We start from the raw sequence: 53,358 nt of genomic DNA on the forward strand, positions 1-53,358 counted from the left end.
CACTGCATTTCGCTGCGCGCTATGGCGATTTGCGTGATCTGCGGGTGTTTAACGCCGAAGGCCAAGCACTGGCTTACGCCTTGGTGGCAGGGCAGGGCGAGTCGCGCGACAGCCAGCAGGAGCAGGCGGTGAAGTGGTTTCCGCTGTACGCCGAACAGGGCGACAACGCGGCCTCGCCAAGTTTGCGGGTACAGCGCAGTACCAGCGGCACCTTGATCGAGCTGCTTGATGAGCCAGATGCAGCCGCCAAGCCGGCTCTGCTGCGCGGCTGGCTGCTGGATGCCAGCGCAATGGACGAGCCGCTGGTGCGCTTGCAGCTGGATTGGAGCGGCGCTCAGGACGGTTTTCAGCGCTTCAGCATCGAGGCCAGTGATGACCTGCAAGACTGGCAGTCCTGGGGCAGTGGCCAGCTGGCGCGCCTGTCGTTTGAGGGTGAGCGTGTCGAGCAGCGCCAGGTCGAGCTGCCAGGGCTTAAGGCGCGCTATGTGCGTCTGCTCTGGCAAAGCCCGCAACAGGCGCCGCAGCTGACGGCCGCGAGTCTGCTCAGTCAACGCAGTGACAGCGTGCCCGCGCCGCTGGTGTGGTCACAGCCGCTGGCAGCAACGCGCAGCCCGGATGGCGAATACCAGTGGCAGTTGCCCTTGGCCTTGCCCCTGGAGCGTCTGCATGTCGAACTCAGTCAGGCCAATAGCCTGGCGCCGATTCGCGTCAGTGGTCGCCATGAAGCCAAGGGCGCTTGGCAATCACTGGCGCAGGGCCTGCTGTACCGGTTGCCGGAAAATGGTGCGGAAATCCGTCAGGACGAATTGCTCTTGCCGGGCTGGCCGGTACAGCAGCTGCGTTTACAGGTGGATGAGCGTGGCGGCGGTTTGGGTGTCGAGCCGCCACAGATAAAGGTGGCGGTGCGCGCCACCCAGCTGGTGTTCCTCCAACGTGGCAGCCCGCCTTATCGGCTGGCGTTGGGGCGAGCGGGAGCGCAGTCGGCGGCTTTGCCGCTGGCCACTCTGATTCCGGGTTATGAGCCACAGCGCCTGCAACAGCTGGGTATAGCTGAGGTGCAGTTGCAGGCTGAAAATCTGGCGCAGCAAGAGCAGGCCGCAGCGGGTGAGAGTGACTGGAAACGCTGGGGGTTGTGGCTGGTGCTGCTAATTGGGGTGGGCTTGTTGGCGCTCATGGCGGTCAGCCTGTTGCGCAGGCCGAGCGCTGAATAGCGGCTGTTGGTGAAATAAAGGCCAGCTGGCTAACGATTTTTGCAGTATGGTTGGCACCTTAAATTGATTAGCGTTTGAGGTCAGGAAGGCCCTTGCGTATCTCGACTTTGTCCCGTCTTGTGGGCGCGCCTGTGCGTTTTCGCGGTCGCTCTGACCGATTCGCTCAGCTGCTTCTTTCGGCAGAACCTACCCGATGAATGCCTGCGGTAATTCTGGCTGGGCGCTCAGCGCCCCGGTCATTCTCACCGGTCTGGTGTGCATCGGGGTGCTCTTGCTGGCCCGCTGGGTCACGCGGCAGCGCTATTTCCCGGGGCGCGAGAGCTTTATCGTGCTGCACTTGGCGAGCCTCTGGTGGATGATTGCCGCCAGCCTGGAAATGGCTGCGCAAGGCCCACAGTGCAAAGTGTTCTGGGCCACCATGGCCTGGCCGGGCATTCTGGTGGTGCCCACCTTCTGGGCCATTTTCCTCTGGCAATACGTTAACAGCGTGCGTCAACCGCTGCCGCTGCGTAGCACCCTGGGGTTGGCCGTGGTGCCGGTGCTGATCTGGCTGATGGCCCTGAGCAACCCCTGGCACGGCCTGTTCTATGGCGCGGGTACGGCGCCACTGAGCGATGAACCAGGCGCGCCGATTCGCTATCAGCACGGGCCGCTGTTCTACGCTGCCGCTGCTTACGTTTACCTGTTTATGACCTTCTGCATGGGTGTGGTGTTGCGCGCGGCCATCGTCAGTTATGGTGTGCATCGCCGTCATTACCTGGCGTTTGTCTTCGTCACGGCGGTGCCCTGGGTTGCCAATATCAGTTATGTGGTGTTTGGCTGGATGCTCTTTGGCTTCGACCCGACGCCCTTCAGTTTCGCCTTTACCCTGGTGGCGTTTGCCTGGCTGATCGTTGGCGTAAGGTTGTTTGACCTGCTGCCGGTGGCCCGCCACCTCCTGTTGGATGCCTTGCTCGATCCGGTGCTGGTGGTTGATGCGCAATTGCGCGTGATCGAGGCCAATCCAGCCGCCTTGAAACTCGCCAATCTGCGCAGCGGCTGGCAGGGCCGGCAATTGGAGGATTGGCCGATTCTCGGGGCAGATTTGCAGCAGCTGCTCAGTCAGCAGGAACAAGGTGAGCATGACCGCCTGTTGACCCTGGCCAACTCGGCGCGGTATTTCGAAGTGCGTATTCGCGCCATCGAGCGGGTGACCCATCGCGGCACCGTGGTGCTCGGGCAGATGCTCTACCTGCGTGATGTTACTCAGCGCCACCTCAGTGAGTTAAAACTGGCCGAAGCCCTGGCACTCAGCGAAGAGCGCCTGCGCACCATCACCAACCTGCATGAGCAACTGCAGGAGCAGGCGCTGTGTGACCCGCTGACCGGGCTGTACAACCGGCGCTATCTGGATGAGTTTTTTACCCGCGAGTTGGCCGTCGCACAGCGCGAGCGCACGCCGATTTCCCTGGCTCTGATCGACCTGGATCATTTCAAACAGCTTAACGACGAGCATGGCCACCTCGAAGGCGACGACGTGCTCAAAGGCGTTGCCCAGCACCTGCTGGAGAATCTGCGCAGCTCGGACGCGGTATTCCGTATTGGTGGCGAAGAGTTCCTGCTGATCCTGCCGCGTGCCGATGCCCACGAAGCCCGCGCGCGTCTAGAAACCATCTGCCGTGATTTGGCCGCACACCCCTTGCCAACGCGCGGGGGCGCACGTTATGTGACCCTGTCGGCCGGCCTGGCGCTGTGGCCGGAGCAAGGCTTGGTGCTCGATGAATTGCTGCACGTAGCCGATGACGCGCTGTATCAAGCCAAGCATGCGGGGCGCAATAGGGTCTGCAGTCTGGCCTGATGGTCCGGCAACTCCTTCCATCCAGTGCTAAAGCGCTTTCCCCGCTAAAAGGGTAAACTGCGCGCGATTTTTCTTCCTTCCCGGAGCCATCCATGTCCCGCGTTACCCTCAGCCGCTACCTGATCGAGCAGACCCGTTGTAACAACACCCCGGCCGATCTGCGTTTCCTTATTGAAGTGGTCGCACGGGCCTGTAAGGAAATCAGCCATCAGGTATCCAAGGGTGCACTGGGCGGCGTGCTGGGCAGCATGGGCACCGAGAACGTGCAGGGCGAGGTGCAGAAGAAACTCGACGTGATTTCCAACGAAATCCTGTTGGAAGCCAACGAGTGGGGCGGTCACCTGGCCGGCATGGCGTCCGAAGAAATGGACAATGCCTACCAGATTCCCGGTAAGTACCCGAAAGGCGCTTACCTGCTGGTTTTCGATCCGCTGGACGGCTCCAGTAACATTGATGTCAACGTTTCGGTCGGCACCATTTTCTCGGTGTTGCGTTGCCCGGATCGCAATGGTGATGAAGGCGACCTCGGTGAGGAAGCCTTCCTGCAGCCGGGTACCGAGCAGGTGGCGGCTGGTTACGCGATCTATGGCCCGCAGACCATGCTGCTGCTGACCCTTGGTGATGGCGTTAAAGGCTTTACCCTGGACCGTGAGCTGGGCAGCTTTGTGCTGACCCACGACAACATCAAGGTGCCGGAGTCGACCAAGGAATTCGCCATCAACATGTCCAACCAGCGCCACTGGGAGGCGCCGGTACAGCGCTATGTGAGCGAGTTGCTGGCGGGCGAAGAAGGCCCGCTGGGCAAGAATTACAACATGCGTTGGATTGCCTCGATGGTGGCGGACGTGCATCGCATCCTTACTCGTGGCGGCGTGTTCATGTACCCGCGCGACAGCCGTGAGCCTGAGAAGCCGGGCAAGTTGCGCCTGATGTACGAAGCCAACCCGATGTCGATGATCATCGAGCAGGCTGGCGGCGTGGCCACCAACGGCACCCAGCGCATTCTCGATATTCAGCCGACTTCCCTGCACCAGCGCGTCGCTGTATTCCTGGGTTCCAAGGAAGAAGTGCTGCGCATCAGCGCCTATCACCGCGAGTAAGCGATGAACGCGCCCTGGCAGCCGTTACTCGGCTGGTGGTTCGGTGCGGCCGGCTGCGGCGCTGGCGTGACGGCTGCCGAGGTGGCGGCCAGTCGTACTGCGCTGTGGTTCGGCAAGCAGGACAGCCAGGATGACCAGGCGCGCGAGCAGTTTGGTGGGCTGGTTGAGCAGGCTTTGAGTAATCAGCTGCAAGACTGGCAGCGCGAACCTGACGGCTGGCTGGCAAACTTGCTGTTGCTCGATCAGCTGCCACGGATGATCTTTCGCGATACTCCGCGCGCTTTTGCTGGGGATCTGCTGGCTCGACCGTTGGCCCTGCACGGGTTAGCTCAGGGCTGGGATCAGCAACTGCCACCAATCCAGCGGGTATTTACCTACCTGGTATTGGAACACGCCGAAGAGCTGGCGCTGCAGAATCAGGCCGTGCAGCTGTTTGAGGCTTTACTTGAACAAGCCGTTTCGGCCGAACGCGAGCTGTTTGCCGGTTATCTGGATTTTGCCGAGCGCCATCAGCGAGTAATCGCGCGTTTTGGCCGCTTTCCCCATCGCAACCTGATTCTCGGACGTACCTCCAGCGCCGAGGAATCTGCCTTTCTGTTGGAACCTGGCTCGCGCTTCTAGCATCCAAGCAGGCATGCTCGGTATTGCTATGCCAAGCTGGTCTTGGTTCTTTCCTCAGGAGTTTCCCCATGTCTCTGCGTGTCGTCGCACTACTCGCCGGTTGCCTGCTGCTGGCCGCCTGCAACAAGATCAATCAGGACAATTACACCCAGCTCAAGGCGGGCATGAGCAAGGATGAAGTTGAGAGCCTGCTGGGCAGTCCAGGCGAATGCGCCGGCGCGCTGGGTATGTCCAGCTGCACCTGGGGCGATGAGCAGCGCTTTATCAGCGTCCAGTACGCCGGCGACAAGGTCATGATGTTCTCCGGCAAGGGGCTGAAGTGATGCGCCTGCTGGCGGCGTTGGCCGCAGCAGCGTTGTTGGTGGGTTGCGCCAACTCCGGCACGGGCGTGGTGCCGCCAAAGACGGTAGAGCAGGTCGATCTGCAGCGTTACCAAGGCACTTGGTACGAGCAGGCGCGTTTGCCGATGTTCTTTCAGCGCAACTGCGCGCAGTCTGAAGCGATCTATACGCTGCAGGATGATGGCGCGATTGGCGTGACCAACCGTTGCCGCACGTATGACGGCGATGTGCAGCAGGTGCAAGGTCAGGCCGTGGCGCAGGTGCCGGGCGAAACCAATAAGCTCTGGGTGCGTTTCGACAACTGGGCCAGCACCCTGCTGCCAGGGCTGACCAAGGGCGAGTATTGGGTTCTGTACCTGGATGACGATTACCAGACTGCGCTGGTTGGGCACCCCAATCGCGAGTACCTTTGGCTGCTGACGCGCGACCAGGACATCAGTGCGCAACGTCGCGCCACTCTGCTTGAGGAGGCGCGCAGCCGTGGCTACGACACTCGCGCACTCATCTGGCGGCGGACGGATGCCGAGATGGCCTTGCAGCGTTAAGCGCCGCTTATTGTTTGGCTTTCGGGCTCTGCAGGCGGATATGCAACTGAGTGTCCGCTGTGCCGTGCTCAAACACGCTATCAGCCGGGGTCGGTTTGCCATTGAGCAGCGGTGGGTTGCTGGATAAACCCACTGGCTCAAGTGGAATGCCCCGCCGGCCTTGGTCGAGCAGGCCGTTGCCATTGCTGTCCTGGAACACCTGGATGGCATAGCGGCCGGGTGGCACGTTATCCAAACGCAGCTCGCCGTCGTCACTCCGCTGCTGGCGCAGTGGTTGTTCGGGCCAGCGGTTTTGCTCGCCGCTCACCAGTGCTGCGTACACGGGGCCTGTGGCCTGTATGCCGCTGACTGTGACCAAGATGTCGCCAGCCTGGGCCGCTGAGCTGACCAGTAGCAGCAAAAGGCCAGTCTGATAGCCGGCCTTCTTTACGGTTTGAAGAATTCTCTGTGGCATAATCCGGGCATTTCGCAGGAAGTGGCTGGCGATGCGTCAGGTCTTGATCGTTCATTTTTCGCAAACCGGCCAGCTAGACAGGTTGGCACAATCGGTATGCGGACCTTTACAGCAATGCCGCGATATTCAGCTGGATTTTCTCACGCTGCAACCCGCGCAACCTTACCCGTTTCCTTGGCCGTTTCTCGGTTTTTTCCGGATTTTTCCGGAAACCGTGTTGATGCGCCCGCAGCCATTGCTGCCGTTGGCGGTCGATGCGAACAAGCGTTATGACCTAGTAATCCTCGCCTATCAGGTGTGGTTCTTGTCGCCCTCGCAACCGATGACGGCTTTCCTGGCCTCCCCTGAGGCGGCGAAGCTGCTCAAGGACACGCCGGTGGTGACGCTGATCGGCTGCCGCAACATGTGGCTGATGGCTCAAGAGAAGGTCAAGAAGCAGCTCACTGAACTGGGCGCGCGGCTGGTGGACAATATCGCCCTGACGGACGCTTGCGGAACAGCGGCGAGCTTTCTAGCAACGCCCTTGTGGCTGTTTACCGGACGGCAGAAGCCCTACAGCTGGGTGCCGCGCGCCGGTATCGATGAGGCGCAAATTAGCGCCGCCAGCCGCTTTGGCGTGGCCATGAGGCAACGCTTAACGGCTGACAGCCTGCCGATTGCGCAACCGATGCTCCGCGGCCTCGGTGCCGTGCGAATTGATGAAAAGCTGATCGCCAGTGAGAGGGTCGGCAATCGCAGCTTCCAGTTATGGAGCCGCTTGCTGGCGGCGTTAGGCCCGCAGCAGAGCCGTCGACGTGGCGCCGGGCTGGTGGTTTATATCGTCTTTCTGTTGTGCCTGATTGTCACGGTCGTGCCGCTCAGTGCCTTGCTTAAGAAACTGTTGGCGCCGCTATTAAAAGAGCGCACCCAGCGTGAGAAGGCTTACTTTGCCGGCCCGTCTGGCGAGTGAAGTGACCCGAGGAAGTCCCGTGGTACAACCTGTATATATCAACCGCATCAGCGCCTTCCTGCCCCATGAGCCGGTCGACAACGAGCAGATGGAAGCACGCCTGGGACTGGTCGGCGGCAAACCCTCGCGGGCGCGCAAGCTGATTTTGCGCAGCAATGGCATTGTTCAGCGCCACTATGTGATCGACCCGCAGACCGGCGCGCCGAGCATGAACAATGCCCAGGTCAGCGCGGCAGCGATTCGGGGGCTGCTCGGTGGCGATTTCCAGCTGGACGATCTCGATTGCCTGGTGGCCAGCAGCGCCTCACCGGATCAGGTTATGCCCGGCCATGCGGTGATGGTGCAGGGCGAACTGGGCAATCCGCCCTGCGAAGTGGTGTCCACCGCCGGTATTTGCCTGTGCGGCATGACCGCGCTGAAATACGCCTGGATGAGCGTGGCCAGTGGCGAAAGCCGCAACGCCGTAGCCTGCGGCTCGGAAGTGGCGTCGACCCTGATGCAGGCGAGCAATTTCAACGCCGAGTATGAGAGCCGCCTCGACGAGCTGGAAACCCACCCGGAAATTGCCTTCGAGAAGGACTTTCTACGGTGGATGCTCTCCGATGGCGCAGGTGCCGTGCTGCTGCAAGGCCAGCCTAACCGCGCAGGCCTGAGCCTGCGCATCGACTGGATCGACATCTTCTCCTTTGCCGATCAGATGCCGCCGTGCATGTATGCCGGCGCGGAAATGGTCGACGGCCAGCTGCAGGGCTGGAGCCGCTATGACGGCGGCGAGCGCAACCGCCGCTCGCTGATGGCGATCAAGCAGGATGTCAAACTGCTGAACGACAACATCGTCAAATACACCGTGGAAGAGACGCTGAAGCGCATCATGGCGCGCCGCGAGCTGCAGGCCGATGCGGTGGATTATTTCCTCCCGCACTATTCCTCCGAATTCTTTCGCGGGCGCCTCTCCGCAGGCCTGGCCAATGCCGGCTTGCCAATCCCGCAGGAACGTTGGTTTACCAACTTGACCCGTAAGGGCAATACCGGCGCCGCGTCGATCTTTATCATGCTTGATGAGTTGTTCAATTCAGGTAGCCTGCGCAGCGGCCAGCGTTTGCTCTGCTATGTGCCGGAAAGTGGGCGCTTCTCCAGCGCCTTTATGCAGTTGACAGTGGTTGGCCTGGACGGTGACAACACATGAAGCTCGATGAGGTTCCTCAGGACCACAGCTCCACTTACGGCGGCCATTGCAAGCTGGTTTATGCCGTGGATGCCAGCGGCCATTACCAGGGCGCGCAGAGCGATGGCTGGGAGCCGGAAGCTTTCGCCACTCAGCTGGCCGTAGCCGAACTGCAGGAGCAGGAAGCCGAGGCCGAGGCGGGCTGGCAGCGCGGCGAGCTGTCGCCACTGAAGTGCCTGATGTACCGCTACCGCCTGGATGAGCCCGCGTTGGCGCAGATTACCGGGCTGTGGCAGTGGCGCATTCGGCGGCACTTTCGTCCGGCGATTTACAAGACACTGTCGGCAGCCATCCTGGCGCGTTATGCGGACGCCTTCGGCCTGCCTGTTGAGCAGCTGATCACCTATCAGAAGGATTTGGCATGAGCAGTTTTCAGCATCAACAGAGCGCCCACTGCGAAAGCGGGGTGATGGCCAGCCTGTTGACCCATGCCGGTTTGCCGATGAGCGAGCCGATGGCGTTCGGTCTGGCCTCGGGCCTGGCGTTTGCCTACCTGCCGATCGTCAAACTCAGCGGCATGCCGCTGATTGCCTACCGCATGCCGCCTAAGCACCTGATCAAGACCCTGAGCAAACGCCTGGGGGCGAAGCTGCACACGCGCACCTTCGGCGATCCCGAACAAGGCCGTCGTGAGCTGGATGCAGCGTTGGACAGTGGCCGTCTGGCCGGGCTGCAGAGTTCGGTGTTCTGGCTGCCGTATTTCCCGCCGGAGATGCGTTTTCACTTCAATGCGCACAACCTGCTGGCCTATGGCCGCGAGGGCAATGACTACCTGATCAGCGATCCGGTGTTCGAAGCGCCCGTGCGCTGCGCCGCCGAAGACCTGCAGAAAGCCCGTTTCGCCAAGGGGGCGCTGGCCGCGAAAGGGTTGATGTACTGGCTCGATGATGTGCCGCTGGAGCAGGACTGGAACAAACTGATCCGCCAGAGCGTGCTGTCTACCACACGGATTCTCGATGGCATGCCGCTGCCGTGGATCGGTATTCGCGGTATTCAGCACCTGGCCAAGCAGATCGACAAGCTCGATCCCGCACAGAGCAAGTACAACCGCCTGTACCTGACCCATATCGTGCGCATGCAGGAAGAAATCGGCACCGGCGGCGCGGGTTTCCGCTTTATGTATGCGAGCTTTTTGCAGGAGGCTGGCGAGAAGCTGGGCGACAACAACCTGCAGGAAGCTTCAGCGCAGCTGACCGCCATCGGCGACCAGTGGCGTCAGTTTGCCTCGGCTTGCGTGCGCGCCAGCCGCAACAAGGGCGAGACGCCCAATTTCGCGCCCATCGCCGAGAGTCTGCGTGGCATTGCCCTGCAGGAACGCGGGTTGATGAAAGAGCTGGCGGCTTGGAGCAAGCGCTAGAGTGGATCGCGCTGTATCGATCCACTGTTCAACGCCGCTGGTGGATGAACGCGGCGTCATCCGCCTTACAGCTTGATACGCAGCACTTCGGTATCTGCACTTAACTCGGCAAAACTGTTGGCGTAAGCGCCAGCAGTTGCACCTTCTAGCAGCACCGCCTGCACACAGAAATCCCCGTGCTCATCGCAGACCAGCAGCAACGCCTGCTCGATGAGGCCGTCCTGCAAATCCAGATTGGCCAGGGCCTGTAGTTGCATCCAGACCTGTGCGCCAGCACCGATAAACAGGTTTGGCCCCTCGAGGCTCAGCTGTTGGGCGATATGAAATCCGGCGGCATTGCTCACGCTGTTCACGAACTCGAAAGGCTTGGGCTGCTTGTGCTGCACGCACACGGCCTCCAGTAACGCGCCCATGGTGGCCCGCGCCGGGTGCGCCGAAGCCAGGTACAGGCCGCAGTTGCTGCGCACATGGCTTTTCAGCGGTGCGGCGGCCAGCAGGCATTGCAGAATCAGCCGGTCGATACGCCGTGGCGGGCTGTCGAGCCACTGCCCGAGGGCGGTCTTCAGCTGATTATCATCCATGCTGGCCAGGCCGTGGATCTCACAGGCAGCGATTACCGGCATGCTGAATCTCCCTGGGCGCAGCCTTGTAAAACCAGGCTGGCATTATTGCCGCCAAAACCGAAGAAGTTGGTCAGCAGCAGGCTATCGGCCGCCAAGGCTTGCGGTTCTGCGCTAAAGGGCAGCAGGGCTTCGCTGGCGTAGTCCACGGCTGGAAGTGCGCCCAGCTGCAGGGTTTTGAGCAACAGCAGGCTTTCACTCAGGCCGCAGGCCCCCAGGGTGTGGCCGAGCCAGGGTTTAAGCAGGCTCAGGGCCGGCATATGTTCGCCATACAGCCGGCGCATGCCGTTGCTTTCGGCTTCATCATTGGCGCTGGTGGCGGTGCCGTGCAGTTTCACCAGATTGATCTGTGCCGCCGAGCAACCGGCACTGTTGAGCGCCTGTTGCATGACCCAGTCGATATGGCTGCCATCTTCGCGGGTGGTGGTCAGGCTGCTGGTGTCGCACGCACTGAAACCGCCGAGCAGGCGCGCCAGCGGTGCGTCACCGGGTTCGCGGCTTAGCAGCACCGCGGCATAGGCTTCGCCCAGCAAAAGGCCGTCGCGTTCAGGGTGGAAGGGTCGGTATAGGCCGCTGGGGCTGGTCAGCATCAACGCGCCGAATCCCTGCATAGCGATGGCGCTGGGTGTCTCGAAACTCAGCACCAGGGTGCGGGCATACTGGCCTGCGTTGATCAGGCGGGCGCCGTACAACAGGCCATTAGCCGCGCTGGTGCAGGCGGTGTTGAGGGTAAAGGCAGCGGCAAACCCCCAACGCTCGCGCAGCTGCTGGGCCAGCAGGTCGAGGGATGTTGAGTCATCTGGGCAAAAGCCCTGGCGTTCGGTGGTCAGGGCTTCCAGCTCACTGATATCAAGGCTGGTGCTTGCGACAATCAGCAGGCAGTCGTCGAGTGTTTGCGGTGGCACGCCGAGGGTCTCAGCCAGCAGGCGATCCAGGCGCTCACTCAGGCTTTCGCCAGTTTTAGCTGCATAAAGGTAAGTGCGAGGTTCCTGCACTTCATGCAGTACGAAGGGCTCGCCCTGAGGCGCCTGGCCGCGTTGCAGGGCCTGGGCGGCATTGAGCAGATCATCACCCAGGGCGCAGTGCAGGGCCGCGCGTTGCAGGTAGATGGGGGTCACTGCTGCTGCCTGATATAGGCGGCAATGCTGGCAATGCTGCCAAGAATGCGCCGTCCATCCTTGGCACCCTCAATGCGCACACCGTAGTGCTGCTGCAGCGCCAGGGACACTTGCAGAGCATCCAGGCTGTCCATGGCAATACGGCTTTGGCCGCCGAACAGTGGCTCGTCATCGCTGATGCTTTGCCAGTCGATATCGTCTTCCTTGTCGCACTCGCGAATCAGCAGTTGTTTGAGTTGTTGTTCTAGTAGTGAGTGGTCCATTGCGTGCGCTGTACTCGTCGGGTGAACAGAAGCAGCCCAGCCATGCCGCACACGGCTGCAAACAGCAGCAGGCGCGCGCAGTAGGGGGCGATGTCGGCCAGTGAGCCGTGGCCCACCAGCAGGGTGAGGAAGGCGTCCAGCGCCCAGCTCATGGGGGAGATTTCCGCCAGTTGGGCCATGGCGGCCGGCATCACACTTTTCGGCACCATAATCCCGCCAATCGCGGCCAGCAGGATATTAATGCCGCCGCCAAGCAGCAGCGCTTGTTCGCTGCTGCGCGCCAACGCAGCGAGCAACAGGCCCAAGCTGCAGGTGGCAAGCGCCACACTGATAGCCAGCAGCGGATAGGCCATGGCGCTACCGGGCAGGCTAAGCGCCGGCAGACCAAGCAGTGGCAGGCCGTAGACGCCAATACTCAGCAGCAGAGCGAACTGCAGCAGGTTGATGGCGAAGTACGGCAGCAGTTTGCTCAACACCAGGGTGCCAAGGTTCAGCCCCAGGCAGCGCAGGCGCAGCAGGGTGCCGCTTTGCTGTTCGCGCTGAAAGCCACCGGCCATGGGCAGCACGACGAAGAACATGCCGAAAATCAGCCAGGCCGGCACGCTCAGTTGGGTGGCATTGGCGCGGCCGCTGAGGTCGCCGCTGGCCAGTTGTTCCTGTTCATTGATCTGGCTCTGGGTGCGCTGCTGCACCAGTTTCAAACGCTCAGCACGGCTGAGTTCGGTATCAACTACGCCGCTGTCTTCCAGATAGGCCAGCAGCCGGGTCTGCGCCAAGGCGATGCTCACCGCGCTGTGCAGGCGCTGGCGCGAGAGTTTGTCGAACTGTGCCGGGTAGCTCAGGCTCGGCCCTTGATGTGGGCTGTCCAGCAGCGTGTCAGCGAAGTCTGCGTGCAGGCGCACGCGGGCCAGACGTTCGTCGCTGTTTGTGAGCAGCGTACTGTCCGCCAGTTGCGCCTGCAGAGCGTCGCGGAAGAACTGGCTGGCATCGTCCTGCGGCGCTTCGATGATCACGCGCAGTGCTGGTGGTTTGTCCTGCATGTAGCTGGACATGGCCCCGGCCATCAGCAGCAGAAACAGCGTCGGCATGATAAACAGAACTGCCAGCGCATGGGGGTCGCGCAGCAGCAGCAGTACTTCCTTGCGCACCAGCGCCCAGAGCCTCATAGCCTGCCTCCGTTAAGGCGCAAATAGAGCTGCTCGAGCGATGGGCGGCCGAAGCGCAGCAGGTTGGGCAGGCCATCCTGGGCGGCGACAAATTCTGTAATGGCCAGCAGCTGCTGGCCATTCAGTGCTGCGATACGTAGACCCTTGGGCAGCGCTTCGGCTGTTAGTTGCAGGTGTGCGAGCAGTTCGCTAAGACCCGTTGGCGCAGCGTCCGGCCACTCCAGCAGCAGGCCGTGGTCGTCGCCGAGCAGCTGGCGTTTATCCAGATCCAGGCGCACCTGGCCTTCGTGCAGCAGCAGAATGCGCTGGGCCACCCGTTCGACTTCTTCCAGATAATGGCTGGTGTAGATCACCGCCTTGCCCTCGGCGGTCAGCTGCTCGACGGCTGTCAGCAACTGTTGGCGACTCGCGGCGTCGACGCCCACGGTGGCTTCATCGAACAGATAGAGGTCAGCCGGTTGCAGCAGGCCGATGGCAAAATTCAAACGCCGTTGTTCACCGCCGGAGAGTTGCTCGCTGCGCCGCGTCAGCTTGTCTTCCAGTGCACAAATATCGATGCATTGCTGCAGGCGCTGACGGCGTTCGGCACCGCGCAGGCGATACAGGTCGGCAAACAGTTCGAGGTTCTCGCCTACCTTGAGCCCGGCATAGAAGGCCAGCTGCTGCGGCACCAGGCCGAGCCTGGGTTGACCCTCCCAGCGCAGCTCACCCTGCTGCAACGCCAGCACGCCGCTCAGCAGCGACAGTAAGGTGGTTTTGCCGGCGCCATTGCTGCCCAGCAGGCCCAGGCATTCGCCGGCCTGCAGCTGCAGGTCGATACCCTGCAGCGCCGCGCGGCTGGTGCCTGGGTAGTTGTGGACGACATTACGCAGCTCAAGCATGGATCAACACCAGCAGCAGTTTGCCGTCGAGCAGCAGATGTTCGTCGCTGTGGATGCTGAAGGCATAGAGCGCACCTGCCGGGCTTAGCGCCTCCTGCTGGGCACTGACCTGCAATGCGCCACTGCGCTGAGCTGGCTCGTGGTGCAGCTGCAGCTGCGAGAGCTTGCCGACCAGGGCCATTTCAATGGCATTGCTGTCGCCGTATAAGGCACCATGCGCGGCGCACAACTGGGCCGCCGCCTCGAATAGCAGGCAGGGCGAGGCCGCTGGGCCGAAGGCATCTAGATAGCGCCAGTCACTCAGGCCCTGAATGCTCAGGCTGTCATGCGTCAACAGACCGTCCAGCCAGAGAGCTGGGCCTTGATGGGGCAGCAGGCTGTGCAGTTGAGTGCGATCCATTGCAGGCGGCCGAGGCAAAGAGGTCAGCAGTGTAACAGAGGGGCTGCAAGTCACGCAGTGCCTGGGTTTGGCAGGCCAGCGAGCAAAATTGGAGAGGTTCTATGGCGTGGTTGCAAGGGGGCGCTTTTGCGCTGGGGACGCTGGTGTTGGTGGCGCTGTCCTGGCGGGCATTGCAGCGGCCCAAGTCCCACGGCTTCTATCGTTTTTTTGCCTGGGAGGCGATCCTGGCGTTACTGGTGCTCAACGGGCCACAGTGGTTTGTCGACCGTTTTTCCACTCATCAGCTGGTGTCCTGGGCCCTGTTATTCGCTTCGCTGCTGGTGCTGTTTCCCGGTCTTTATCAATTGCGCCGCATGGGCCGCCCGAACGAGCAACGCACGGATACCGAGCTGTTTGCCTTCGAACGCACCTCGCAGCTGGTGACCAGCGGCATCTACAGCCACATCCGCCACCCGTTGTACGCCTCGCTGCTATTGCTGGCCTGGGGCGTGGCCTTTAAGCAACCTAATGGCCTGAGCCTGGTTCTGGCGCTGCTGGCCAGCCTGACACTCTGGCTGACTGCCAAGCGCGACGAAGCTGAGTGTCTGCAGCAGTTTGGCGAGGCATACCGCGACTATATGCAGCGCAGCAAGATGTTTATCCCCTGGTTCTTCTAATCGCCTATTCCCAGCTCAGCCGCGCCAGCTTCCACTCATCGCCTTCAAGCCACCACTCCATCTTCACGCTGTAGTGGCGTGCGCTGTCGGGGATCAGACCCTCTGCACCGGCCAGGCCGATCTGGGCTTCGGTGTGGCCTTTTTCGCGGTAGGTCGTGTCGAGGTAGCTGTTCTTGCTCAGGGCCAGCACCTTGATGTTCTTGTGGCGCATAAACAGCAGCAACATGGTGCGCTGCGCCCACTCACGGTCAAATTCGCCTTGGGCCGAGAACTGCGGGTGCAGCTGGTCGAGTACCGCGTTGTTCTTCTTCGCTTCCAGGTTGTCCTGCAGTTGTTGCACGGCTGCTTCCAGCGCGGCCTGCGGATCATCTTTGGCGCCGCAACCGGCGAGCAGGGTGCAAAACAGTAGGAAAGCTAAGGCAAATATCCGTGTTGGCATGCTGAACTCCTTTTTCATGGTTATGATGCCCGGCAGAGCTTAAAGCGGTTGCGCCCGTGGGTGTTCGGCGCAAGGCCGTCGACGTTACGCCGCGCATTATTCAGGTCAAGTCAGGAGCATGCCATGCAGACCTTGTATCCGGAGATTAAACCCTACGCCCGTCATGAGCTGGCGGTGCAGGCGCCGCACGTGCTGTATGTCGACGAGAGTGGTTCGCCGGATGGTCTACCTGTGGTGTTCATTCATGGCGGCCCGGGCGCCGGCTGCGACGCGGCGAGCCGGCGCTATTTCGACCCCAACCTGTACCGTATTGTCACGTTTGATCAGCGTGGCTGCGGCCGTTCCACACCGCACGCCAGCCTGGAGAACAACACCACTCAGGCACTGATCGCTGACATGGAGCAGATCCGCGAGCACCTCGGCATCGACAAGTGGGTGCTGTTCGGCGGCTCATGGGGTTCGACCCTGGCGCTGGCTTATGCTCAGGCTCATCCGCAGCGCGTGCATGGGCTGATTCTGCGCGGCATCTTTCTGTGTCGCCCGCAGGAAATTCAGTGGTTCTACCAGGAAGGGGCGAGCCGCCTGTTCCCCGACTACTGGGAAGATTACCTCGCGCCGATCCCAGCGGATGAGCGCGGTGATCTGGTACAGGCCTTCTACAAACGCCTGACCGGCCCTGATCAGATAGCCCAGATGCATGCCGCCAAAGCCTGGTCGACCTGGGAAGGGCGTACTGCCACCCTGCGCCCCAATCCGCAGGTGGTCGACCGTTTCAGTGACGCCCATCGTGCGCTGTCGATTGCCCGCATCGAATGCCATTACTTCGTCAATAACGCCTTCCTCGAAACCGATCAGCTGCTGCGCGATATGCCGAAGATCGCCCATCTGCCGGGCGTGATCGTGCATGGCCGCTATGACGTGATCTGCCCACTGGATAACGCCTGGGCGCTTCACCAGGCCTGGCCGAACAGCGAACTGCAGATCATCCGTGATGCCGGCCATTCTGCCGCAGAAGTCGGCATTACCGATGCCCTGGTGCGTGCGGCGGACGACCTGGCGCGGCGCCTACTCAACCTGTCTCCGGACGAAGCATGAAGGCACTGATTCAACGTGTGCGTGGCGCCCGAGTAGAAGTGGCGGGTGAGGTGGTTGGCGCAATTGATCAGGGCTTGCTGGCGCTGGTGGGCGTCGAGCCGCAGGACACCCCGGCCAGTGTCGAGAAAATTCTGCACAAGCTGCTCAACTACCGCGTGTTCAGCGATGCGGCTGGCAAGATGAACCTGTCGCTCAGCGATAGTGGCGGCGGCTTGCTGTTGGTGTCGCAATTCACCCTGGCCGCCGACACCAAGAGCGGCCTGCGCCCAAGCTTTTCCAGTGCCGCAGCACCGGCGCTGGGCGCGGAGCTATTCGACCTGCTGGTTACCCAGGCCCGCGCCAAACACTCGCAGGTTGCCACTGGCCGGTTCGGGGCCGATATGCAGGTGCATCTGGTCAATGACGGGCCGGTGACCTTTCTGCTGGAGAGCTAGCGGCTAGCGCGCAAGGGCTTCGGCGACAAAGTCCAAGCGGTCCTGGCCGAAGTGCATCTCCTGGCCGATGAAGAAAGTCGGTGCGCCAAACACGCCGCGCTTGATCGCTTCTTCAGTGGTGGCCTTGAGGCGTTCCTTCACCGCTTCATCGCTGACCAGTTGCTCAAACTCACTCAGGTCGAAACCCGCGTTGCTCAATACTTCTGCCACGACCTCAGGCTTGCTGAGGTTTTTCTGTTGCACCCACAGCGCTTCGAAGAGGGTTTTCACATAGTGCTCGAAGCGTTCGCTGCCCTGATAACCGGCTGCGCCGCGCATCAGAGTGAGAGTGTTGATCGGGAAATGCGGATTGAAGGCCATCGGCACGCCATAGCGGCTCGCAAAGCGTGCGAGGTCCCTGAGCATCCAGGCGCCCTTGCTCGGGATCATGACCGGCGACTGGTTGCCGGTGGCTTTGAATACGCCACCGAGCAACATCGGTCGCCAGATAAGCTGCGCGCCGGCTTCGCGGGCGATTCGCGGCACCTGGGTCCAGGCCAGGTAGCTGGCTGGGCTGCCGAAATCGAAAAAGAATTCCAGGGTTTTGCTCATTGCATGCTCCTTTGGGAGATTTTGTTATGGGGCGAGCGCGCAGTCGTTAGAACGTCTCAGACCATGGCCGCAGATCCAGCTCATGCACCCAGCAATCGCGAGGCTGGCAATGGATCTGCCAGTAGGTGTCAGCGATGTGGTCGGGATTGAGAATACCGTCCTGATCCTTGAGCTGGTACAGCTGCGGAAAGGTGTCGCGGATAAACGCGGTGTCGATGGCCCCGTCGATAATCGGGTGGGCGACATGAATGCCCTTGGGGCCGAGTTCGCGGGCCATGCTTTGGGCCAGCGCACGCAAGGCGAACTTGGCGCTGGCGAAGGCAGAGAAATTGGCCCGGCCACGCAAGGAAGCGGTGGCGCCGGTAAAGATGATCGTGCCCTGGCCACGCGGTAGCATCACTTTGGCGGCTTCACGGCCGGTGAGAAAACCGGCCAGTGCGGCCATTTCCCAGACCTTGCGGTAGACCCGCTCGGTGGTTTCGGTGATGGAAAACTGCACGTTGGCGCCGATGTTGAACACCACCGCATGCAGAGGGCCGACCTCGCGCTCAATGGTGGCGAACAGCTCGATCACCTGCTCCTCAACGCGTGCATCGCAACCAAAGGCGCGGGCAGTTCCGCCAGCCGCTTCGATCTCCGCCACCAATGGCACTAGTTTCTCGGCGTTGCGTCGTGCCACGCAGGCGACATAACCCTCGCGGGCGAAGCGTTTGGCGATGGCGCCGCCGGTGGCGTCACCGGCGCCGACGACCAAAATTGTTTTGCGTTCGCTCATTGCTGTCTCCATCAGTTCTATTTTGGAACCTGGTTCGATAGTCGGTTCCATTTTGGAACCTGTCAAGCTATCGTGAGCCATTGCTGTTGGAGGTTGGCTTATGCGTTGGGAAGAACTGGAGCAGCAACCCTGCTCGCTGGCCCGCACCCTGTCGGTGGTGGGTGATCGCTGGACGCTGTTGGTGCTGCGCGAGAGTTTTCTCGGTATTCGTCGTTTCGATGCGTTCGAGAAACGTCTGGGGATTACCCGGCATGTGCTGGCCGATCGCCTGAAAAAACTGGCTGAAGCGGGCGTACTGGACAAGGTGGCGTATCAGCAGCGGCCGTTGCGTGAGGAGTACTGCCTGAGCGCCAAGGGCCGTGATCTGTATCCGGCCATCATGGCGCTGGTGCATTGGGGCGACCGCCATATGAGCGGCGCCGAGGGTGCACCGATCCGGCACATCCACCGCAGCTGCGGCCAGCCGATGCATGGCGTACTGGTGTGTTCGGACTGTGGTGAGCCGCTGCAGCCGCGTGACGTTCAGTTGGTTGAAGCGCCAGCGCTCAAGGGTCAGCTACTGCCGGCGCATTGGCATCAACTGCAGGAGCAGGGTTAGAACAGTCGCGCCAGTAATGCAGTCACCGCTGTTTCCACCCGCAGAATTCGCGCGCCCAGCTGCACCGGCTGCAGGCCGGCTTCGGTGAGCTTTTCCACTTCGTAGGGAATCCAGCCGCCTTCTGGGCCGATGGCCAGCGTCACAGGCTGTTCGACTGCGCGCGGGCAGGCTGGGAAGTCGCCGGGATGGCCGACCAAGCCCACTGTGCCAGCAGCGATGCCAGGCAGCTGATCTTCGACAAAGGGCTTGAAGCGCTTCTCGATAATGACTTCCGGCAGCACGGTATCGCGGGCCTGTTCCAGGCCGAGAATCAGCTGTTCGCGAATCGCTGCGGGTTCGAGGAAAGGCGTCTGCCAGAAGCTTTTTTCCACCCGGTAGCTGTTCAGCAGAATCAGCCGAGGCACGCCCATACTGCTGACGGTTTGTAACACGCGCCGCAGCATCTTCGGCCGGGGCAGGGCGAGCAGCAGGGTCAGGGGTAGTTTCTCAGGCGGCGGCTGATCGAGCTCCACAGACAACTCGGCCTGCTCAGCATCCAGGCGCAGCAATTGGCCGCTGCCCATCAGGCCATTCAGGCGGCCTACGCGCAGGCTGTCGCCCGCTTCGGCGCGGTGCACGTCATGCAGGTGCTTGAGGCGACGGCCGCTGAGCAGCACGCGGTCGGCAGCGATAAAGTCGCCGTCTTCCAGCAGCAGCAGGTTCACGGTTGTGCAGCGGGTGGTTGGTCGTTGGTCGAACTGTCGCTTTCCTCTGTCGCCGCGGTTTCCTCGTCGTCACGGCGCTTGACCAGGCTGCCGCAGAGCAGGCCTGCTTCAAACAGCAACCACATGGGTACGGCCAGCAGGGTTTGCGAGAACACGTCTGGCGGTGTCAGCACCATGCCAACGACGAAGCAGCCAACGATCACATAGGGCCGGCTTTTACGCAGGGTGGCGACATCGACCACGCCAACCCAGATCAGCAAAAAGGTCGCGATGGGGATTTCGAAGGCCACGCCAAAGGCGAAGAACAGGGTCAGAACGAAATCCAGGTACTGACCGATATCGGTCATCATCGCCACGCCTTCCGGGGTCACGCTGGCGAAGAAGCCGAACATGATCGGGAACACCACGAAGTAGGCGAAGGCCATTCCCGCATAGAACAGCAGGATGCTGGAGATCAGCAGCGGGACGGCAATGCGCTTCTCATGCTTGTACAGCCCCGGCGCGATAAAGCCCCAGATCTGATGCAGGATGATCGGGATGGCCAGAAATAGAGCGACCATCAGGGTCAACTTGAACGGCGTGAGAAACGGCGAGGCCACACCGGTGGCGATCATCGTTGCACCTTCCGGCAAGTAAGCGCGCAGTGGCGCGGCGACCAGTGCGTAGATGTCCTGAGAGAAATAGAACAGCCCGGCAAACAGGGCGAACACTGCTGCGACAATGCGCAGCAGGCGCGTGCGCAGTTCGGTCAGGTGGGAGACCAGGGGCATTTCCTGATCGCTGTCCGGTCGTTGGCTCATTGTTGTGGGCTTTTGTCCTGACGGGTACTGTCGGTAGCGGCTGCCGGCTCTGCGGCGGCTGCGGCGTTGGTTGTGCTCGGTTCGCTGGTACTGCTAAGCGGCGCGCTGAGGCTTTGTTTCATCGCGTTCATTTCCCGCTCCAGCTCAAGGATCTGCTCGTTATGCAGCTGGCGGCGGATTTCATCCGCGCCGATCTCACGCTCGACCTCAGCCTTGATCGCGCTGAAGCTGCGTTTGATCCGACCGATCCACAAACCGGCCGTGCGCACTGCGCCGGGCAGGCGATCAGGCCCCAGCACCACCAGGGCGACGATGCCGACCAGCAGCAGCTCGGTAAAGCCGATATCAAACATGGCTTAGTCTTTTTTCGCCGGTTCTTCGACCTTGCGCGCCTGAGCGTCGATGGTCTGACCTTTCGGCTCGTCCACGGCAGGGGTCGGCTTCTCAGCGTCGCCGTTGTCCATCGACTTACGGAAGCCCTTGATTGCGTCGCCCAGGTCAGAACCCAGGCCCTTGAGGCGCTTGGTGCCGAACAGCATGACCACGATCAGCAGGATGATCAGGAGTTGCCAGATGCTAATGCCACCGAATCCCATAATGCGTACTCCGAAAGTGAAGGTTTAATCAGTCTTGCGAGCGTGCGGCTTTTTCCGCGTGCCCGGAGAGGCCGAAGCGCCGGTCCAACTCGTCCAGTACCGCCTGGGGGTGCTGGCCGAGGGCGGCAAGCATAACCAGGCTGTGGAACCACAGGTCGGCGGTTTCATAAATCACATCGCTGCAGTCGCCGCTGACGGCTGCATCTTTGGCCGCGAGGATGGTTTCCACCGACTCCTCACCGACCTTTTCCAGAATCTTGTTCAGGCCCTTGTGGTACAGGCTAGCGACATACGAGCTGTCGGCGGCAGCGCCTTTGCGCGACTCCAGCACCTCGGCCAGGCGGCTCAGGGTATCGGTCATGGCTGAGTCACTCATGTTTGTGTCCTGCGGCATAGATAGCGTGCGGGTCTTTCAGCACCGCTTCGACGATTTTCCAGGTGCCGTTCTCAAACACCCGGTAAAAGCAGCTCTCGCGGCCAGTGTGGCAGGCGATACCGCCCAGCTGTTCAACCATCAGGATGATTACGTCAGCGTCGCAGTCCAGGCGCATTTCATGCAGTTTCTGCACATGCCCGGATTCTTCACCCTTACGCCAGAGTTTGCCGCGCGAGCGTGACCAGTAGATGGCACGTTGTTCGGCCGCCGTCAGGGTCAGCGCCTCACGGTTCATCCAGGCCATCATCAGCACACGGCCGGTCTTGTGGTCCTGGGCGATGGCCGGTACCAGGCCGTCGCTGTTCCAATTGATGTCGTCGAGCCAGTCAGTCATTGCAAGTTCCGCCCATCTCGGGCTGTCTGATTCAGAAAGCTAGTGTGCCAGTGCCTACCCGGTGTGGCTATCGGCGCAGCACCAGATAGAGGCCGCCCGCCAGCATTAGCCAGCTCGGCCAGGCGATCAGGCTCAATGCTAGGCCTTGCGTCGCCGCACCCGCGATCAGTGCTGCGCCGAGCAAGCGTGCAGGCCATTGGCGGCGCGCCACGGGTTGTTCCTGGCGGCTGACCGGTTGCTGATTGAGGCGCTCCAAGGTTTCACGGGCAATTTGCGACAGGTGTGGCACCTGCTCGGCCTGCAGTTGCAGGTTGCGCAGCAGCTGCAGCGGGCTGATGCGCTCACGCATCCAGCGCTCAAGGAAGGGCTGTGCGGTGCTCCACAGGTCCAGGTCGGGATAGAGCTGGCGACCCAGGCCTTCGATGTTGAGCAGGGTTTTCTGCAGCAGCACCAGCTGCGGCTGCACTTCCATATTGAAGCGGCGCGCGGTCTGGAACAGGCGCAGCAGCACCTGGCCGAAGGAGATGTCCTTCAGCGGTTTCTCGAAGATCGGCTCGCACACGGTGCGAATCGCCGCCTCGAAATCATTGATCTTGGTTTCCGCCGGCACCCAGCCCGAGTCGATATGCAGCTGTGCCACGCGACGGTAATCGCGCTTGAAGAAGGCAATCAGGTTGCGCGCCAGGTAGTCCTGATCTTCAGCGGTGAGGCTGCCGATTATGCCGCAGTCGATCGCGATGTATTGCGGGTTCCATGGCGTGCGCGTGCTGACGAAGATGTTGCCGGGGTGCATGTCGGCATGGAAGAAACTGTCGCGGAACACCTGGGTGAAGAAAATCTCCACGCCGCGTTCGGCTAGCAGTTTCATATCGGTGCGCTGATCGGCCAGAGTTTCCAGGTCGGTAACCTGAATGCCGTAGATGCGCTCCATGACCAGCACCTTCGGCCGGCAATAGTCCCAGTAAACCTGCGGCACATAGAGCAGCGGCGAGCCTTCGAAGTTGCGCCGCAGCTGGCTGGCGTTGGCCGCTTCGCGCAGCAGGTCGAGTTCGTCGTAAATGGTCTTTTCGTAATCGCTGACCACTTCCACCGGGCGCAGGCGACGCGCGTCCGCGGAGGCGCGCTCGGCCACTTTGGCCAGTAGAAACAGCCAGGCGATGTCCTGCTCAATGACCGGTTTCAAGCCTGGACGGATGACTTTGACCACCACCTCTTCGCCGCTTTTCAGCTGCGCAGCATGAACCTGGGCGACCGAGGCCGATGCCAGCGGTTGCGTATCAAAGCGGGCAAACACTTCACCGACCTTTGCGCCCAATTGGGATTCGATCAGTGCCAGCGCTTTGGCCGGGTCGAAGGGCGGTACCTGATCCTGCAGCTTGGCCAGCTCGTCAGCGATATCAGTGGGCAACAGGTCGCGGCGGGTGGAAAGCAGTTGGCCAAACTTGATAAAGATCGGCCCCAGTTCTTCCAGCGCCAGACGCAGACGTGCGCCGCGCGACAGCAGCAGGTCGCGGCGCGGTAACCAGCGCCAGGGCAGCACATAACGCAGTAAGCGAGCCCAGAAAGGCAGCGGCAGGGCGAATAACAGGTCGTCCAGCTGGTAGCGGATGACTACGCGCTGGATACGCAACAGACGACGAACGGCAAGCAGCTTCATGCGATGGGCTTATGGCGTTGGGCGAGGCGCTCGATGCGCGCGTCGAGTCGGTCGAGGGATAGCTTGAGGTGGTCCAGTTCGGCGAAGCGCGCATCGGCTTCGCGCTGGCCGACCAGGCTGCGGGATTCTTCACTGAGGTAGTCGGCCAGGTTCAAGCGCAGGCTGTCGAGCGCCTGGCTGCTCCAGTTCACCCGACTGCGCAGATGGCCACCGAGCAGCTGGCTGCCGACTGGGCCGAGCCAGCGCGACAGCTCGTATTCCCAGTCCAGCTCGAGATCCTGAAGGATGCCGGCCAGTTCCAGCAGGGCAGCGCTGTCGCCGTCCAACGTAACGTCCGGGCTGTGCAGGATGCTGGTCTTGTCGCGGCTCACGGCCAGGCGCAACAGGCTGGCAGCGGGGGCGCGCAAGTGACAATCAGCATCGCCGGCCCATTGCGCGGCCAGTTGCAGGCCGCTGGCGCTGGGCAGAATAAACAGCTGCAGATTTGGCGCGGCGCACTCCACGGCAATCACCCGGCCGCTTAAGCGCGCCAGGCGCGGCAGCGCGGTGCTGTCCATGGCCAGCACGCGATTGAGGCCGAGTTCGACGCCGGCCAGCAGCCCGGTCAGCAGCATCAGGGCTTGATGCCGCGGTGCAGGGCGACGATGCCGCCGGTCATATTGTGGAAGGTCACGCGCTCGAAACCGGCTTCAACCATCATCGCCTTGAGGGTGTCCTGATCCGGGTGCATGCGGATCGACTCGGCCAGGTAGCGGTAGCTTTCGGCGTCGTTGGTGATCAGCTTGCCGGCCAGCGGCATGAATTTGAACGAGTAGGCGTCGTAGAACTTCGACAGCAGCGGGCTGGACGGCTTGGAGAATTCCAGGATCAGCAGGCGGCCGCCCGGCTTGAGCACGCGCAGCATCGAGCGGATGGCGTCTTCTTTATGCGTCACGTTGCGCAGACCGAAGGCGATGGTCACCACGTCGAAATGGTTGTCCGGGAACGGCAGTTTTTCCGCATCGGCCTGAACGAAGCTGACGTTACCGGCCACGCCTTTGTCGAGCAGGCGATCACGGCCGACGCGCAGCATCGATTCGTTGATATCGGCCAACACCACTTCGCCAGTCGGGCCGACCAGGCTGGAAAACTTGCGGGTCAGGTCCCCGGTGCCGCCGGCGATATCCAGCACCCGATTGCCGCTGCGCACGCCAGACAGTTCGATGGTGAAGCGCTTCCACAAGCGGTGCATGCCGCCAGACAGCACATCGTTCATCAGGTCGTACTTGGCCGCGACCGAGTGAAAGACTTCGGCGACTTTTTCCGCCTTCTGGCTTTCCGGCACGCTCTGGAAGCCAAAGTGCGTGGTGGGTTCGCTGTCGCTGCTCTTGCGCGGATCGTTCATCGTGGCCTTTCCTAAAACACAGAGGCTGCATCTAAAGTGGCGGCCATTCTAAACCCAAAAAGCCCCGCTGGGTTTGGGCCGTGCGGCGGCAAACCACAAAGTTCTGCAACGAACTGAGCGCTGGCGTCGCATGCAGCTTGCGGTCTGCAGCCTTGCTATAGTCGCAGCGACGTAAGGTCGCAGTTAACGGGCGAGGAGAAATGCCATGGCCAAAATCACCGTAGAACGTCCCCACACCCTTGGGCGCGAAGTCGCTCGGGAAAAAGCCGAGCAACTGGCCGAGCGCCTGGCTCGCGAATACGACGTGCGTTACCGCTGGAATGGCGACACGCTGGAATTCAAGCGCAGCGGCGCGGATGGGCGCATTGAGGTGCATGACCACAGTGTGCGCGTACAGCTCAGCCTGGGGCTGTTGCTGTCGGCGATGAGTGGCAGCATCAAACGCGAGATCGAAGAGGTGCTGGACAAGAATCTGCAGGCCTGAGGTTTACGGCAGTTGCTGCTCTCTTGTTGAGCACGGCTCCTGCAATTTTCCGCATGCTTAGTATGCGGTTTCTAATTTTCATCGATACCGTGCACCTAAGCCTGCATTCCGTGGGCGTTTCCTCGAAACACTTAGAGTGAGGTGCACCATGTCGAAAGTTGCCGTTAAAAAGAAAGCCGTCGTTGAAGAAACCAGCACTGTGCTGAGCGACGCGAAAGTTTACGCCCGCAAAATCTGGCTGGCAGGTCTGGGCGCATACGCCAAAGCCGGTCAAGAAGGTTCCGAGTACTTCAAAGAACTCGTGAAAAGCGGCGAAGGCGTTGAAAAGCAAGGCAAAAAACTGGTCAACGAACAAGTTGAAGCCGCCAACAGCCAGATCGACAGCGTTAAGACCACTGTCACCAGCAATGTCAGCAGCGTGAAAGGCAAGTTCGAAGTTCAGCTCGACAAAATCGAGAAGGCCTTCGATAACCGTGTTGCCAGCGCCCTGAATCGCATGGGTATCCCGTCCAAGCAGGATGTTGAAGTACTGTCTGCTAAGCTGGATGAGCTGAGCGCGTTGCTCGAGCACGTCGCGCGTACCAAGTAAGGAGAGCAGGATGGCTGTCAAAAAGAAAACCGAAAAGCAAACCACTTCCTGGATCGGCGAAGTAGAAAAATACTCGCGTCAAATCTGGCTGGCTGGTTTGGGTGCCTACTCCAAGGTCAGCAAGGACGGCAACAAGCTGTTCGATACGCTGGTCAAGGATGGCGAAAAAGCTGAGAAGCAAGCCAAGACCGAAGTTGACAAGCAAGTTGGCGCAGTGAAGACCACTGTGGGTTCGAAAGTGGACACTGCCAAATCGAAAGTTGATGAAGTCAAAGACAAGGCTATTGGCAAGTGGGGCGAGCTGGAAGAAGCCTTCGACAAGCGTCTGAACAATGCCATTTCGCGTCTCGGTGTTCCGAGCCGCAATGAAGTGAAAGCGCTCAACGCCAAAGTTGAAAGCCTGACCAAGCAGATCGAGCAACTGACCGGTGTTTCGGTCAAGTCGGTCAAGCCTGCTGTGAAGAAAGTAGCGGCCAAACCAGCTGCTAAGCCAGCAGCCAAGCCGGCTGCTAAAGCAGCCGCCAAGCCTGCAGCGAAACCTGCTGCCAAGCCAGCGGCTAAACCGGCCGTCAAGGCTGCAGCCAAACCAGCGGCTAAACCTGCTGCCAAAGCTGCTGCTAAGCCAGCCGCCAAGCCAGCAGCTAAACCCGCTGCCAAGGCACCAGCCAAGCCGACCGCCGCGAAGCCCGCTGCTGCTCCGGCCGCCGCTGCTGCACCTGCACCGGCCGCTGCACCTGCTGCACCTGTAACACCTGCCGCCCAGTCGTAAGACGCGCAGCAGTCAACGCAAACGCCCGGCCTCGTGCCGGGCGTTTGCGTTTATGCATTCGCGTTAATCTTCGAGGTAGCGCTGCGCCAGGTGTTCGGCGGCGTAGCGCGACTCTTCGGCCAGGTGTGGAGCCACCAGCATCATCACCTGATACACCACCAGGCGACTCTCGCCTTCGCGACCAATGATGCGCTGGTAGTCCAGGGAAAACAGCAGGGTCAGGGTGATTTGCTCGACCAGTTGGCCCAGTGACTGGGTATCGCTTTGCAGCTGGCCATCAAGTTGCAGTTGGGCGAGCAGTTCGGCCAGCGCGCGTTTCAGGTTGTTGAGCCAGTGACGCATGCCGCGTTCCAGTTTTGGTAGGCGGCTGGTCAGGTTGGACAGGTCCTGGAACAGGAAACGGTAGTGCGCCAGGCGCTCGACAATCAGGTGCAGAAACAGCCAATAGTCCTCCACATCCAGTTGCACGTCCTCGGGCGGCGAGAGCAACGGTGCGAGTTCGGCCTGAAAGCGTTCGAACAGACCGAGGATCAGCGGCTCTTTGCCATGGAAGTGGTAGTAGAGGTTGCCCGGGCTGATGCCCAGTTCGTTGGCGATTTCCAGGGTGGAGACATTCGGCTCGCCCTTCTGGTTGAACAGCAGCAGGGCACATTCAAGGATTCTGTCGCGGGTTTTCATCCGGTCTTCTTATTCTGGCCGCGGGAAGGCTGACGATACCTGGCCGCAAGGGTTTGCGGCCAGTTTGATCAGGCATGTTTGGGTGTTTTAGCGCACGTGCACATAGGTGCCGGGTGCGGCTTCCATGGCCGGGTAGTGCTGGTTACCAAGCGCCATCAGGGTGTCCTTTTGTTCACCCGAACGCTCCTGCATCCAGCTCAGCCACACCGGCCACCAGCTGCCTTGTACGTGCTCGGCATCGTGGTACCAGGCGCGTGGGTCACCAGTGAGCTTGGGGTTCTCTAGGTAATTGGACTTCGGATTACCCGGTGGGTTGAGAATGCTCTGGATATGCCCGCTGTTGGAGAGAATAAAGCGCCGATCACCGCCCAGCAGGAGGGTCGAGCGGTACACCGCATCCCAGGGGGTGATGTGATCGTTGATCCCGGCGACGCTGAAACTGTCGACCGTAACCTTCTGCAGATCGACGGGTGTACCGCAGACTTCCAGGCCGCGTGGGTGGGTCAGCGGGTTGTGCTTGAAGAAGTCGATCAGGTCGCCGTGTAAAGCAGCGGGTAGGCGGGTGTTGTCGTTGTTCCAGTAGAGAATGTCGAAGGCCGGTGGCTGCTTGCCGAGCAGGTAGTTGTTGATCCAGTAATTCCAGATCAGGTCGTTGGGGCGCATCCAGGCGAACACCCGTGCCATGTCGCGACCATCTAACACGCCCTGCTGGTAGGAGCGGCGTTTGGCGGCTTCGAGGGTTAGCTCATCGGCAAACAGCATGGCCGGGCTGTCGATCTGGCTGTCCAGCTGGCTGACCATGTAGGTGGCGCTGGCCACTTTGCGCAGCTGGCGCTTGGCCTGCAGATGACCTTGCAGTGCCGCAATGGTCAGGCCACCGGCGCAGGCGCCGAGCAGGTTAACGTCCTTGCTGCCGGTGATTTCACGGCAGGCGTCGATGGCTTTTTCCAGTGCTTCTACGTAACTTGACAGGCCCCATTCGCGGTGCCGTGGGTCGGGGTTACGCCAGCTGATGACGAAAGTTTGCAGGCCGTTCTTCAGCGCGTACTGGACGAAACTCTTTTCGCTGGAAAGGTCGAAAATATAGAACTTGTTGATTTGCGGCGGCACGATCAGCAACGGCTTGGCGTACTGTTTTTCGCTCATCGGCTTGTACTGGATCAGCTCCAGCAGTTCACTGCGAAACACCACGGCACCGCTGGTGGTGGCCAGGTTGCGGCCGACTTCGAAGGCGTGTTTGCTGACCTGGCTGGGCATGCCGTCGTTATTGACCAAGTCATCGAACAGGTGACTCACGCCCTTGAACAGGCTGCTACCGCCACTGTTGAACAGCTCTTTGATGACTTGCGGGTTGAGCAGGGTGTTGCTGGGCGCCAGGGCATCGCCGAGCAGGGTGGCGACAAAGCGCGCACGGGCACGGTCGTCAGCGTCCAGGTTGCTTTCGTCGATCCAGCTGTTCAACTGCTTCTGGCAGGCCAGGTAGGCTTGCAGGCTGCGGCTGTAGATCGGGTTATCACGCCAGGTCGGGTCGGCGAAGCGCGGGTCCTGCGGGTTGACCTTGAACGGCTTGTCACCCAGGAGTACGCGACCGAGTTGACCGCCCAGTGCGGCGACATGGCGGGCGCTGTGAATGGGTTGTTTGATCCCTTGCAGCGCCAGGCCGCGCAGGGTGGACAGCAGGTCGCGGCCGCGCAGACCGACCACTGCGTTTTGGGCATTCATCGCGCTGCTGCGTGCGGGCAGGGCGCGTTTGGCAGGTTGGTCTCGCATTGGGCAACACTCCGTCGTCAAACCATGAGACTTGATAAGCAGCAAGGCTTATACCAATGCGCGCGCATGGGCGTTCCAGACTGCCGCGCGCTAATTCTCAGGTAATACAACGTGCCCGAAAGTGGGTCAAGCACTGTGCTTCGGCACAGCCCCGGTGCGTGTTGTTGACGTGCTCGCCCAGCGTGGGTGCGCTTAGCCGAGCGTGCGGGCTGGCGCGGGTTGTGGGTGCATGATCGCGCGCTGCCGTTCTTCCTCAAGAAATTTCATGATGATCGGCGCTACAGCTTCGGCGCGGGTTACCAGGAACAGGTGGCCGTCGTCGATCACGTGCAGTTCCGAGTTGGGGATGCGCCAGGCCAGCAGACGCATGTTCACCAGCGGGATGAGCGGGTCATCATCGCCGGCCATTACCAGCGTCGGTTGGCGAATCTTGTGCAGCCAGTGGATGCTGGTCCAGCCGAGGCCGGCGAACAGCTGCCAGTAGTAGCCCATCTTGCCGCCCGAGCGGACTTTACTGGCATGTGCCAGGGCCAGTTTCGGGTCGCGGCGGAATGCGCCACCGTAGATTTCCGGGGCAATCTGCACGCCGTAGGACGGTTGCACATAACGCCGCGGGCTGGCCATGCACCAGAGCACCTTGGGTTTGCCAGGCACCATCACCGCGCCGGCCGAGGTGGCCGCGAGGATCAGCTTCTTGCAGCGCTCGGGGTAATCATGGGCAAATTGCTGCGCCAGGGCACCGCCCCACGACACGCCAATCGCATTGACCTGACCGTAGTCGAGGTAATCGAGCATGCGTGCGGCCAGTTTGGCCAGGCCAGGGAAGCGGAACGGCGTGCTGGGCGTGGAGGAGCCGCCGACACCGGGTACGTCGAAGGCGATGACCTCCAGGCCGGGGTCCAGGGCGCGCACGAACGGCATGACCAGCTCCAGGTTGGCGCCGATGCCGTTAAAGATCAGCAGCGGAGTCATCTCGCCGTTACCGGGGCGAACCGCGGTGCGGATGGTCTGGCCGTCCAGTTCAATGGTACGGAATACGAAAGGTAGCGACATGCGCAAAAGCCCTATCAATTAAAACGCTGGATCAGACCCTCCGGGTCTTTTCCAGAAACACCAGGGCTAAGCCTGGTTCGCCTCACCCGCGCCAATGCGCGGGTGGGCGAGCGACACCTCCAGTGCCGCGGGCAGTGTGCGCAGTGCGCAGGTGATCAACGTTCGTGCACGTAGGTGCCGGGAGCCGCTTCGCCAGCCGGGTATTTTTTGTTGCCCAGCTGCGTCGGTGCCTTCTTGTGCTCGCCGGAGCGCTCGCCCAGCCAGACTTGCCAATGCAGCCACCAGGAATCGGCGTGCTTGGTCGAACTGGCTTGCCAGGTTTTCGGGTCCGCATGCATCTGGGTGTTGGTCATGTAGCGTGCTTTCGGGTTACCCGGCGGGTTGAGAATGCTCTGAATGTGCCCGCTGTTGGACAGGACGAACTCGACATTGCCGCCGAACAGATTGGCCGATTTGTAGCACGACTCCCACGGCGTAATGTGATCGGTGGTGCCGGCCACGCAGTAGAGGTCGCTGGTAACCTGCTTGAGGTCGATCGGTGTGCCGCAGACTTCCAGTGCGCCCGCGCGGATCAGCGGGTTGGAGGTAAACATGTCGATAAACTCGCCATGCAGGGCAGCGGGCAGGCGCGTGGTGTCGTTGTTCCAGTAGAGGATATCGAACACCGGCGGCTCGTTACCGAGCAGGTAGTTGTTGACCCAGTAGTTCCAGATCAGGTCGTTGGGGCGCATCCAGGCGAACACCTTGGCCATGTCGCTGCCTTCCAGCACACCGGCCTGATAGGAACGGCGCTTGGCCAGCTCCAGGCTCTTTTCGTCGGCGAACAGCGCCACATCGGTTTCCAGACGGTTATCCAGCACGCTGACCAGCAGGGTCAGCGCATGCACCTTCTTCTCACCCAGCGCGGCGTAATGGCCCAACAGCGATGTGGTGGTCAGGCCGCCGGAGCAGGCGCCGAGCATGTTGATGTCTTTGCTGCCGGTGACGGCGGTGACCACGTCGATGGCTTCTTTCAGTGCTTCGATATAGGTCGACAGGCCCCACTCGCGGTGTGCCTTGGTCGGGTTGCGCCAGCTCACCACGAAGGTTTGCACGCCATTGCGCAGCAGGAAGCGCGCCACGCTCTTCTCCGGCGACAGGTCGAACACGTAGAACTTGTTGATCTGTGGTGGTACTACCAGCAGAGGACGTTCGTGTACCTGCTCGGTGATCGGCTTGTACTGGATCAGCTCCAGCAGGTCGTTACGGAAAATCACTGCGCCATCGGTGGTGGCCAGGCTTTTACCGACCTCGAAGGCGTTCATGTTGACCTGGCTGGGCATGCCACCGTTGTTGACGATGTCCTGGGCCAGGTGCGACAGGCCGTCGAGCAGGCTCTTGCCGCCGGTTTCGAAGAAGCGCTTAACAGCGGCCGGGTTGGCCATGCTGTTGCTGGGGGCCATGGCTTCGGTCATCAGGTTGATCACGAAGTGGCCACGGCTGGCATCCTGTTCGGACAGGTTGCTGTGCTCGACCCAGTCATGCAGTTCCTTGCGCCAGGCCAGGTAGGTCTGCAGGTAGCGGCGGTACAGCGGATTCTGGCTCCAGGCGGGATCGGCAAAGCGCCGGTCGCCATCGGCGGGGGTGAGGTCGGATTGGCCGAGCATCACGTTCTTCAGCTCCATGCTGAAGTGGGCGAGGTGTTTGGCGCTGTGCAGGGGTTGCTTGAGGGCTTGCTTGAGTACGACTCGGGCGGAGCTAAGTAGGTCTTTACCGCGGATGCCGATCACCGGGTTAAGGCCCAGCGTGTTCTCGGAGGCCTGGTGTTTCAGGTCATCATTATTCTTATCTGTCATCTACAACGCTCCATTGTCCTGAGACGAAATACCGGCGTACTGCTGTGCTCGGCGACACAGGGCTAAGGGCCAGGTATTGCCCGGATTACCAAGGGCGGATCGCTCCGCAATCGTCCTCGTCGCAGGGGCTGCCTGGCGCGAGAAACTTCCAACTACTTGGTTACCCGAGTTTGAGAATTTGTGCAAGCCGGCCGCGATCCTGGCCGAATGCGTGCTGAGTATGCAGGGAAGGATTAGAAAATGCGCTCTAACCCTCCAGGATCAACGAGCTAGACGGGCTGCTGCGCTGCGGCAGATTGCCGCTTGGTGGTGCGGGCGTGAGGAAATAGCTGAAGCACCTGAGTCAATTCCTGACGGTATATCGCCTGGACACTTCAGAGCATCAGCTTGACTACGCTCTCGCTGGGATCGCGGGACTTGCCGGCGGCGGCGAGGGTGGCGAGGTAATCGTTCCACAGTTCAGTCTGGCGCAGGGACAGCTGCTCCAGATAATCCCAGGTGAACAGGCCGCTGTCGTGGCCGTCGTCGAAGGTCAGTTTGAGGGCGTAATTACCGGCGGGCTCGATCTTGCTCAGGCCGACGCCGAGCTTGCCGGTCTGCAGAATGGGCTTGCCGTGACCCTGCACTTCCGCCGACGGCGAATGCACGCGCAGGAACTCGGCGGGCAGGGTGTAGCGCTCGTCCGCCCCGTAGTGCAGCTCCAGGGTTTTCGAGGCTTTGTGTAGTTTGATAGCGGTTGGGATGCGCATGCTCGCTTCCTGAATGGCGTCCTGGCCCGGAGAGCATCCGGGCCAGGGCGGGGCGCGTTACAGAATATAGCGCGACAGGTCTTCGTCCTGCGCCAACTCGCCGAGGTGGCTGTTTACGTAGGCCGCGTCGATCACGATCGGCGTGCCGTTCTGCTGGCCAGCCAGGTCGCCGGCGCTGAAGGAAACCTCCTCCAGCAGGCGCTCGAGCAGGGTGTGCAGGCGGCGCGCGCCGATGTTCTCGGTCTTTTCGTTGACCTGATAGGCAATCTCGGCGATGCGCTTGATGCCTTCGGCAACGAACTGGATGCCCAGGCCTTCGGTGTTCAGCAGGGCGGCGTATTGCTCGGTGAGCGAGGCGTGCGGCTCGGTGAGAATGCGCTCGAAATCCTGCGGGGTCAGGGCTTTCAGCTCGACGCGAATCGGCAGGCGGCCTTGCAGCTCGGGTACCAGGTCGCTCGGCTTGCTCAGGTGGAACGCGCCGGAGGCGATAAACAGGATGTGGTCGGTTTTCACCATGCCCAGCTTGGTGTTCACCGTGCAGCCTTCGATCAGCGGCAGCAGGTCGCGCTGCACGCCTTCGCGGGACACGTCGGCGCCGCCGGTGTTGCCGCGTTTGGCCACTTTGTCGATCTCGTCGATAAACACGATGCCGTTCTGTTCCACGGCTTCCAGGGCCTGGGCCTTGAGTTCTTCCTCGTTGACCAGGCGCGCGGCTTCTTCGTCGCGCACCATCTTCAGGGCTTCCTTGACCTTGAGCTTGCGGCTCTTCTTCTTGCCCTTGCCCATGTTGGAAAACAGGCTTTGCAGTTGGTTGGTCATCTCTTCCATGCCCGGCGGGGTCATGATTTCGATGCCGGCCGGAGCGTCGGCCACTTCGATCTCGATGTCCTTGTCATCCAGCTGACCCTCGCGCAGGCGCTTGCGGAACAGCTGGCGGGTGTTGGAGTCGTTGCCTGGTGCGGCTTCTTCGCTGAAACCGGTGCGGGCCGGTGGCAGCAGGGCATCGAGGATGCGCTCTTCAGCGGCATCTTCGGCACGATGACGGACTTTGACCATCTCCTGCTCGCGCAGCATCTTGATCGCCGCATCGGCGAGGTCACGGATGATCGACTCGACATCACGGCCGACATAACCGACTTCGGTGAACTTGGTTGCTTCCACCTTGATAAACGGCGCATTGGCCAGTTTGGCCAGGCGGCGGGCGATTTCGGTTTTACCGACGCCGGTTGGGCCGATCATCAGGATGTTCTTGGGCGTCACTTCAGCGCGCAGCTCAGCCGGCAGCTGCATGCGCCGCCAGCGGTTGCGCAGCGCGATGGCCACGGCGCGCTTGGCGTCGTCCTGGCCGATGATATGGCGGTTGAGTTCGTGAACGATCTCGCGGGGCGTCATGGACATGCGGGTTACTCCAGAAAAGACCGCTAATCAGGGTGTTTAAAGCGTCGCGAGCGAAGGCCAGGCAAGGCGAAAGTAGGCGAGGAAGCGGAGTTTACGTCTGTAAATGAGCATTCCGAGCCTGCTTTCAACGCAGCATGGCCGAGCGCAGCAGCTTTAAACGGCCGGATCGGCGCAGTCTTCTTCTTCGATAGTCAAGGTTTGGTTAGTGAAGACACAAATGGAGCCGGCAATGTTCAGCGCGGTTTCGGTGATTTCACGGGCACTCAAATCGGTTTTCTGCAGCAGGGCCATGGCTGCGGCTTGGGCGAAGCCGCCGCCGGAGCCCATGGCAATCAGGCCATGCTCGGGCTCAACCACATCGCCGTTGCCGGTGATGATCAGCGAGGCGTCCTTGTTGGCCACGGCCAGCATGGCTTCCAGGCGGCTCAGCGAGCGGTCGGTGCGCCAGTCTTTGGCCAGCTCGACGGCGGCGCGCACCAGATGGCCCTGGTGTTTTTCCAGCTGGCCTTCAAAGCGTTCAAACAGGGTAAAGGCGTCAGCGGTGGCGCCGGCAAAACCGGCCAGCACCTGGCCGTGGTACAGGCGGCGAACTTTCTTCGCGTTGCCTTTCATCACGGTATTGCCGAGGGACACCTGGCCGTCGCCGCCCATGACGACTTTGCCGTTGCGGCGCACTGAAACGATGGTGGTCAAGGGGAGAGTCTCCACGCAGCGGGGCGAAAGTGCCCAATGCCGAATGAAGTGGGGGCAGCGGCAGCCCGCTTCAAGCCCTGTAGCGCATGCTGTCCGACAAATAGTCGGCAGAGCGCGCCGCAGGGCCTGAAATCGCGCGGTTTATTGCGCCTGGCGCTGCTGTAACAACAGATTGCTGAAGCCGCTGGCGGAGAGGGTTTTCTGCGCCTGGCCGAGCTGTTCGCGGGTGGCGAAGGGGCCGACCAGCACGCGGTGCCAGGTTTCTTCGCGCACGGTGCCGGATTCCACCTGCACGCTTTGCCCGAGCAGGATGATCTGTGCGCGCAGGCTGTCGGCGTCGTCCTTGCGGCGGAACGAGCCAGCCTGAAGGAAGAACTGTGAGCTGACCGGGCCTTTGGCGACCACGGGCGGCGGTGGCGGTACCTGGCCGTTGAGTGCGGCTTCGGCACGGGCGGCGTCGATCTTCGCGGCTTCTTCCGGGCTGACCGGTTTTTGCTCCGGTGGTGCGACGGGCTCGATGCTTTGCGGCGGCAGGATCACTTCTGATTCTGGCAGCAGGGTGTAGAAGTCGTACTTGGGCTTGGCCGGCTCGCTGGTGGCGGGCTTGGCGGCGGCAGCTTTGCTGGCCTGAGTGGCCCGCTCCTGTTCGACCTTGGTGCGCTTGATCTCGTCGCGGCCCGGTTCAAGGCTGAACAGAAACACCATAAAGCCGCCGATCACCAGCCCGCAGACCAGCCAGAACCAGCCCGGCACCGGTTTTTTCGCAGGTGCCTGGTAACGGCTGGCGCCGCGTTTGGCGGCAGGTTTCTTTTTCGCCGCCACTTACATGCGCTCCAGGGTTTCCAGGCCGAGCAGTTCCAGGCCTTGCTTGAGCGTGCGCGCGGTCAGTGCTGCCAGGCGCAGGCGGCTGTTGCGCAGCGCCTCGTCCTCGGTGGAGAGGATCGGGCAGTTCTCGTAGAAGCTGGAGAACAGCCCGGCCAGGTCGTAGAGGTAAGCGCAGAGCAGGTGCGGCTCGCCCTTGTCGGCGACGCTGGCAAGCACTTCGGCGAACTGTGCGAGTTTGCCGGCCAGTTCGATTTCGTGAGCGGCCTGCAGGTCGAGGTTGCCGCCGATCTCGTCGAAACCCTTGCCCAGCTTGCGGAACACGCTGGCCACACGGGTGTAGGCGTACAGCAGATACGGCGCGGTGTTGCCCTCAAAGCTCAGCATCAGCTCGAAGTTGAAGCGGTAGTCGCTGGTGCGGTGCTTGGACAGGTCGGCGTATTTCACTGCACCGATGCCCACCGCGCGAGCGATCTGGCGCAGTTCGGCTTCGTCCAGTTCAGGGTTCTTGCCTTTGACCAGGGCGTAGGCGCGTTCTTCGGCTTCATCGAGCAGGTCGACCAGCTTCACCGTGCCGCCATCGCGGGTCTTGAACGGGCGGCCATCGGCGCCGTTCATGGTGCCGAAGCCCATATGTTCCAGCTGCATGTTGACCGGGACGAAGCCAGCCAGGCGCGCGGCAGTGAAGACCATCTGGAAGTGCAGGGCTTGGCGTTGATCGACGAAGTACAGCGCGCGATCAGCTTTCAATACATTGGCGCGGTAGCGGGTAGCTGCCAGGTCGGTGGTGGCGTACAGGTAGCCGCCGCCGGCCTTCTGCACGATCAGCGGCAGCGGATTGCCTTCGGCGTTCTTGAACTCGTCCATAAACACGCACTGGGCGCCGTCGCTTTCGCTGAGCAGGCCCTTGGCCTTGAGGTCGGCGACCACGTTGGCCAGGTCGTCGTTGTAGGCGCTCTCGCCTTTCACGTCGGCCATGGAGAGCTTCACGCCAAGGCGGTCATACAGCGCCTGGCAGTGGCTCAGGGAAATATCGTTGAAGCGGTGCCACAGGCGCAGGCATTCGGCGTCGCCGGCTTGCAGTTGCACCACCAGCTCGCGGGCACGCTCGGCGAACTCAGGAGATTCGTCGAAGCGCTTCTTCGCTGCGCGGTAGAAACCTTCCAGGTCCGCCAGCTCGCTTTCGGCGGCCTCCGGGTTTTCCTGCATAAAGGCCAGCAGCATGCCGAACTGGGTGCCCCAGTCGCCCACGTGGTTCTGACGGATCACGTCGTCGCCGAGGAACTCCAGCACCCGCGCCACGCCGTCACCGATGATGGTCGAGCGCAGGTGGCCGACGTGCATCTCTTTAGCCAGGTTGGGCGCCGACAGGTCGACCACCACGCGCTGCGCCGGGCCGGCCTTGCGCACGCCAAGCTTGGCGTCGGCCAGCAGGGCGTCCAGGCGCGCGGCCAGGGCCTGGGTGTTCTGATAGAAATTGAGGAAACCCGGGCCGGCGATCTCGACCTTGCTAATCGCAGCATCGCTCGGCAGCGCGGCGATCAGCTTCTCGGCCAGGTCGCGCGGTTTCATGCCGGCCGGCTTGGCCAGCATCATGGCGATGTTGCTGGCGAAGTCGCCGTGGGTCTTGTCCTTGGTGTTCTCCACCTGAATGGCCGGGCTCAGGCCTTCCGGCAGCACGCCGTCGGCAGTGAGGCGGGTCAGGGCTTGCTGGATCAGGTGGCGAATGCTGTCTTTCATGGTCTGCTCGGTCGGCCGTGGGGGCGGCGGCGCACAAAGGCGCTGGTTGAAAACTGCGCATTATCGACGCCCTTCGCCCGCAGCTTCAAGCAGCGTGTGGTTTCGTCGGGCTAAAGGCCGCCGCGATGGGCTGCAGATCACGCCGCGCTGGGCTTATATAGGCAAACGCCGCAGAGGCGAAACCGCTGCGGCGTCTGGGTGTGGCGGGTAGCGTTACGCGGAGCGCTGCGCCGTGCCGCGTACTGCCGCGTTGCCGGCGACGAAATACGGCGCGCTGCTGCGTGGCAGCGGGGCGCGGCCACGGATTTTGTCGGCTATCTTCTCGGCCATCATGATGGTTGGCGCATTCAGATTGCCGGTGACGATCAGCGGCATGATCGACGCATCCACCACGCGCAGGCCCTGCACGCCATGTACGCGGCCCTGGCCGTCGACCACTGCCATATCGTCTTCACCCATCTTGCAGGAACACGACGGATGGTAGGCCGTTTCTGCATGTTCGCGGATAAAGGCGTCCAGTTCGGCGTCGGTTTGCAGCTCGGCGCCGGGGCTGATCTCACGTCCGCGATAAGGATCCAGGGCGGATTGCGCCATGATTTCGCGGGTGATGCGGATGCCGTCGCGGAACTCGCGCCAGTCCTGCTCGTGCGCCATGTAGTTGAAGAGGATGCTCGGGTGCTGGCGCGGGTCCTTGGATTTGACCTGAATGCGTCCACGGCTCGGCGAGCGCATGGAGCCCATGTGCGCCTGGAAGCCATGTTCCTTCACCGCGTTGCTGCCGTTGTAGTTAATCGCCACCGGCAGGAAGTGGTATTGGATATTCGGCCATTCGAACTCGCTGCTTGAGCGGATAAAGCCGCCGGCCTCGAACTGGTTGCTGGCGCCGATGCCTTTGCCGAGGAACAGCCAATTGGCACCGATCATCGGCTGATTCCACCATTGCAGCGCCGGGTACAGCGACACCGGTTGCTTGCAGGCGTATTGCAGGTACACCTCCAGGTGATCCTGCAGGTTCTGGCCGACGCCAGGCAGGTCGTGCACCAAGGGGATGTCCAGCTCGCGCAGCAGCTCCGCCGGGCCGACGCCGGAGCGTTGCAGCACCTGCGGCGAGGCAATCGCGCCGCTACACAGCAGCACTTCGCGGCGCGCGTTGACGGTGATCGGTGTGTCGTTATCGCCCTGCAGATACGCCACGCCGCTGGCGCGTTTGCCGCTGAACAGGATGCGGTCAGTGAGGGCGTGAGTAATGATGGTCAGGTTTGGCCGTTCGCGGGCCTGGTCGAGATAACCGCGTGCGGTGCTGGAGCGGCGGCCCTTGGGCGTGACGGTACGGTCCATCGGGCCGAAGCCTTCCTGCTGGTAGCCGTTGAGGTCGTCGGTGCGCGGATAACCGGCCTGCACGCCAGCTTCGATCATTGCGTGGAACAGCGGGTTATTGCCGTTCTTCGGCGTGGTTACCGACACAGGGCCATCGCCGCCGTGGTAGGCATTGGCGCCGATATCGCGGGTTTCGGCCTTGCGGAAATACGGCAGGCAATCCAGATAGCTCCAGTCTTCCAGACCCTTTTCCTCGGCCCAGCCGTCGTAATCCATGGCGTTGCCGCGGATGTAGCACATGCCGTTGATCAGGGACGAGCCGCCCAATCCCTTGCCGCGTCCGCATTCCATGCGGCGGTTGTTCATATGCGGTTCGGGTTCGGTCAGGTAGGCCCAGTTGTAGCGCCGGCCTTGCAGTGGGAAGGCCAGGGCAGCAGGCATCTGGGTGCGGAAATCCAGGCGGTAATCCGGGCCGCCGGCTTCCAGCAGCAGCACGCTGACGTCAGCGTCTTCGCTCAGACGGGTGGCCAGCACGTTACCGGCCGAGCCGGCGCCGATGATGATGTAGTCGAATTCCTGGGGCATAAAAGCTCCTGTAGCCCGGATGCACTCCGGGGAAAACGCGGTGACTGTTCCCGGATTGCATCCGGGCTACGGGGCGGCGATCAATCTGTGGGCGGGTCAGAACACCGAGGTGTAACCGCCCAGCTCAACCTGTACCGATTTGATCCGCGTGTAGTGCGCCAGGGTGGTCAGGCCGTTTTCGCGGCCGACGCCGGATTGTTTGTAACCGCCCACCGGCATTTCCGCCGGCGACTCGCCCCAGGTGTTGATCCAGCAGATACCGGCTTCCAGCTTGTGGATCACCCGGTGTGCGCGGTTTAGGTCGCGGGTTACCACGCCGGCGGCCAGGCCGTATTCGGTGGCGTTGGCGCGGCGGATCACTTCCTCTTCGCTGTCGTAAATCAGAATGCTCATCACCGGGCCGAAGATTTCCTCGCGGACGATGGTCATGCCGTCGTTGCAGTCAGTGAACACCGTCGGCGCGACATAGGCGCCCTTGGCGTAGTCGCCCTCGGTCACGCGGTTGCCGCCGATCAGCAGGCGTGCGCCTTCGCTGCGGCCTTTTTCGATATAGCCGAGCACGCTGTCCATATGCGCCGCGCTGACCAGCGGGCCGAAGTTGGTGCTGTCATTCAGCGGGTCACCGAGGCGGATGCGTTTGACCCGCTCCAGCACCTTGGCCTCGAAGCGTGCCTGCAGCATGCGCGGCACGAACACGCGGGTGCCGTTGGTGCAGACCTGGCCGGAGCTGTAGAAGTTGGCCATCACCGCAATGTCGGCGGCGCGGTCGAGGTCGGCGTCTTCGAAGATGATCAGCGGCGACTTGCCGCCCAGCTCCATGGTCACTTCCTTGAGCGACGAGCTGGAGGCGCTGGCCATGACCTTCTTGCCGGTCACGGTGCCGCCGGTAAAGGAAATCTTCTCGATGCCCGGATGCTCGGTCAGCCACTGGCCGACCTCGCGGCCGCTGCCGGTCAGCACGTTGAACACGCCATCCGGCAGGCCGGCGGCGCTGTAGATTTCCGCCAGTTTCAATGCGCTGAGCGAAGTCACTTCGCTGGGTTTGAAGATCATAGCGTTGCCGGCGGCCAGGGCCGGCGCGGATTTCCACAGAGCGATCTGGATCGGGTAGTTCCACGCGCCGATACCGGCGACCACGCCGAGCGGCTCGCGGCGGGTGTAGACGAAACTGGTGTCGCGCAGCGGGATCTGCTCGCCTTCGATGGCCGGGATCAAGCCGGCGTAATACTCCAGCACGTCGGCGCCAGTGACGATATCGACATAGCGGGTTTCGGAGAGCGGCTTGCCGGTGTCGAGGGTTTCCAGCTCGGCCAGCTCATCGTTGCGCTCGCGCAGAATGTCCACGGCCTTGCGCAGGATGCGTGAACGCTGCATGGCGGTCATTGCCGCCCACACCTTTTGGCCCTCGGTGGCGCTGGCCACGGCCAGTTCCACGTCCGCTTTGCTGGCGCGCTGCACGCGGGCCAGTACTTCGCCGGTGGCGGGGTTGATGCTGTCGAAGGTCTCGCCGCTGCTGGCCGTTACATAGCGGCCGCCAATAAAGAGCTGCTGTTCGTCGAAGCGGGGCATGGCGCGTTCCTCGTGTGCGGTGGTCGACGCGAGCCGCCTGGCGCAGGTCGTCGGTGTAGACAATATAGACGCAAGGCTAAATTATCTTAATTGAACGATCAATCAATAAAAACGACAGGGCGCAGCCAAACACGACACGCAAGGCGTGCCGGCGGTGGCTTCGGGGTGTTTAAAAGAGGGCGGCTATTGCGCCTTGAGCAACTGCAGATCGAGGTATTCGTAGGCGATCTCAATCGCCTGGCGGGTGTCGAAACCCTCGCCGGACAGCGCCCCGCGCAGCCACAAGCCATCGATCAATGCCGCCAGTCCACGGGCCGCGCTGCGCGCCTGATCCTGCGGCAATACCCGGCTGAATTGCCCGCACAGGTTGGAATACAGGCGGTGATCGTTGACCCGCTGCAAACGCCGCAGCGCCGGCTGGTGCATGCTAGTGGCCCAGAACGCCAGCCAGGTTTTCATCGCCGGGCCGTTGACCTGGCTGTCATCGAAGTTGCCTTCAATCATCGCCCGCAGGTGTTCGCGCGGCTGGTCCGGCGGCAAGCTGGCGCGGCGTTCGCGCACGGCATCACTGAGCGCCTGCATCAGGTGGCGCATGGTGGCGTCGAGCAGGCCGTTCTTGTCACGGAAATAGTGGCTGATGATGCCGTTGGAGACCCCGGCGATCCGCGCAATATAGGCGATGCTGGCATCGCTCATGCCGACCTGATCAACCGCTTCAAGGGTCGCCGCGATCAATTGCGAGCGGCGGATTGGTTGCATTCCAACCTTGGGCATCGGCTTCTCCGTCGATAGGGGCGTTCCCGGAATGCGCGCAGTCTAGGCCGGTTATTGTTGAACGATCAATCAAACATGGCGTTCCAGGGATGACCTGTCGGTCAGGGGCATGCCGCTGCGCGAGGGCCAGCGCGGCTAGTTTCCAGCCTGATCGGCGGCGGTTTTATCGACGCCCGCGCCTTCACGGGCAACCAGCTGAACCGGCGGCACGCTAAAGCGGAAATCGCAGTAGGCCGCGCCGCCTGCAAGGGTTTGCTTACGTTGCAGCGTCACGCCCCAATTACTGGCCATGCGGTAATCCAGGCTACACGCGGCAAAGTGGGTCAGCTCTGGCGCACCCTGCTCGCGCAGGTAACTGGCCAACGGGCACACCTGCACATCAAAGGCCACGCCAGCGGCGGCGGGCAGATTGCTGCGGCGAAAAGGGCGGGTAAACACCAGGCTGAACAGCGCATCGAGTAGCCACTGGATACGCGCCTGCAAGCGGCCGCTGCGCAGGCGCGACAGCTTGAACGCCAGGGCGCTGGCCGGGGCGAAGATCTGCCAGTTGATCTGCTCAATCCACTCGCCGGCCTGCTGCTGGCCAATGCCTTGCTCCTGCAAGGCGCGGTACAGGGCGTAATCCCACTGCATATAACGCAGCAGCAGATTCACCCCCGGCGAATGGCGCACCTGCGTGCGTTGCAATTCATTTTGTATTTCCAGGGTTCTGGCCCATACCGCTGCCGCCGTGGCCGCAGGCAAACAAGCCCCCAGCTGCGCCTGCGCCGCCCGGCGAAAGGCGATGCGCGGGAGATAAACCCGCAGCAGGGCGAGTGGCTTCATCGGCTGTCGTGGCTCTGGCGGGTTGTTGAGCGCATTAGCGCGACTCAACGTCGGCAATCAGCGCCAGCAAATCGGTCACGCCGATATCCTGACCGGCCTGGTGCAGCAAGGTGCTGGCTTGGCCGCGATGGTGAGTCTGGTGATTGAAGAAATGCAGCATCAGGCTGGCGTACGGCCGCTGTGCAGGCACGCCCTTCATATTGCCGTAGGCCAGCACATGCTCCAGGTCCGGCTCGGTCAGCGCCGCTACCCAGTCGCTGATATGCCCATCCAGCCGGCCGCGCAAAGCCTGCAGCGGGGCGAAGGTATCGAATAACAGCTGATCCAGCGCCACTGGCCGTTGCAGATCGTTGATCACTTCATGCAGCTCCGTGCACGCCGGGTGCTCGGCAAAGCGCTTGAGCCAGATGATATCGGCCACCGCAATATGGTTGAGCGTGGCGAGGATGGACGGGAAAAACGCCCCGCGATCCTCACTCAGCGTCTGCGGCGACAGCTGGCCGGCAGCCGCGTAGAGCTTGTCATTCATCCACGCGTTATAGCGGGCCATCAACTGGAAGTGGGCGAGCTGGGACATGCGCTTAACTCGGCAATTAAGGATCCGTCAGGCATCAAATACCGGACGGAAGAAGGTGCGCTCGTAGCTGATGATGCACTGAGTCTCTTCCGCATATTTAAAGGCCGCCAGGCACTCGGCGTCGGCAAAGGACTTCAGCCGATACTGTTCGTACTCCGCCAGGCTGGGGAAGCTGAATATCGCCAGGCCGATATTGTTGGCCCCTTCCGAGGGTAGAAAGTAACCGTGATGCGTGCCGCCAAACTTCGCCACCAGGGCAATCCACAGCTTGCCGTAATGCTCGAATTCCTTGAGTTTGCGCGGGTCGAGCACATAGCGGATATGGCAGGTGATCATGGTGGTCCCTCAATGATTGGAATGGCTTGCTGTGCAGGTGAAGGTTGCCAGGCAAGGTAAACCTGTCGCCTTTATTTCTCTAGCGCGGGCCCCAGGTGAACCAGCACCGGCAAATGATCCGAGCCCAGCTGTGGGCCTACCTGGCGCGCCACCACCGCCCAATGCTGCGTGACCAGTACGTGGTCGATAGGCAGCCCGAGTACTCCCTGTAAGACGGCCGGCCAGGTCGCGGCCAAACCGCTGGCGCGGCGCAAACCCAATTGCGCTAGCCCGCTAAAGGCCGACGACCAAGGCGTGGCATTCAGGTCGCCGGCTAAAACCGTCGGTATGGCGCTGGCTGCGGCTTGCGTGGCCAGGGCCGCCAGCTTGGCGTTGCGTACGCTGTGATACTGCGGTGAAAGCGGCGGCATCGGGTGCAGAGCGATAATCCCGACCGGCTGGCCGTGCCACTGCAACTGCGCCTCGATATGGGCAATCCCCTGCGCATCCTCGATCACCTCGATCTGCTGCAGCGGATGGCGCGACAGCACTGCGATGCCAAAGGGGCTGTCCTGGGCAACGATGTGTTGAAAGGGGTAATCGCGCAGTGTGCGTAAGCCTTGCGCATAGGCCGGGGAAACCTCCAGCAACACCACTACATCCGGTTTTTCCTGCGCCAACCAAGTGGCTAACCCTTGCGTGTTGCGGCTATCTAGATGGACGTTGGCACTGGCTACGGCAAACACCTGGGCCTGCGGATCGCCAGTTGGCGCTGGTACGGATGCCGTTAGCCAGGGCAACGGCAGTGCCAATAGCAAAACGGCCCAGCGCTTATCACGGCAACAGGCCAACCCGGCAAACACCACGAGCCCCAACAAGAACAGCCACTGCCAATGGCTTGCCAGGTCGATCAGCCAGGCCAGCGTGCCCGCTACGCCAGCGAGCAGGTGCGAGAGCAGCGGTAGCAGCAGGCCGAGTACGCAAAGCAGCGCGAGCGTAATAACGCGTATGGCCCAAAAGGCGCTGCGGTTGGGCTTATCGGGCGGGCTAGTTGTGGTCATGTTCGATTATTCGCGCTGCCAACAACGAGTTAGGGCTCATGGCTGAAATGACCATGCTGCAGAAACTGCTTGATCTGACTGGTCACAATATCGGCACTCACCATAAACGTATGGCTGTGCGGAACAGTAATAAAGTCCTTCATCTCAGCAAGCTTTGCGCTCTCCACCGAAACCTTGCCATCGTTTGGCTCGGGTAAATCGCCTGCAAACCATGGGTCCAGGCTTTCCGTGCCGGCAACTATGCCGATCTCAAGAGGGATAGATTTAAGCTGGTTTGGCGTGCTGTCGGCTTCAGTGCCGAGCTGCTGTCCAGCTGGCCCGGTGGCCATTTTGTACCACCATCGGTCTTTCTTTTTCGTTGCCACCTCACTGCCGTGGTTGGGTGGGCCAAGCATGACCACCCGCTTGGCTTCGGCAACGACGTTGTTCTGAAAATACTGCCTGACCAAGATGCCGCCCAAAGAGTGGGTAACAAAGTGGATGCTCTGCGCGTTCGCTTTTTTACACTCAGCAATGCCATCCCCCACCACTGACGCCAGCTGTTGGATGTCTTGCTCCGTGGACGGGTAGCTGTTGTTGATGACGGTGTAATGCTCTTTGGCTAACGAGTCTTCGATTGCATTCATCGAGTAGCTGGTTCGGCCCATCCCGTGCAATAGCACCACGCACTCATTGGCCAGTGATGCCGGCGCGATAAACAACAAGAGATAAAGACTGAGGCGCATGTGGATTAACCCTGAAACCAAAATTCAACCTCATCGGTCTCGACCTCAAATAAAGCTGAGTGCTCAACGTTTGCAGGTACGTGATACCACTCGCCGACGCCAACCCTGATCGTTTGGTTATTCATGCTCAGAATCAATTCGCCGCGCGTAATTACGCCATGGTTATCGGTGTCATGGCTGTGCGGCGGGATGGAGGTGCCAGCGGGGTAGGAGGCAAATAGGACTGTGCTGTCTTTTGCCTCAAGCTTATAGGCGTCAAAGCGGCCATCGAATAAGGGCAGCTGTTTGATTCTGTTTGGGTATTGGCCTGGCATGTGTGCTGTCTTCCTTGTCGTCCATCACGGCTTATTGAATTTATGGTTGTGAAGCGTCTTTGGTTTCAGCGATTAAATCAGCCCTGGTTGGTTCGGAAGCAACGATTGAATCTTGGCTGGCTTCAGCGGCCAGCTTTAGGCGGTCGGCTTTGCTGACATAGGTTGATTTTTTCTTGGGTGCCAATTTGGCGTTGGCCTTCTTGGCGTGAGCTTCTAGTAGCTGTTTTATTTTCTTGCGGCGGTTCATGGGTTTAGGCCGGGTTGGTTAATTGGTATATACAACGAAAGTGGTTCGGGCGAGCAATCTAGCCGTGTACTGGTTCTGAGGTGATCAAGAATAACTCACTACGGCCCCTTTTGTTCTCTTTGGTTCTACCCCTTTATTCCTCAACTTTCTGATAAGTTCCTTCAGCAGAAACGTTATGGCCCAACCCGCATGATGTCCCTGATGTGCGTTCTACAGTTAATTTTGTTCCCGTGAAAGTGAATTTATATACACAGTCAGACTCGGCATCTTTTTCCTTGGTCATATCGAGGTGTGCTTCTGAATTATCAATGTTTAGCAGTGCAGAAAATGAACCAATATTTGGGCCGTAATACATTGCCATAAGGCCTGCGGAATAGCCTTCAAAGTTAAATTCGTAGCTGTCGTTCTTCTTGTTTATTGTGAATTCATTCCATAATGATTTTCCGGCGTAAAGCCAATATCTGCCTTCTGGTTTTTTGGAGTTATTTTTTATTGATGTTTCAATTTGGTCTTTCACTTTGTTGTGATTGAAAATTGATTTTTTGCTTGTGGGTTGTATGTCGAGCCATGCTTTTGCTTTTAGATATTTTCTCTCGTGAATATATGTGAGTGCGACATTGTTGTAGGCTGTGGTGATTTCTTGCTCGCTCAACTGACAGCTCTCAGACCATGCGACTTGTTGTTCATATTGCTCTCTAGCCTTTGAATATTCTTTTAGCTTGTAATGGTTGGTCCCTGCAATAGAGAAATTTTTAACTCTTAGGCAGTCAGCAGTTTCTTGTTCAATAGATATGCCGGCGCTAGCATAAGGTGCTGCGAGCATTAGAAGTATTCTAATTATATATTTCATGAACGCTTCGGTTGGTGGCTTTTTGTATAGCTATTAATTATGCGACATACCAATGTCGCGCTTTCCTGTCGCATAACGCCCACCCTATCTGCTGCATCCTGTCTATGCCCCACGCTCAATGTCGCGAAGGTGCAGAAAACGGCCAGGGTTAGGCGAAATTTTGGCTAGCCCCAACCCTATCCACCCCCATCTCCCCCTGTCTAGAACATTCTCCCTTCACCATTTCGCGCCCACAAAAAAGCGGGCCGTAGCCCGCTTTATATATAGAGGTGCAGCCTTGGCTTATTTAAGCCACTCGGCGACGCGCTCTGGGTTTTTGCTGATCCAGTCTTTGGCGGCGTCTTCCGGTTTGGCGCCGTCGCGGATGGCGAGCATAACGGCGCCGACTTCTTCACCGCTCCAGGAGAATTTCTTCAGGAAGGCAGCGGCTTCTGGGGCTTTGCTGTTGATGCTGGGGTTGGCGACGGTGTCGACGTGTTCGTCATCGCCGAAGACTTTTTTCGGGTCTTCGAGGAAGCGCAGGTTCCATTTGGCGAACATCCAGTGTGGGATCCAGCCGGTGACGACAATGGCTTTCTTGTCCTTCTCGGCACGGGTCAGGGCGGTGGCCATCCCTGGGCCGGAGCTTGGCATTAGTTTGATGTCGGTGAGGGCGTATTCCTTGATGGCTTCTTCAGCGCGGCGCATTACGCCGGCGCCAGCGTCGATGCCGGTGATTTTGCCGTCGAAGTCTTTGGCGTAGGTTTGCAGGTCGGCGATGGTTTTGGCTTGTACGTAGTCAGGTACGATCAGGCCGATTTTGGCGCCAGCGTAGTTGGTACCGAGCACTTCGACCTTGTCTTTGAGTTTTGCAAAGTATTCGCCGTGGGTGGCGGGCAGCCAGGCGGAGAGGGTGGCGTCGAGGTCACCACGGGCTACGCCCTGCCACATGATGGCGGGTTCTACAGGCTTCAGCTCGACGGTGTAACCGAGTTTGCTCTGGAGGATTTCACCCGCTACGTGGGTGGCGGCGACGCTGTCGTCCCAACCGTTTACGTAGCCGATTTTCAGGGTGGCTTTGTCCGCCGCCATGGCGCTGCTCATGCCGATGGCCAGGGCGGCGACGCCGAGGCTTTGCAGGCAGAGGTTCTTCAGGTTTCGCATAGGGTGTGCTCCGTCAGTGAGAGTGGCAGTTCAGTGAGTTACTGGCGCGTTCTTCTTGCGGGCCTAGCTGGGTCGTACGGTATTGCGTGTTAAATCCGGGGTGCAGCAAACCCGGCGATGGCCGTGTGGCCTCGCGGGTGTGGTGCTGATTCAGGTGCTTGAACTAACCGCGCCGCCCGCAGGTAAAGGAGGCGGCGCGTTGTGGCTTACAGGCCGAGGTGTTTTTTCACCGCTGCAACGCCGTCCTGGCCGTCGTAGGTGGTAACGCCGGCCAGCCACTGGTCGAGGATCGCCGGGTTGGCTTTGATCCACTCTTTGGCGACTTCGGTCGGGTTCTGTTTATCCAGGACCTTTTCCATCAGCTGGCTTTCGATTTCCACGGTGAACTGTAGGTTGTTCAGCAGTTTGCCGACGTTGGCGCAGCGTGCTTCGTAATCTGGCGGCACGACGGTGTAGACCTTGGCGGCGCCGAAGTCAGGGCCGAATACGTCATCGCCGCCTTCCAGGTAGGTGATGTCGAACTGGGTGTTCATCGGGTGCGGTGCCCAGCCGAGGAACACGGCGGGTTCATTCTTCTTCACCGCGCGTTGCAGCTGTACCAGCATGCCGGCTTCGCTGGACTCGACCATTTTGAATTCGCCGAGGCCGAACTGGTTGCTCTTGATCATGCCGTCGATCAGCAGGTTACCGTCGTTGCCGGGCTCGATGCCGAAGATCTTGCCGCCCAGCTGGTCCTTGAACTTGGCGATGTCGGCAAAGCTTTTCAGCCCGGCTTCAGCGGCGTAGGTCGGGACGGCGAGGGTGTACTTGGCACCTTCAAGGTTGGCTTTGGGCAGTACTTTGACGCCGCCATCCTTGGTGAAGGGTTCGATCACAGCGTCCATCGAGGGCGCCCAGTAACCGAGGAATACGTCGATCTGGCCTTTCTGCACGCCGGTAAAGGCGATGGGTACGGAGGCCATGATTTTGCGCGTCTGGTAGCCCAGGCCTTCGCTGAGGGTCATGGCCACGCCAGTGGTGGCGGCGATGTCGGCCCAGCCGATTTCGGCGAAGCGCACCATTTTGCAACTCTCCGGCTCTTGCGCCCAGGCGCTCTGCAGCATGGCCACGGAGAGCAGGCCGACACCTGCGAGCTGTTTAATCGTCTTCATCTGCGATTCCCTGTGATGGTTAAATTTAGATTACTGGCGTTGAAGCTTGCCGCTGAACCAACTGAACAGACTGCTGCGCTTGGCGGTTTGTGGGGTGCCGAAGCTTTCGGTGATGCGGTCGAGAATGATCGCCAGCAACACCACGGCCATGCCGCTTTCGAAACCAAGGCCGATGTCCAGGCGCTGAATACTCGCCAGTACGTCGTTACCCAGGCCGCCGGCGCCGACCATCGAGGCAATGATCACCATCGACAGGGCCATCATGATGGTCTGGTTGACCCCGGCCATGATCGACGGCATGGCGTTCGGCAGCTGCACTTTGAACAGTAGCTGACGCGGCGTGCAGCCGAAGGATTGGCCGGCTTCGATGATCTCTTTATTCACCTGGCGGATGCCGAGGTTGGTCAAGCGCACCGCCGGGGGCATGGCGAAGATCACCGTGGCGATGATCCCCGGCACACGGCCGAGGCCGAAGAGCATGGCGGCGGGAATCAGGTAAACGAACGCCGGCATGGTCTGCATAAAGTCGAGAATCGGCCGGATGATGGTCGCTACCCGCTCGCTGCGCGCGGCCCATATGCCGAGGGGAATGCCGAGTAGCAGGCTGATCAGCGTGGCCGAGAAGGTCAGGCCGAGGGTTACCACGGTCTGTTCCCAGAAGCCGGTGAGTACGATCAGTACGAAGGAGATAGCGGTGAAGATGGCGAACTTGTAGCCGATGCGCCACAGGCCGAGGCCGATAAAGATGGCAATCAGCAGCCAGGCCGGTGGCAGCATCAGCAGCCATTCGATGCCTTCGGAGAAGCCGTTGACCACGGCGCCGATGCTGTCGAAGCCATCGCTGTAGTTGTCCAGCAGGTGCTGTACCACGTCATTGACCCAGCTGCCCAGGTCGAGCTGTTTCTCACTCATGGGACTCTCCCTGCAGGCGGGTCAACAGGCGACCTTTACTGATTGCGCCGCTGTAGTGGCCGTGCGCGTCAATCACCGGAATCGGTCCTTCGTTGTCCACCAGGCGTTCAATCACCTGATCCAGCGGGGTGCCTTCGGAAACAGGGTTGATATGCTTGAGCACGTTCGCGTCAAGGCTGCATGTCGCGCCGCCTTCGACGAGTAGGGCGATTTTTTCCAGGCTGATAGAGCCCTGGAAGTTGTTCTGCTCGTCGACGACAAAGGCGTAGTGCTTGTCCAGCGCCTGCAGCTCCTGGCAGACCTTCTGCGCATCCGGCGCTTTGCCGTTGTGCACGTAGATCGGCACGCTGTTGGCCATCAGCTGGCCGGCGGTGAGGTAGCGGTTGGTGTCGACGGTGTTGAAGAAGTTACGCACGTAATCGTTGGCGGGGTTGTCGATCAGCTCCTGCGGGGTGCCGACCTGAACCAGTTTGCCGCCTTCCATGATGCCGATGCGGGTGCCGATGCGCATGGCTTCTTCGATGTCGTGGGAGACGAAGATGATGGTGCGGCGGTCGGTCTTTTGCAGCTCCAGCAGCACGTCTTGCATCTCACGGCGCTTGAGCGGGTCGAGGGCAGAAAACGCCTCGTCCATGATGATCATTGACGGGTCAACCGCCAGGGCGCGGGCCAGGCCGACGCGCTGCTGCATGCCGCCGGACAGCTCATGCGGCATCTTGTGCGCAAAGGTGTCCAGGCCAACCTGCTTGAGTACTTGCATGGCGCGCTCTTCGCGCACCTTCTTACTCTTGCCGGCCACTTCCAGGCCGAAGGCGGCGTTGTCCAGCACGCTGCGTGAAGGCATCAGGGCGAAGGACTGAAAGACCATGCTCATGTCGCGGCGGCGCAGATCGATCAGCTCCGCCTTGGGCATCTTGGCGACGTTCTGCCCGTCGATGTAGACGTTGCCGCCGCTGGGTTCAACCAGGCGGTTGATCAGGCGGATCAGGGTGGATTTGCCGGAGCCGGAGAGGCCCATCAGCACGAAAATTTCACCTTCCTCGACGCTGAAGGACACGTCGCTGACGCCGATTACCGCGCCTTTCTCCGCAAGAATTCGTTCCTTGCTCCAGCCCTGTTTGAGCAGGTCAATGGCTTCTTGTGGCTCTGCGCCGAACACCTTGTAGAGGTTTTCGACGACGATTTTTCCAGACTGCATGGGATGATTCCCCTTCAGTAGACATCCAGATCAGTGCTGCGGAACCGCGCCTACGCCAGCTGGCGTACGTACGGTGATGCCGACTGTTCTTGCCTGTGTGGGTTTACTGGGTTCCGGGGTCGGGGCCGTGCCTTGCCGCGCAACACATTCAGGGAGCTCAGGCACAACCGCTGCAACGCTCCGGTTGCCTTGTGGGCAATGGACGCTATGGGGGCGTACTGTTGAGTCAACCTTGCTGTGCCGTGCTGCAAACCGCGTTCCAAACCCTCTGGCAGTGTTACGAAGTCCCATCCTTGGGTTTTACACACCTCGACCCGAGGCGCGCGTACATCCGAAATTTCTTGTTGGGCTGGCACCCATCACGTGGTGAGCCAGCACTTATATATTCTTCGGTCCGGGGCTGTGGGCGCCCGGTCTGTCGACCCTGCTAAGGCGACAGCGACGAAATCGGCTGACTCAACGATATAGTCTTCGGCCTGTCGCAATTGTCGGTTTGCGACTCTGACGTGTTGCGCGGCGACAGACGCTTTAAAAACCATAACAGACTTGTTTGTTCCGTTGCCAAGGCTGCAAGCCACAGCGGCCGTGGTTTGCAGCGTTTCAAATGGCCACAGGCACTGTGCGCTGGGGGCTGCGCGCTGTTCGGAAAAAATGACAAATTAATTTCCACTGGCGAGGTTTTCGGCGGTTTTTATTGATTGACCGTTCAATCGTGTGACGCCTTCCAGCCAGCTCGCCCGCGTCTGCGGATTAGCCTTCAACCAGGCTTTGGCCTCGCGTCGCGGGTTGGTGTTTTTGTTGAGGATGGCGCCCATCAGGTAGCTCTCCATCTCCAGGCTGAAGCGCAGATTTTTCAGCAGTTGGGTGACATTCGGGCACTGCTCGGCCAGGCCTGCGCGCACGTTGGTATACACAGTTGCGCCGCCGTAGTTGGGGCCGAAGAACTCATCACCGCCGTCCAGATAATGCATCTGCAACTGGTTGTTCATCGGGTGCGGCGCCCAGCCGAGAAATACCACCCACTGTTTGAGGTGCTCGGCGCGTTTGACCTGGGCCAGCATGCCGTTCTCGCTGGACTCCACCAGGCTGAACCCGGCCAGGCCGAAGGCGTTCTTGTCGATCATTGACTGGATCAGCTTATTGCCATCGTTGCCCGGTTCGATTCCGTAGAGTTTGCCGCCCAGTTCTTTACTGAAGCGCGCGAGATCGGCGAAGTTTTTCACGCCGCCGTCATACGCCGCCTGGTTCACCGCCAGGGTGTATTTGGCACCGATGAGGTTGGCGCCGAGGGTCTTTACCGAGCCGTTGGCGGCGTAGGGTTTGATGTCGTTTTCCATGCTCGGCATCCAGTTGCCGAGGAACACGTCGATCTTGCCGTCCTGCATGGCTTTGTAGGTGTCGGGCACGGACAAGCGTTTGACCTGGGTGCGGTAGCCCAATTCACTGAATACCTGCCGCGTGACGGCGGTGGTCACGGTGATGTCAGTCCAACCGACATCGGCAAAGCGAATCAGCCCGCATTGCGCCGGCTCTGCGGCCTGGGCCAGCAGCGGGGTGGTGCAGAAGGTGGCGGCCAGCAGCCAGCGTTTGTTGCGTGTCATCAAGCCTCTCCCGGTTGCAGTGACAGGGCGCGCGTACAAGCGCGCAGTCGGGCCACGGGTGGCAGGCGAATGCAGCTGGCCGGTCCATGGGCGCGGCGATCATGCCGACAGATTTCCTTCGCTGCCTATGCGTGAAGTCGCAAGTAGAACGCTGCTGTCGTGAATTGCTGCAGCGGCGCTTGAAACTGCGTGCTGTCGCACACGTCGCGTTCGTTTGCGGCGCTGACGGATTTAGATATGGGCGGGTCGGTGTGGAGCGGCGGTAGCGTGGGGAAATCCTGATCATGCCTGCATGTAGCAATCGTGCAGGAGAGTGGTGTGGCTATCAGCGTGTTTGACCTGTTCAAGATCGGCATTGGGCCGTCCAGTTCGCATACCGTCGGACCGATGCGTGCAGCGGCGCTGTTCAGCGGCGCATTGGCCGAGCGGCGTTTGCTGGAACGTACAGCGCGGTTGCAGGTGCGTCTGTACGGTTCGCTATCGGCCACCGGTGTTGGCCACGGCAGCGACCGTGCGGTGATCATGGGGCTGATGGGCGAATGGCCGGATCAGGTCGACCCGAGCAGCATCGAACCGCGTATCGCGCAGCTGCTGGCCAGCGGGCAGTTGCCGCTCGGTGGGCGGGTCAGCATCGGCTTCGACTGGTCGCGCGACATGCTGCTGCTGGAAGAAAACCTGCCGTATCACCCCAACGCCATGACCCTCAGTGCGTTTGCCGCCGATGGCAGCCTGCTGCACGAAAACACCTATTACTCGGTGGGCGGCGGTTTTGTCGTGGACGCCGAGCAGGCCGCCAGTGGTCAGCTGGATCAGGATCACACGCAGCTGCCGTATGACTTCAATAGCGCGGAGGAGCTGCTAAGCCTGTGCAAGGCTCATGGCCTGCGGGTTTCCGAGCTGATGATGGCTAACGAGAAAGCCTGGCGCAGCGAAGCCGAAATCCGCAGCGGCCTGATGCGCCTGTGGCAGGCCATGCGCGAGTGCGTCGAGCAGGGTTTGCAGCACGAGGGCATTTTGCCCGGTGGGC

62 protein-coding genes (2 of these 62 only partly in view) are annotated in these 53,358 nt (G+C 60.9%); 18 read left to right on the forward strand and 44 right to left on the reverse strand.

The annotated features are described in order from the left end of the window. The 6 genes from HCI85_RS17630 to HCI85_RS17655 all read left to right on the forward strand — a co-directional run. Nucleotides 1-1,211: the 3' portion of a DUF3999 domain-containing protein gene (locus HCI85_RS17630; RefSeq protein WP_167146558.1), read on the forward strand. Its footprint begins 148 nt before the window's first position; only the last 1,211 of its 1,359 coding nucleotides appear in the window; its start codon lies beyond the left edge, outside the window; its stop codon occupies nt 1,209-1,211. A gap of 193 nt (nt 1,212-1,404) precedes the next feature. Further along, nucleotides 1,405-3,048: a histidine kinase N-terminal 7TM domain-containing diguanylate cyclase gene (locus tag HCI85_RS17635; RefSeq protein ID WP_160089720.1), complete on the forward strand. Its 1,644-nt coding sequence runs from the start codon at nt 1,405-1,407 to the stop codon at nt 3,046-3,048. A gap of 92 nt (nt 3,049-3,140) precedes the next feature. Continuing rightward, nucleotides 3,141-4,148 (forward strand): class 1 fructose-bisphosphatase, encoded by a 1,008-nt coding sequence (locus HCI85_RS17640; protein WP_160089719.1) that lies wholly within the window; start codon nt 3,141-3,143, stop codon nt 4,146-4,148. A gap of 3 nt (nt 4,149-4,151) precedes the next feature. Further along, nucleotides 4,152-4,769 carry a DUF924 family protein gene (locus HCI85_RS17645; protein ID WP_167146561.1) on the forward strand — a complete coding sequence of 206 codons (618 nt, stop codon included), beginning with the start codon at nt 4,152-4,154 and terminating at the stop codon, nt 4,767-4,769. A gap of 68 nt (nt 4,770-4,837) precedes the next feature. Further along, on the forward strand, nt 4,838-5,092 hold the full coding sequence (gene bamE, locus HCI85_RS17650) for an outer membrane protein assembly factor BamE domain-containing protein (RefSeq protein ID WP_090254847.1): 255 nt from the start codon (nt 4,838-4,840) through the stop codon (nt 5,090-5,092). Then, nucleotides 5,092-5,655, forward strand: coding sequence for a lipocalin family protein (locus tag HCI85_RS17655; protein WP_176600652.1), 564 nt, complete (start codon nt 5,092-5,094; stop codon nt 5,653-5,655). The genes bamE and HCI85_RS17655 overlap by 1 nt, the downstream gene beginning before the upstream one ends. 7 nt (nt 5,656-5,662) lie before the next feature. Here the strand turns inward: HCI85_RS17655 and HCI85_RS17660 are convergent, their stop codons facing one another. Further along, complete coding sequence (locus HCI85_RS17660; RefSeq protein ID WP_167146564.1) at nt 5,663-6,109, reverse strand: DUF2141 domain-containing protein; 447 nt, start codon at nt 6,107-6,109, stop codon at nt 5,663-5,665. Nucleotides 6,110-6,140: 31 nt separating this feature from the next. On the opposite strand from HCI85_RS17660, the gene HCI85_RS17665 reads away from it, so the two are divergent. The 4 genes from HCI85_RS17665 to HCI85_RS17680 are packed head-to-tail and all read left to right on the forward strand — an operon-like array spanning nt 6,141 to nt 9,640. Beyond that, a complete protein-coding gene (locus HCI85_RS17665) occupies nt 6,141-7,058 on the forward strand; it encodes a dialkylrecorsinol condensing enzyme (protein ID WP_167146569.1) in 918 nt (305 codons plus the stop codon). Between the two features lie 19 nt (nt 7,059-7,077). After that, entirely contained in the window at nt 7,078-8,244 is a 1,167-nt protein-coding gene (locus tag HCI85_RS17670; protein WP_167146572.1) for a beta-ketoacyl-ACP synthase III, read from the forward strand. Beyond that, nucleotides 8,241-8,648, forward strand: coding sequence for a hypothetical protein (locus HCI85_RS17675; RefSeq protein ID WP_090254857.1), 408 nt, complete (start codon nt 8,241-8,243; stop codon nt 8,646-8,648). The genes HCI85_RS17670 and HCI85_RS17675 overlap by 4 nt, the downstream gene beginning before the upstream one ends. Further along, nucleotides 8,645-9,640, forward strand: coding sequence for a BtrH N-terminal domain-containing protein (locus HCI85_RS17680; RefSeq protein ID WP_167146574.1), 996 nt, complete (start codon nt 8,645-8,647; stop codon nt 9,638-9,640). Before HCI85_RS17675 ends, HCI85_RS17680 begins: the two co-directional genes overlap by 4 nt. Before the next feature lie 65 nt (nt 9,641-9,705). On the opposite strand, the gene HCI85_RS17685 is transcribed toward HCI85_RS17680, so the two are convergent. Genes HCI85_RS17685 through HCI85_RS17710 form a run of 6 tightly spaced genes read right to left on the reverse strand, consistent with a single transcriptional unit; the run spans nt 9,706 to nt 14,088 of the window. Further along, nucleotides 9,706-10,263 (reverse strand): hypothetical protein, encoded by a 558-nt coding sequence (locus tag HCI85_RS17685; protein WP_167146577.1) that lies wholly within the window; start codon nt 10,261-10,263, stop codon nt 9,706-9,708. Beyond that, a complete protein-coding gene (locus HCI85_RS17690) occupies nt 10,254-11,378 on the reverse strand; it encodes a beta-ketoacyl synthase N-terminal-like domain-containing protein (protein WP_167146580.1) in 1,125 nt (374 codons plus the stop codon). The genes HCI85_RS17685 and HCI85_RS17690 overlap by 10 nt, the downstream gene beginning before the upstream one ends. Next, a complete protein-coding gene (locus HCI85_RS17695) occupies nt 11,375-11,641 on the reverse strand; it encodes an acyl carrier protein (protein WP_167146583.1) in 267 nt (88 codons plus the stop codon). Before HCI85_RS17695 ends, HCI85_RS17690 begins: the two co-directional genes overlap by 4 nt. Continuing rightward, nucleotides 11,623-12,807 carry an ABC transporter permease gene (locus tag HCI85_RS17700; protein ID WP_167146586.1) on the reverse strand — a complete coding sequence of 395 codons (1,185 nt, stop codon included), beginning with the start codon at nt 12,805-12,807 and terminating at the stop codon, nt 11,623-11,625. Before HCI85_RS17700 ends, HCI85_RS17695 begins: the two co-directional genes overlap by 19 nt. Beyond that, nucleotides 12,804-13,688 (reverse strand): ABC transporter ATP-binding protein, encoded by an 885-nt coding sequence (locus HCI85_RS17705; protein ID WP_167146589.1) that lies wholly within the window; start codon nt 13,686-13,688, stop codon nt 12,804-12,806. Before HCI85_RS17705 ends, HCI85_RS17700 begins: the two co-directional genes overlap by 4 nt. Further along, the gene (locus HCI85_RS17710; RefSeq protein ID WP_167146591.1) at nt 13,681-14,088 is read right to left on the reverse strand and encodes a beta-hydroxyacyl-ACP dehydratase; all 408 of its coding nucleotides are present in this window, start codon (nt 14,086-14,088) and stop codon (nt 13,681-13,683) included. The genes HCI85_RS17705 and HCI85_RS17710 overlap by 8 nt, the downstream gene beginning before the upstream one ends. A gap of 101 nt (nt 14,089-14,189) precedes the next feature. On the opposite strand from HCI85_RS17710, the gene HCI85_RS17715 reads away from it, so the two are divergent. Beyond that, nucleotides 14,190-14,744, forward strand: a complete 555-nt coding sequence (locus HCI85_RS17715) for a methyltransferase family protein (protein WP_167146594.1) — start codon at nt 14,190-14,192, stop codon at nt 14,742-14,744. A 4-nt stretch (nt 14,745-14,748) separates the two neighbouring features. Here HCI85_RS17715 and HCI85_RS17720 read toward each other — a convergent pair whose 3' ends face one another. Next, entirely contained in the window at nt 14,749-15,183 is a 435-nt protein-coding gene (locus HCI85_RS17720; protein ID WP_167146597.1) for a hypothetical protein, read from the reverse strand. A 123-nt stretch (nt 15,184-15,306) separates the two neighbouring features. Here HCI85_RS17720 and pip point away from each other — a divergent pair, with 123 nt between their 5' ends. Continuing rightward, the gene (gene pip / locus HCI85_RS17725) at nt 15,307-16,278 is read left to right on the forward strand and encodes a prolyl aminopeptidase (RefSeq protein ID WP_090254878.1); all 972 of its coding nucleotides are present in this window, start codon (nt 15,307-15,309) and stop codon (nt 16,276-16,278) included. Beyond that, nucleotides 16,275-16,712, forward strand: a complete 438-nt coding sequence (dtd, locus tag HCI85_RS17730; RefSeq protein WP_167146600.1) for a D-aminoacyl-tRNA deacylase — start codon at nt 16,275-16,277, stop codon at nt 16,710-16,712. The genes pip and dtd overlap by 4 nt, the downstream gene beginning before the upstream one ends. 3 nt (nt 16,713-16,715) lie before the next feature. Here the strand turns inward: dtd and HCI85_RS17735 are convergent, their stop codons facing one another. Further along, the gene (locus HCI85_RS17735; protein WP_090254882.1) at nt 16,716-17,303 is read right to left on the reverse strand and encodes a 2-hydroxychromene-2-carboxylate isomerase; all 588 of its coding nucleotides are present in this window, start codon (nt 17,301-17,303) and stop codon (nt 16,716-16,718) included. Nucleotides 17,304-17,349: 46 nt separating this feature from the next. Next, nucleotides 17,350-18,078, reverse strand: a complete 729-nt coding sequence (locus tag HCI85_RS17740; RefSeq protein ID WP_167146603.1) for an SDR family oxidoreductase — start codon at nt 18,076-18,078, stop codon at nt 17,350-17,352. Nucleotides 18,079-18,178: 100 nt separating this feature from the next. Between HCI85_RS17740 and HCI85_RS17745 the strand changes: the two genes are divergently transcribed. Next, a complete protein-coding gene (locus HCI85_RS17745; protein WP_160089678.1) occupies nt 18,179-18,676 on the forward strand; it encodes a winged helix-turn-helix transcriptional regulator in 498 nt (165 codons plus the stop codon). Here the strand turns inward: HCI85_RS17745 and HCI85_RS17750 are convergent. The 9 genes from HCI85_RS17750 to ubiE all read right to left on the reverse strand — a co-directional run bounded on the left by HCI85_RS17750 (nt 18,673) and on the right by ubiE (nt 24,587). After that, on the reverse strand, nt 18,673-19,380 hold the full coding sequence (locus HCI85_RS17750; RefSeq protein ID WP_160089676.1) for a 16S rRNA (uracil(1498)-N(3))-methyltransferase: 708 nt from the start codon (nt 19,378-19,380) through the stop codon (nt 18,673-18,675). The genes HCI85_RS17745 and HCI85_RS17750 overlap by 4 nt on opposite strands. Then, the gene (gene tatC, locus HCI85_RS17755; protein WP_160089674.1) at nt 19,377-20,180 is read right to left on the reverse strand and encodes a twin-arginine translocase subunit TatC; all 804 of its coding nucleotides are present in this window, start codon (nt 20,178-20,180) and stop codon (nt 19,377-19,379) included. The genes HCI85_RS17750 and tatC overlap by 4 nt, the downstream gene beginning before the upstream one ends. Then, on the reverse strand, nt 20,177-20,533 hold the full coding sequence (gene tatB / locus HCI85_RS17760) for a Sec-independent protein translocase protein TatB (protein ID WP_167146606.1): 357 nt from the start codon (nt 20,531-20,533) through the stop codon (nt 20,177-20,179). Before tatB ends, tatC begins: the two co-directional genes overlap by 4 nt. 3 nt (nt 20,534-20,536) lie before the next feature. Next, nucleotides 20,537-20,776 carry a twin-arginine translocase TatA/TatE family subunit gene (gene tatA, locus HCI85_RS17765; protein ID WP_167146610.1) on the reverse strand — a complete coding sequence of 80 codons (240 nt, stop codon included), beginning with the start codon at nt 20,774-20,776 and terminating at the stop codon, nt 20,537-20,539. Between the two features lie 28 nt (nt 20,777-20,804). Beyond that, entirely contained in the window at nt 20,805-21,137 is a 333-nt protein-coding gene (locus HCI85_RS17770; protein WP_090255176.1) for a phosphoribosyl-ATP diphosphatase, read from the reverse strand. A 7-nt stretch (nt 21,138-21,144) separates the two neighbouring features. Then, nucleotides 21,145-21,546 carry a phosphoribosyl-AMP cyclohydrolase gene (gene hisI / locus HCI85_RS17775; protein ID WP_167146613.1) on the reverse strand — a complete coding sequence of 134 codons (402 nt, stop codon included), beginning with the start codon at nt 21,544-21,546 and terminating at the stop codon, nt 21,145-21,147. Between the two features lie 67 nt (nt 21,547-21,613). Next, a complete protein-coding gene (gene ubiB, locus HCI85_RS17780; protein ID WP_167146616.1) occupies nt 21,614-23,203 on the reverse strand; it encodes a ubiquinone biosynthesis regulatory protein kinase UbiB in 1,590 nt (529 codons plus the stop codon). Further along, nucleotides 23,200-23,817, reverse strand: a complete 618-nt coding sequence (locus tag HCI85_RS17785; RefSeq protein WP_160089666.1) for a ubiquinone biosynthesis accessory factor UbiJ — start codon at nt 23,815-23,817, stop codon at nt 23,200-23,202. The genes ubiB and HCI85_RS17785 overlap by 4 nt, the downstream gene beginning before the upstream one ends. Then, nucleotides 23,817-24,587, reverse strand: a complete 771-nt coding sequence (ubiE, locus tag HCI85_RS17790; protein ID WP_090254901.1) for a bifunctional demethylmenaquinone methyltransferase/2-methoxy-6-polyprenyl-1,4-benzoquinol methylase UbiE — start codon at nt 24,585-24,587, stop codon at nt 23,817-23,819. The genes HCI85_RS17785 and ubiE overlap by 1 nt, the downstream gene beginning before the upstream one ends. A gap of 205 nt (nt 24,588-24,792) precedes the next feature. On the opposite strand from ubiE, the gene HCI85_RS17795 reads away from it, so the two are divergent. From HCI85_RS17795 to HCI85_RS17805, 3 genes are all read left to right on the forward strand, one after another. After that, entirely contained in the window at nt 24,793-25,071 is a 279-nt protein-coding gene (locus tag HCI85_RS17795; protein WP_090254902.1) for a polyhydroxyalkanoic acid system family protein, read from the forward strand. Between the two features lie 148 nt (nt 25,072-25,219). Beyond that, nucleotides 25,220-25,660, forward strand: a complete 441-nt coding sequence (locus HCI85_RS17800; RefSeq protein ID WP_090254904.1) for a phasin family protein — start codon at nt 25,220-25,222, stop codon at nt 25,658-25,660. A 10-nt stretch (nt 25,661-25,670) separates the two neighbouring features. Then, nucleotides 25,671-26,429 (forward strand): phasin family protein, encoded by a 759-nt coding sequence (locus HCI85_RS17805; protein WP_160089664.1) that lies wholly within the window; start codon nt 25,671-25,673, stop codon nt 26,427-26,429. Nucleotides 26,430-26,492: 63 nt separating this feature from the next. Here HCI85_RS17805 and HCI85_RS17810 read toward each other — a convergent pair whose 3' ends face one another. The 25 genes from HCI85_RS17810 to choX form a co-directional block, all read right to left on the reverse strand. Next, entirely contained in the window at nt 26,493-27,107 is a 615-nt protein-coding gene (locus tag HCI85_RS17810) for a TetR/AcrR family transcriptional regulator (RefSeq protein ID WP_090379388.1), read from the reverse strand. A gap of 87 nt (nt 27,108-27,194) precedes the next feature. Then, on the reverse strand, nt 27,195-28,877 hold the full coding sequence (phaC, locus tag HCI85_RS17815) for a class II poly(R)-hydroxyalkanoic acid synthase (RefSeq protein WP_167146619.1): 1,683 nt from the start codon (nt 28,875-28,877) through the stop codon (nt 27,195-27,197). Nucleotides 28,878-29,069: 192 nt separating this feature from the next. Next, nucleotides 29,070-29,930: a poly(3-hydroxyalkanoate) depolymerase gene (gene phaZ / locus HCI85_RS17820; protein ID WP_167146621.1), complete on the reverse strand. Its 861-nt coding sequence runs from the start codon at nt 29,928-29,930 to the stop codon at nt 29,070-29,072. A gap of 155 nt (nt 29,931-30,085) precedes the next feature. Continuing rightward, the gene (phaC, locus tag HCI85_RS17825; protein ID WP_167146624.1) at nt 30,086-31,765 is read right to left on the reverse strand and encodes a class II poly(R)-hydroxyalkanoic acid synthase; all 1,680 of its coding nucleotides are present in this window, start codon (nt 31,763-31,765) and stop codon (nt 30,086-30,088) included. 374 nt (nt 31,766-32,139) lie between these two features. Continuing rightward, nucleotides 32,140-32,514 carry a gamma-butyrobetaine hydroxylase-like domain-containing protein gene (locus tag HCI85_RS17830; RefSeq protein WP_167146628.1) on the reverse strand — a complete coding sequence of 125 codons (375 nt, stop codon included), beginning with the start codon at nt 32,512-32,514 and terminating at the stop codon, nt 32,140-32,142. Nucleotides 32,515-32,571: 57 nt separating this feature from the next. Continuing rightward, nucleotides 32,572-33,912 (reverse strand): HslU--HslV peptidase ATPase subunit, encoded by a 1,341-nt coding sequence (gene hslU / locus HCI85_RS17835; RefSeq protein WP_167146631.1) that lies wholly within the window; start codon nt 33,910-33,912, stop codon nt 32,572-32,574. A 153-nt stretch (nt 33,913-34,065) separates the two neighbouring features. Beyond that, complete coding sequence (gene hslV / locus HCI85_RS17840) at nt 34,066-34,605, reverse strand: ATP-dependent protease subunit HslV (RefSeq protein WP_167146634.1); 540 nt, start codon at nt 34,603-34,605, stop codon at nt 34,066-34,068. Nucleotides 34,606-34,746: 141 nt separating this feature from the next. Beyond that, a complete protein-coding gene (locus HCI85_RS17845) occupies nt 34,747-35,427 on the reverse strand; it encodes an SPOR domain-containing protein (protein ID WP_167146637.1) in 681 nt (226 codons plus the stop codon). Continuing rightward, the gene (gene argS, locus HCI85_RS17850; RefSeq protein ID WP_167146640.1) at nt 35,428-37,167 is read right to left on the reverse strand and encodes an arginine--tRNA ligase; all 1,740 of its coding nucleotides are present in this window, start codon (nt 37,165-37,167) and stop codon (nt 35,428-35,430) included. Between the two features lie 213 nt (nt 37,168-37,380). Beyond that, entirely contained in the window at nt 37,381-39,069 is a 1,689-nt protein-coding gene (gene betA / locus HCI85_RS17855; RefSeq protein ID WP_167146644.1) for a choline dehydrogenase, read from the reverse strand. Between the two features lie 96 nt (nt 39,070-39,165). Next, nucleotides 39,166-40,638: a betaine-aldehyde dehydrogenase gene (gene betB / locus HCI85_RS17860; protein ID WP_167146646.1), complete on the reverse strand. Its 1,473-nt coding sequence runs from the start codon at nt 40,636-40,638 to the stop codon at nt 39,166-39,168. A 183-nt stretch (nt 40,639-40,821) separates the two neighbouring features. Next, nucleotides 40,822-41,412: a transcriptional regulator BetI gene (gene betI, locus HCI85_RS17865; protein ID WP_167146649.1), complete on the reverse strand. Its 591-nt coding sequence runs from the start codon at nt 41,410-41,412 to the stop codon at nt 40,822-40,824. Between the two features lie 135 nt (nt 41,413-41,547). Next, entirely contained in the window at nt 41,548-42,237 is a 690-nt protein-coding gene (locus HCI85_RS17870) for an L-2-amino-thiazoline-4-carboxylic acid hydrolase (RefSeq protein ID WP_167146652.1), read from the reverse strand. Between the two features lie 34 nt (nt 42,238-42,271). Continuing rightward, nucleotides 42,272-42,814 carry a DinB family protein gene (locus HCI85_RS17875; RefSeq protein ID WP_167146655.1) on the reverse strand — a complete coding sequence of 181 codons (543 nt, stop codon included), beginning with the start codon at nt 42,812-42,814 and terminating at the stop codon, nt 42,272-42,274. Nucleotides 42,815-42,841: 27 nt separating this feature from the next. Continuing rightward, nucleotides 42,842-43,150 (reverse strand): NIPSNAP family protein, encoded by a 309-nt coding sequence (locus HCI85_RS17880; RefSeq protein ID WP_167146660.1) that lies wholly within the window; start codon nt 43,148-43,150, stop codon nt 42,842-42,844. A gap of 71 nt (nt 43,151-43,221) precedes the next feature. Then, on the reverse strand, nt 43,222-44,190 hold the full coding sequence (locus HCI85_RS17885) for an endonuclease/exonuclease/phosphatase family protein (RefSeq protein ID WP_167146663.1): 969 nt from the start codon (nt 44,188-44,190) through the stop codon (nt 43,222-43,224). A gap of 29 nt (nt 44,191-44,219) precedes the next feature. Continuing rightward, nucleotides 44,220-44,915 (reverse strand): alpha/beta hydrolase, encoded by a 696-nt coding sequence (locus tag HCI85_RS17890; RefSeq protein WP_167146665.1) that lies wholly within the window; start codon nt 44,913-44,915, stop codon nt 44,220-44,222. 5 nt (nt 44,916-44,920) lie between these two features. Next, on the reverse strand, nt 44,921-45,229 hold the full coding sequence (locus tag HCI85_RS17895) for a cupin domain-containing protein (protein WP_167146669.1): 309 nt from the start codon (nt 45,227-45,229) through the stop codon (nt 44,921-44,923). Nucleotides 45,230-45,269: 40 nt separating this feature from the next. After that, the gene (locus tag HCI85_RS17900; RefSeq protein WP_167146671.1) at nt 45,270-45,476 is read right to left on the reverse strand and encodes a DUF2986 domain-containing protein; all 207 of its coding nucleotides are present in this window, start codon (nt 45,474-45,476) and stop codon (nt 45,270-45,272) included. 133 nt (nt 45,477-45,609) lie between these two features. Continuing rightward, nucleotides 45,610-46,326: a tetratricopeptide repeat protein gene (locus tag HCI85_RS17905; RefSeq protein WP_167146674.1), complete on the reverse strand. Its 717-nt coding sequence runs from the start codon at nt 46,324-46,326 to the stop codon at nt 45,610-45,612. A 282-nt stretch (nt 46,327-46,608) separates the two neighbouring features. Then, the gene (locus tag HCI85_RS17910) at nt 46,609-47,469 is read right to left on the reverse strand and encodes a glycine betaine ABC transporter substrate-binding protein (protein WP_167146678.1); all 861 of its coding nucleotides are present in this window, start codon (nt 47,467-47,469) and stop codon (nt 46,609-46,611) included. A 206-nt stretch (nt 47,470-47,675) separates the two neighbouring features. Beyond that, complete coding sequence (locus HCI85_RS17915) at nt 47,676-48,620, reverse strand: choline ABC transporter substrate-binding protein (RefSeq protein ID WP_090254948.1); 945 nt, start codon at nt 48,618-48,620, stop codon at nt 47,676-47,678. 30 nt (nt 48,621-48,650) lie between these two features. Further along, nucleotides 48,651-49,532 (reverse strand): ABC transporter permease, encoded by an 882-nt coding sequence (locus HCI85_RS17920; RefSeq protein WP_090254950.1) that lies wholly within the window; start codon nt 49,530-49,532, stop codon nt 48,651-48,653. After that, the gene (locus HCI85_RS17925; protein ID WP_090254952.1) at nt 49,525-50,730 is read right to left on the reverse strand and encodes a quaternary amine ABC transporter ATP-binding protein; all 1,206 of its coding nucleotides are present in this window, start codon (nt 50,728-50,730) and stop codon (nt 49,525-49,527) included. The genes HCI85_RS17920 and HCI85_RS17925 overlap by 8 nt, the downstream gene beginning before the upstream one ends. A gap of 659 nt (nt 50,731-51,389) precedes the next feature. Next, nucleotides 51,390-52,331 carry a choline ABC transporter substrate-binding protein gene (gene choX / locus HCI85_RS17930; protein ID WP_167146681.1) on the reverse strand — a complete coding sequence of 314 codons (942 nt, stop codon included), beginning with the start codon at nt 52,329-52,331 and terminating at the stop codon, nt 51,390-51,392. Between the two features lie 318 nt (nt 52,332-52,649). Here choX and HCI85_RS17935 point away from each other — a divergent pair, with 318 nt between their 5' ends. Next, nucleotides 52,650-53,358: the 5' portion of an L-serine ammonia-lyase gene (locus tag HCI85_RS17935; RefSeq protein ID WP_167146684.1), read on the forward strand. The gene runs 671 nt beyond the window's last position; 709 of the gene's 1,380 nt are visible here — the first part of the coding sequence; the start codon lies at nt 52,650-52,652; its stop codon lies off the right edge, out of view.

This window comes from Pseudomonas sp. OTU750018, from assembly GCF_011636575.1.
GTDB classification, from domain to species: domain Bacteria; phylum Pseudomonadota; class Gammaproteobacteria; order Pseudomonadales; family Pseudomonadaceae; genus Aquipseudomonas; species Aquipseudomonas peli.

What these genes read in the sequence shown, in the direction of transcription:
- HCI85_RS17635 (WP_160089720.1), top strand. Translation starts at nt 1,405, where the DNA reads ATGAATGCCTGCGGTAATTCTGGCTGGGCGCTCAGCGCCCCGGTCATT.
- HCI85_RS17640 (WP_160089719.1), top strand. Translation starts at nt 3,141, where the DNA reads ATGTCCCGCGTTACCCTCAGCCGCTACCTGATCGAGCAGACCCGTTGT.
- HCI85_RS17645 (WP_167146561.1), top strand. Translation starts at nt 4,152, where the DNA reads ATGAACGCGCCCTGGCAGCCGTTACTCGGCTGGTGGTTCGGTGCGGCC.
- bamE (WP_090254847.1), top strand. Translation starts at nt 4,838, where the DNA reads ATGTCTCTGCGTGTCGTCGCACTACTCGCCGGTTGCCTGCTGCTGGCC.
- HCI85_RS17655 (WP_176600652.1), top strand. Translation starts at nt 5,092, where the DNA reads ATGCGCCTGCTGGCGGCGTTGGCCGCAGCAGCGTTGTTGGTGGGTTGC.
- HCI85_RS17660 (WP_167146564.1), bottom strand. Translation starts at nt 6,109, where the DNA reads ATGCCACAGAGAATTCTTCAAACCGTAAAGAAGGCCGGCTATCAGACT.
- HCI85_RS17665 (WP_167146569.1), top strand. Translation starts at nt 6,141, where the DNA reads ATGCGTCAGGTCTTGATCGTTCATTTTTCGCAAACCGGCCAGCTAGAC.
- HCI85_RS17675 (WP_090254857.1), top strand. Translation starts at nt 8,241, where the DNA reads ATGAAGCTCGATGAGGTTCCTCAGGACCACAGCTCCACTTACGGCGGC.
- HCI85_RS17680 (WP_167146574.1), top strand. Translation starts at nt 8,645, where the DNA reads ATGAGCAGTTTTCAGCATCAACAGAGCGCCCACTGCGAAAGCGGGGTG.
- HCI85_RS17685 (WP_167146577.1), bottom strand. Translation starts at nt 10,263, where the DNA reads ATGCCGGTAATCGCTGCCTGTGAGATCCACGGCCTGGCCAGCATGGAT.
- HCI85_RS17695 (WP_167146583.1), bottom strand. Translation starts at nt 11,641, where the DNA reads ATGGACCACTCACTACTAGAACAACAACTCAAACAACTGCTGATTCGC.
- HCI85_RS17700 (WP_167146586.1), bottom strand. Translation starts at nt 12,807, where the DNA reads ATGAGGCTCTGGGCGCTGGTGCGCAAGGAAGTACTGCTGCTGCTGCGC.
- HCI85_RS17705 (WP_167146589.1), bottom strand. Translation starts at nt 13,688, where the DNA reads ATGCTTGAGCTGCGTAATGTCGTCCACAACTACCCAGGCACCAGCCGC.
- HCI85_RS17710 (WP_167146591.1), bottom strand. Translation starts at nt 14,088, where the DNA reads ATGGATCGCACTCAACTGCACAGCCTGCTGCCCCATCAAGGCCCAGCT.
- HCI85_RS17715 (WP_167146594.1), top strand. Translation starts at nt 14,190, where the DNA reads ATGGCGTGGTTGCAAGGGGGCGCTTTTGCGCTGGGGACGCTGGTGTTG.
- HCI85_RS17720 (WP_167146597.1), bottom strand. Translation starts at nt 15,183, where the DNA reads ATGCCAACACGGATATTTGCCTTAGCTTTCCTACTGTTTTGCACCCTG.
- pip (WP_090254878.1), top strand. Translation starts at nt 15,307, where the DNA reads ATGCAGACCTTGTATCCGGAGATTAAACCCTACGCCCGTCATGAGCTG.
- dtd (WP_167146600.1), top strand. Translation starts at nt 16,275, where the DNA reads ATGAAGGCACTGATTCAACGTGTGCGTGGCGCCCGAGTAGAAGTGGCG.
- HCI85_RS17735 (WP_090254882.1), bottom strand. Translation starts at nt 17,303, where the DNA reads ATGAGCAAAACCCTGGAATTCTTTTTCGATTTCGGCAGCCCAGCCAGC.
- HCI85_RS17740 (WP_167146603.1), bottom strand. Translation starts at nt 18,078, where the DNA reads ATGAGCGAACGCAAAACAATTTTGGTCGTCGGCGCCGGTGACGCCACC.
- HCI85_RS17745 (WP_160089678.1), top strand. Translation starts at nt 18,179, where the DNA reads ATGCGTTGGGAAGAACTGGAGCAGCAACCCTGCTCGCTGGCCCGCACC.
- tatC (WP_160089674.1), bottom strand. Translation starts at nt 20,180, where the DNA reads ATGAGCCAACGACCGGACAGCGATCAGGAAATGCCCCTGGTCTCCCAC.
- tatB (WP_167146606.1), bottom strand. Translation starts at nt 20,533, where the DNA reads ATGTTTGATATCGGCTTTACCGAGCTGCTGCTGGTCGGCATCGTCGCC.
- tatA (WP_167146610.1), bottom strand. Translation starts at nt 20,776, where the DNA reads ATGGGATTCGGTGGCATTAGCATCTGGCAACTCCTGATCATCCTGCTG.
- HCI85_RS17770 (WP_090255176.1), bottom strand. Translation starts at nt 21,137, where the DNA reads ATGACCGATACCCTGAGCCGCCTGGCCGAGGTGCTGGAGTCGCGCAAA.
- hisI (WP_167146613.1), bottom strand. Translation starts at nt 21,546, where the DNA reads ATGACTGACTGGCTCGACGACATCAATTGGAACAGCGACGGCCTGGTA.
- ubiB (WP_167146616.1), bottom strand. Translation starts at nt 23,203, where the DNA reads ATGAAGCTGCTTGCCGTTCGTCGTCTGTTGCGTATCCAGCGCGTAGTC.
- HCI85_RS17785 (WP_160089666.1), bottom strand. Translation starts at nt 23,817, where the DNA reads ATGCTGCTGACCGGGCTGCTGGCCGGCGTCGAACTCGGCCTCAATCGC.
- ubiE (WP_090254901.1), bottom strand. Translation starts at nt 24,587, where the DNA reads ATGAACGATCCGCGCAAGAGCAGCGACAGCGAACCCACCACGCACTTT.
- HCI85_RS17795 (WP_090254902.1), top strand. Translation starts at nt 24,793, where the DNA reads ATGGCCAAAATCACCGTAGAACGTCCCCACACCCTTGGGCGCGAAGTC.
- HCI85_RS17800 (WP_090254904.1), top strand. Translation starts at nt 25,220, where the DNA reads ATGTCGAAAGTTGCCGTTAAAAAGAAAGCCGTCGTTGAAGAAACCAGC.
- HCI85_RS17805 (WP_160089664.1), top strand. Translation starts at nt 25,671, where the DNA reads ATGGCTGTCAAAAAGAAAACCGAAAAGCAAACCACTTCCTGGATCGGC.
- HCI85_RS17810 (WP_090379388.1), bottom strand. Translation starts at nt 27,107, where the DNA reads ATGAAAACCCGCGACAGAATCCTTGAATGTGCCCTGCTGCTGTTCAAC.
- phaC (WP_167146619.1), bottom strand. Translation starts at nt 28,877, where the DNA reads ATGCGAGACCAACCTGCCAAACGCGCCCTGCCCGCACGCAGCAGCGCG.
- phaZ (WP_167146621.1), bottom strand. Translation starts at nt 29,930, where the DNA reads ATGTCGCTACCTTTCGTATTCCGTACCATTGAACTGGACGGCCAGACC.
- phaC (WP_167146624.1), bottom strand. Translation starts at nt 31,765, where the DNA reads ATGACAGATAAGAATAATGATGACCTGAAACACCAGGCCTCCGAGAAC.
- HCI85_RS17830 (WP_167146628.1), bottom strand. Translation starts at nt 32,514, where the DNA reads ATGCGCATCCCAACCGCTATCAAACTACACAAAGCCTCGAAAACCCTG.
- hslU (WP_167146631.1), bottom strand. Translation starts at nt 33,912, where the DNA reads ATGTCCATGACGCCCCGCGAGATCGTTCACGAACTCAACCGCCATATC.
- argS (WP_167146640.1), bottom strand. Translation starts at nt 37,167, where the DNA reads ATGAAAGACAGCATTCGCCACCTGATCCAGCAAGCCCTGACCCGCCTC.
- betA (WP_167146644.1), bottom strand. Translation starts at nt 39,069, where the DNA reads ATGCCCCAGGAATTCGACTACATCATCATCGGCGCCGGCTCGGCCGGT.
- betB (WP_167146646.1), bottom strand. Translation starts at nt 40,638, where the DNA reads ATGCCCCGCTTCGACGAACAGCAGCTCTTTATTGGCGGCCGCTATGTA.
- betI (WP_167146649.1), bottom strand. Translation starts at nt 41,412, where the DNA reads ATGCCCAAGGTTGGAATGCAACCAATCCGCCGCTCGCAATTGATCGCG.
- HCI85_RS17870 (WP_167146652.1), bottom strand. Translation starts at nt 42,237, where the DNA reads ATGAAGCCACTCGCCCTGCTGCGGGTTTATCTCCCGCGCATCGCCTTT.
- HCI85_RS17875 (WP_167146655.1), bottom strand. Translation starts at nt 42,814, where the DNA reads ATGTCCCAGCTCGCCCACTTCCAGTTGATGGCCCGCTATAACGCGTGG.
- HCI85_RS17880 (WP_167146660.1), bottom strand. Translation starts at nt 43,150, where the DNA reads ATGATCACCTGCCATATCCGCTATGTGCTCGACCCGCGCAAACTCAAG.
- HCI85_RS17885 (WP_167146663.1), bottom strand. Translation starts at nt 44,190, where the DNA reads ATGACCACAACTAGCCCGCCCGATAAGCCCAACCGCAGCGCCTTTTGG.
- HCI85_RS17890 (WP_167146665.1), bottom strand. Translation starts at nt 44,915, where the DNA reads ATGCGCCTCAGTCTTTATCTCTTGTTGTTTATCGCGCCGGCATCACTG.
- HCI85_RS17895 (WP_167146669.1), bottom strand. Translation starts at nt 45,229, where the DNA reads ATGCCAGGCCAATACCCAAACAGAATCAAACAGCTGCCCTTATTCGAT.
- HCI85_RS17900 (WP_167146671.1), bottom strand. Translation starts at nt 45,476, where the DNA reads ATGAACCGCCGCAAGAAAATAAAACAGCTACTAGAAGCTCACGCCAAG.
- HCI85_RS17905 (WP_167146674.1), bottom strand. Translation starts at nt 46,326, where the DNA reads ATGAAATATATAATTAGAATACTTCTAATGCTCGCAGCACCTTATGCT.
- HCI85_RS17910 (WP_167146678.1), bottom strand. Translation starts at nt 47,469, where the DNA reads ATGCGAAACCTGAAGAACCTCTGCCTGCAAAGCCTCGGCGTCGCCGCC.
- HCI85_RS17915 (WP_090254948.1), bottom strand. Translation starts at nt 48,620, where the DNA reads ATGAAGACGATTAAACAGCTCGCAGGTGTCGGCCTGCTCTCCGTGGCC.
- HCI85_RS17920 (WP_090254950.1), bottom strand. Translation starts at nt 49,532, where the DNA reads ATGAGTGAGAAACAGCTCGACCTGGGCAGCTGGGTCAATGACGTGGTA.
- HCI85_RS17925 (WP_090254952.1), bottom strand. Translation starts at nt 50,730, where the DNA reads ATGCAGTCTGGAAAAATCGTCGTCGAAAACCTCTACAAGGTGTTCGGC.
- choX (WP_167146681.1), bottom strand. Translation starts at nt 52,331, where the DNA reads ATGACACGCAACAAACGCTGGCTGCTGGCCGCCACCTTCTGCACCACC.